This is a genomic window from Nonomuraea sp. ATR24 (assembly GCF_041950485.1).
Lineage (GTDB): Bacteria > Actinomycetota > Actinomycetes > Streptosporangiales > Streptosporangiaceae > Nonomuraea > Nonomuraea ceibae.
The window spans coordinates 108293-164940 of record NZ_JBGNUU010000019.1 but is presented as its reverse complement, the minus strand read 5'-3'; the positions used below and the strand labels follow the sequence as shown (position 1 = coordinate 164940).

At 70.3% G+C, this 56648-nt stretch carries 55 protein-coding genes and 2 tRNA genes (1 of these 57 cut by a window edge); 17 read left to right on the top strand and 40 right to left on the bottom strand.

The genetic code is table 11. The features are described 5' to 3' along the window. From folE to dacB, 6 genes are all read right to left on the bottom strand, one after another. Positions 1–236, bottom strand: partial view of a GTP cyclohydrolase I FolE gene (gene folE / locus ACBI99_RS35430; protein WP_219501367.1) — the start only. It extends 343 nt beyond the left edge of the window; only the first 236 of its 579 coding nucleotides appear in the window; it begins with the start codon at positions 234–236; the stop codon falls past the left edge of the window. Further along, positions 233–2227, bottom strand: coding sequence for an ATP-dependent zinc metalloprotease FtsH (gene ftsH / locus ACBI99_RS35425; protein ID WP_219501365.1), 1995 nt, complete (start codon positions 2225–2227; stop codon positions 233–235). Before ftsH ends, folE begins: the two co-directional genes overlap by 4 nt. Before the next feature lie 237 nt (positions 2228–2464). Then, entirely contained in the window at positions 2465–3016 is a 552-nt protein-coding gene (gene hpt, locus ACBI99_RS35420) for a hypoxanthine phosphoribosyltransferase (RefSeq protein ID WP_375074453.1), read from the bottom strand. An 11-nt stretch (positions 3017–3027) separates the two neighbouring features. Next, entirely contained in the window at positions 3028–3984 is a 957-nt protein-coding gene (gene tilS, locus ACBI99_RS35415; RefSeq protein WP_375074452.1) for a tRNA lysidine(34) synthetase TilS, read from the bottom strand. Between the two features lie 213 nt (positions 3985–4197). Next, on the bottom strand, positions 4198–5274 hold the full coding sequence (locus tag ACBI99_RS35410; protein ID WP_219501360.1) for a zinc-dependent metalloprotease: 1077 nt from the start codon (positions 5272–5274) through the stop codon (positions 4198–4200). A 24-nt stretch (positions 5275–5298) separates the two neighbouring features. Then, positions 5299–6720: a D-alanyl-D-alanine carboxypeptidase/D-alanyl-D-alanine-endopeptidase gene (dacB, locus tag ACBI99_RS35405; RefSeq protein WP_219501358.1), complete on the bottom strand. Its 1422-nt coding sequence runs from the start codon at positions 6718–6720 to the stop codon at positions 5299–5301. Between the two features lie 85 nt (positions 6721–6805). Here dacB and ACBI99_RS35400 point away from each other — a divergent pair, with 85 nt between their 5' ends. After that, the gene (locus ACBI99_RS35400) at positions 6806–7300 is read left to right on the top strand and encodes an inorganic diphosphatase (RefSeq protein WP_219501356.1); all 495 of its coding nucleotides are present in this window, start codon (positions 6806–6808) and stop codon (positions 7298–7300) included. A gap of 3 nt (positions 7301–7303) precedes the next feature. Here the strand turns inward: ACBI99_RS35400 and ACBI99_RS35395 are convergent, their stop codons facing one another. The 6 genes from ACBI99_RS35395 to ACBI99_RS35370 all read right to left on the bottom strand — a co-directional run bounded on the left by ACBI99_RS35395 (position 7304) and on the right by ACBI99_RS35370 (position 14537). Continuing rightward, positions 7304–8401 (bottom strand): NlpC/P60 family protein, encoded by a 1098-nt coding sequence (locus ACBI99_RS35395; RefSeq protein ID WP_357583088.1) that lies wholly within the window; start codon positions 8399–8401, stop codon positions 7304–7306. Between the two features lie 59 nt (positions 8402–8460). Further along, complete coding sequence (locus ACBI99_RS35390; RefSeq protein WP_357583086.1) at positions 8461–9897, bottom strand: sigma-70 family RNA polymerase sigma factor; 1437 nt, start codon at positions 9895–9897, stop codon at positions 8461–8463. 101 nt (positions 9898–9998) lie between these two features. Next, entirely contained in the window at positions 9999–10799 is an 801-nt protein-coding gene (locus ACBI99_RS35385; RefSeq protein ID WP_219501350.1) for a hypothetical protein, read from the bottom strand. Positions 10800–10863: 64 nt separating this feature from the next. After that, positions 10864–12474, bottom strand: a complete 1611-nt coding sequence (locus ACBI99_RS35380) for an ATP-binding cassette domain-containing protein (protein ID WP_364171171.1) — start codon at positions 12472–12474, stop codon at positions 10864–10866. Between the two features lie 61 nt (positions 12475–12535). Further along, a complete protein-coding gene (locus tag ACBI99_RS35375; protein ID WP_375074451.1) occupies positions 12536–13939 on the bottom strand; it encodes a serine hydrolase domain-containing protein in 1404 nt (467 codons plus the stop codon). 10 nt (positions 13940–13949) lie between these two features. Continuing rightward, positions 13950–14537: a hypothetical protein gene (locus tag ACBI99_RS35370; RefSeq protein ID WP_219501345.1), complete on the bottom strand. Its 588-nt coding sequence runs from the start codon at positions 14535–14537 to the stop codon at positions 13950–13952. A 109-nt stretch (positions 14538–14646) separates the two neighbouring features. Between ACBI99_RS35370 and ACBI99_RS35365 the strand changes: the two genes are divergently transcribed. From ACBI99_RS35365 to ACBI99_RS35345, 5 genes are all read left to right on the top strand, one after another. After that, positions 14647–15822: a DUF4185 domain-containing protein gene (locus tag ACBI99_RS35365; protein ID WP_375074450.1), complete on the top strand. Its 1176-nt coding sequence runs from the start codon at positions 14647–14649 to the stop codon at positions 15820–15822. Beyond that, positions 15822–16832, top strand: coding sequence for a DUF4432 family protein (locus ACBI99_RS35360; protein WP_375074449.1), 1011 nt, complete (start codon positions 15822–15824; stop codon positions 16830–16832). The genes ACBI99_RS35365 and ACBI99_RS35360 overlap by 1 nt, the downstream gene beginning before the upstream one ends. Beyond that, positions 16829–17599, top strand: a complete 771-nt coding sequence (locus tag ACBI99_RS35355; protein WP_357583076.1) for an SDR family oxidoreductase — start codon at positions 16829–16831, stop codon at positions 17597–17599. Before ACBI99_RS35360 ends, ACBI99_RS35355 begins: the two co-directional genes overlap by 4 nt. Before the next feature lie 110 nt (positions 17600–17709). After that, positions 17710–18129, top strand: a complete 420-nt coding sequence (locus tag ACBI99_RS35350) for a peptidase inhibitor family I36 protein (protein WP_219501326.1) — start codon at positions 17710–17712, stop codon at positions 18127–18129. Positions 18130–18194: 65 nt separating this feature from the next. Continuing rightward, positions 18195–18986 carry a hypothetical protein gene (locus ACBI99_RS35345; RefSeq protein ID WP_357583074.1) on the top strand — a complete coding sequence of 264 codons (792 nt, stop codon included), beginning with the start codon at positions 18195–18197 and terminating at the stop codon, positions 18984–18986. 16 nt (positions 18987–19002) lie between these two features. On the opposite strand, the gene ACBI99_RS35340 is transcribed toward ACBI99_RS35345, so the two are convergent. From ACBI99_RS35340 to ACBI99_RS35310, 7 genes are all read right to left on the bottom strand, one after another. Continuing rightward, complete coding sequence (locus ACBI99_RS35340; RefSeq protein WP_219501322.1) at positions 19003–20235, bottom strand: enolase C-terminal domain-like protein; 1233 nt, start codon at positions 20233–20235, stop codon at positions 19003–19005. Next, on the bottom strand, positions 20232–23237 hold the full coding sequence (locus ACBI99_RS35335; protein WP_375074448.1) for a hypothetical protein: 3006 nt from the start codon (positions 23235–23237) through the stop codon (positions 20232–20234). Before ACBI99_RS35335 ends, ACBI99_RS35340 begins: the two co-directional genes overlap by 4 nt. Next, positions 23237–24046, bottom strand: coding sequence for a carbohydrate ABC transporter permease (locus tag ACBI99_RS35330; RefSeq protein WP_219501312.1), 810 nt, complete (start codon positions 24044–24046; stop codon positions 23237–23239). Before ACBI99_RS35330 ends, ACBI99_RS35335 begins: the two co-directional genes overlap by 1 nt. After that, positions 24043–24885 carry a sugar ABC transporter permease gene (locus ACBI99_RS35325; RefSeq protein ID WP_308125629.1) on the bottom strand — a complete coding sequence of 281 codons (843 nt, stop codon included), beginning with the start codon at positions 24883–24885 and terminating at the stop codon, positions 24043–24045. Before ACBI99_RS35325 ends, ACBI99_RS35330 begins: the two co-directional genes overlap by 4 nt. Beyond that, on the bottom strand, positions 24882–26132 hold the full coding sequence (locus tag ACBI99_RS35320) for an ABC transporter substrate-binding protein (RefSeq protein WP_219501310.1): 1251 nt from the start codon (positions 26130–26132) through the stop codon (positions 24882–24884). Before ACBI99_RS35320 ends, ACBI99_RS35325 begins: the two co-directional genes overlap by 4 nt. A 17-nt stretch (positions 26133–26149) precedes the next feature. After that, positions 26150–26851, bottom strand: a complete 702-nt coding sequence (locus tag ACBI99_RS35315; RefSeq protein WP_375074447.1) for a FadR/GntR family transcriptional regulator — start codon at positions 26849–26851, stop codon at positions 26150–26152. Between the two features lie 63 nt (positions 26852–26914). Beyond that, positions 26915–27439 carry a DUF305 domain-containing protein gene (locus ACBI99_RS35310; RefSeq protein ID WP_357583070.1) on the bottom strand — a complete coding sequence of 175 codons (525 nt, stop codon included), beginning with the start codon at positions 27437–27439 and terminating at the stop codon, positions 26915–26917. Between the two features lie 117 nt (positions 27440–27556). Here ACBI99_RS35310 and ACBI99_RS35305 point away from each other — a divergent pair, with 117 nt between their 5' ends. After that, entirely contained in the window at positions 27557–27949 is a 393-nt protein-coding gene (locus ACBI99_RS35305; protein WP_375074446.1) for a peptidase inhibitor family I36 protein, read from the top strand. 15 nt (positions 27950–27964) lie between these two features. Here the strand turns inward: ACBI99_RS35305 and ACBI99_RS35300 are convergent, their stop codons facing one another. From ACBI99_RS35300 to ACBI99_RS35275, 6 genes are all read right to left on the bottom strand, one after another. Then, complete coding sequence (locus ACBI99_RS35300) at positions 27965–28579, bottom strand: class I SAM-dependent methyltransferase (RefSeq protein WP_375074445.1); 615 nt, start codon at positions 28577–28579, stop codon at positions 27965–27967. Then, positions 28576–28905: a hypothetical protein gene (locus ACBI99_RS35295; RefSeq protein ID WP_375074444.1), complete on the bottom strand. Its 330-nt coding sequence runs from the start codon at positions 28903–28905 to the stop codon at positions 28576–28578. Before ACBI99_RS35295 ends, ACBI99_RS35300 begins: the two co-directional genes overlap by 4 nt. Before the next feature lie 122 nt (positions 28906–29027). Next, positions 29028–29261 carry a hypothetical protein gene (locus ACBI99_RS35290; protein WP_219501299.1) on the bottom strand — a complete coding sequence of 78 codons (234 nt, stop codon included), beginning with the start codon at positions 29259–29261 and terminating at the stop codon, positions 29028–29030. Between the two features lie 145 nt (positions 29262–29406). Beyond that, positions 29407–30363: a hypothetical protein gene (locus ACBI99_RS35285; RefSeq protein WP_375074443.1), complete on the bottom strand. Its 957-nt coding sequence runs from the start codon at positions 30361–30363 to the stop codon at positions 29407–29409. Beyond that, positions 30360–31364 (bottom strand): hypothetical protein, encoded by a 1005-nt coding sequence (locus ACBI99_RS35280; RefSeq protein WP_375074442.1) that lies wholly within the window; start codon positions 31362–31364, stop codon positions 30360–30362. The genes ACBI99_RS35285 and ACBI99_RS35280 overlap by 4 nt, the downstream gene beginning before the upstream one ends. Positions 31365–31418: 54 nt before the next feature. After that, positions 31419–31916 (bottom strand): hypothetical protein, encoded by a 498-nt coding sequence (locus tag ACBI99_RS35275; RefSeq protein WP_375074441.1) that lies wholly within the window; start codon positions 31914–31916, stop codon positions 31419–31421. 65 nt (positions 31917–31981) lie between these two features. Here ACBI99_RS35275 and ACBI99_RS35270 point away from each other — a divergent pair, with 65 nt between their 5' ends. After that, positions 31982–32332: a hypothetical protein gene (locus ACBI99_RS35270; RefSeq protein ID WP_375074440.1), complete on the top strand. Its 351-nt coding sequence runs from the start codon at positions 31982–31984 to the stop codon at positions 32330–32332. Positions 32333–32572: 240 nt separating this feature from the next. Next, a complete protein-coding gene (locus tag ACBI99_RS35265) occupies positions 32573–33277 on the top strand; it encodes a tyrosine-type recombinase/integrase (RefSeq protein ID WP_375074439.1) in 705 nt (234 codons plus the stop codon). A 624-nt stretch (positions 33278–33901) separates the two neighbouring features. On the opposite strand, the gene ACBI99_RS35260 is transcribed toward ACBI99_RS35265, so the two are convergent. After that, positions 33902–34321, bottom strand: coding sequence for a hypothetical protein (locus tag ACBI99_RS35260; RefSeq protein WP_375074438.1), 420 nt, complete (start codon positions 34319–34321; stop codon positions 33902–33904). A 364-nt stretch (positions 34322–34685) separates the two neighbouring features. Here ACBI99_RS35260 and ACBI99_RS35255 point away from each other — a divergent pair, with 364 nt between their 5' ends. The 4 genes from ACBI99_RS35255 to ACBI99_RS35240 all read left to right on the top strand — a co-directional run bounded on the left by ACBI99_RS35255 (position 34686) and on the right by ACBI99_RS35240 (position 37443). Continuing rightward, entirely contained in the window at positions 34686–34973 is a 288-nt protein-coding gene (locus tag ACBI99_RS35255) for a replication initiator (RefSeq protein WP_375074437.1), read from the top strand. Further along, a complete protein-coding gene (locus ACBI99_RS35250; protein ID WP_375074436.1) occupies positions 34970–35131 on the top strand; it encodes a DNA-binding protein in 162 nt (53 codons plus the stop codon). Before ACBI99_RS35255 ends, ACBI99_RS35250 begins: the two co-directional genes overlap by 4 nt. 131 nt (positions 35132–35262) lie before the next feature. Beyond that, the gene (locus ACBI99_RS35245; RefSeq protein WP_375074435.1) at positions 35263–36357 is read left to right on the top strand and encodes a tyrosine-type recombinase/integrase; all 1095 of its coding nucleotides are present in this window, start codon (positions 35263–35265) and stop codon (positions 36355–36357) included. 654 nt (positions 36358–37011) lie between these two features. Next, positions 37012–37443: a hypothetical protein gene (locus ACBI99_RS35240; RefSeq protein ID WP_375074434.1), complete on the top strand. Its 432-nt coding sequence runs from the start codon at positions 37012–37014 to the stop codon at positions 37441–37443. An 84-nt stretch (positions 37444–37527) separates the two neighbouring features. Here ACBI99_RS35240 and ACBI99_RS35235 read toward each other — a convergent pair. Together ACBI99_RS35235 and ACBI99_RS35230 are read right to left on the bottom strand one after the other, a co-directional pair. Beyond that, positions 37528–37604: transfer RNA gene (locus ACBI99_RS35235), tRNA-Thr, on the bottom strand. A 70-nt stretch (positions 37605–37674) separates the two neighbouring features. After that, positions 37675–38361 carry a maleylpyruvate isomerase family mycothiol-dependent enzyme gene (locus ACBI99_RS35230; protein ID WP_375074433.1) on the bottom strand — a complete coding sequence of 229 codons (687 nt, stop codon included), beginning with the start codon at positions 38359–38361 and terminating at the stop codon, positions 37675–37677. A gap of 127 nt (positions 38362–38488) precedes the next feature. Between ACBI99_RS35230 and ACBI99_RS35225 the strand changes: the two genes are divergently transcribed. Further along, entirely contained in the window at positions 38489–40363 is a 1875-nt protein-coding gene (locus ACBI99_RS35225; protein ID WP_375074431.1) for a glycoside hydrolase family 15 protein, read from the top strand. A gap of 11 nt (positions 40364–40374) precedes the next feature. Here the strand turns inward: ACBI99_RS35225 and ACBI99_RS35220 are convergent, their stop codons facing one another. From ACBI99_RS35220 to ACBI99_RS35205, 4 genes are read right to left on the bottom strand one after another with little or no spacing between them, the layout of a single operon-like run. After that, a complete protein-coding gene (locus ACBI99_RS35220; RefSeq protein WP_375074430.1) occupies positions 40375–41724 on the bottom strand; it encodes an MFS transporter in 1350 nt (449 codons plus the stop codon). Continuing rightward, complete coding sequence (locus tag ACBI99_RS35215) at positions 41724–42545, bottom strand: class II glutamine amidotransferase (protein WP_375074429.1); 822 nt, start codon at positions 42543–42545, stop codon at positions 41724–41726. The genes ACBI99_RS35220 and ACBI99_RS35215 overlap by 1 nt, the downstream gene beginning before the upstream one ends. Before the next feature lie 26 nt (positions 42546–42571). Continuing rightward, positions 42572–43069, bottom strand: a complete 498-nt coding sequence (locus tag ACBI99_RS35210; protein WP_375074428.1) for a hypothetical protein — start codon at positions 43067–43069, stop codon at positions 42572–42574. A gap of 30 nt (positions 43070–43099) precedes the next feature. Beyond that, a complete protein-coding gene (locus tag ACBI99_RS35205; RefSeq protein WP_357583042.1) occupies positions 43100–43594 on the bottom strand; it encodes a DUF1269 domain-containing protein in 495 nt (164 codons plus the stop codon). A gap of 162 nt (positions 43595–43756) precedes the next feature. Between ACBI99_RS35205 and ACBI99_RS35200 the strand changes: the two genes are divergently transcribed. Next, on the top strand, positions 43757–43975 hold the full coding sequence (locus tag ACBI99_RS35200) for a hypothetical protein (RefSeq protein ID WP_375074427.1): 219 nt from the start codon (positions 43757–43759) through the stop codon (positions 43973–43975). Between the two features lie 4 nt (positions 43976–43979). On the opposite strand, the gene ACBI99_RS35195 is transcribed toward ACBI99_RS35200, so the two are convergent. From ACBI99_RS35195 to topA, 6 genes are all read right to left on the bottom strand, one after another. After that, on the bottom strand, positions 43980–44813 hold the full coding sequence (locus ACBI99_RS35195; RefSeq protein WP_375074426.1) for a stage 0 sporulation family protein: 834 nt from the start codon (positions 44811–44813) through the stop codon (positions 43980–43982). An 85-nt stretch (positions 44814–44898) separates the two neighbouring features. Then, a complete protein-coding gene (locus tag ACBI99_RS35190) occupies positions 44899–46071 on the bottom strand; it encodes a DNA polymerase III subunit delta' (RefSeq protein ID WP_357583038.1) in 1173 nt (390 codons plus the stop codon). 9 nt (positions 46072–46080) lie between these two features. Then, entirely contained in the window at positions 46081–48123 is a 2043-nt protein-coding gene (tmk, locus tag ACBI99_RS35185) for a dTMP kinase (RefSeq protein ID WP_219517550.1), read from the bottom strand. A 126-nt stretch (positions 48124–48249) separates the two neighbouring features. Next, positions 48250–48741, bottom strand: a complete 492-nt coding sequence (locus tag ACBI99_RS35180) for a helix-turn-helix domain-containing protein (protein ID WP_375074425.1) — start codon at positions 48739–48741, stop codon at positions 48250–48252. Positions 48742–48813: 72 nt separating this feature from the next. Continuing rightward, positions 48814–50034 carry a metallophosphoesterase gene (locus tag ACBI99_RS35175; protein ID WP_375074424.1) on the bottom strand — a complete coding sequence of 407 codons (1221 nt, stop codon included), beginning with the start codon at positions 50032–50034 and terminating at the stop codon, positions 48814–48816. 54 nt (positions 50035–50088) lie between these two features. Further along, a complete protein-coding gene (topA, locus tag ACBI99_RS35170) occupies positions 50089–52791 on the bottom strand; it encodes a type I DNA topoisomerase (protein ID WP_364171124.1) in 2703 nt (900 codons plus the stop codon). Between the two features lie 192 nt (positions 52792–52983). Between topA and ACBI99_RS35165 the strand changes: the two genes are divergently transcribed. Further along, the gene (locus ACBI99_RS35165; protein ID WP_219517556.1) at positions 52984–53169 is read left to right on the top strand and encodes a DUF5703 family protein; all 186 of its coding nucleotides are present in this window, start codon (positions 52984–52986) and stop codon (positions 53167–53169) included. 92 nt (positions 53170–53261) lie between these two features. Here ACBI99_RS35165 and ACBI99_RS35160 read toward each other — a convergent pair whose 3' ends face one another. Both ACBI99_RS35160 and ACBI99_RS35155 read right to left on the bottom strand, forming a co-directional pair. Then, on the bottom strand, positions 53262–55265 hold the full coding sequence (locus ACBI99_RS35160) for a chaplin family protein (RefSeq protein ID WP_375074423.1): 2004 nt from the start codon (positions 55263–55265) through the stop codon (positions 53262–53264). A 234-nt stretch (positions 55266–55499) separates the two neighbouring features. Next, positions 55500–56093 carry a hypothetical protein gene (locus ACBI99_RS35155; RefSeq protein ID WP_375074422.1) on the bottom strand — a complete coding sequence of 198 codons (594 nt, stop codon included), beginning with the start codon at positions 56091–56093 and terminating at the stop codon, positions 55500–55502. A gap of 322 nt (positions 56094–56415) precedes the next feature. Here ACBI99_RS35155 and ACBI99_RS35150 point away from each other — a divergent pair. Continuing rightward, positions 56416–56501: transfer RNA gene (locus ACBI99_RS35150), tRNA-Leu, on the top strand. Positions 56502–56648 lie beyond the last annotated feature (147 nt).

Here is a 56648-nt window from a genome sequence, read left to right as displayed (position 1 = left end):
GTTGAGTAGACCTCGATGTCCTTGACCAGCACCATCTCGTCGTGGTCGACGTCGAAGACCTTGTTGAGCACGTCTTCCGGGGTCTGGTGCAGGCCGGAGAACTGCTCGGCGTAGGCGCGGGCGACACGGGCGGGCGTCTCGAGAAGGCCGTCGCGGTCGGGATCCTCGCCGATGGCGTACAGGATCTCGCGGACGGCCTTCTCGATCCGGCCGAAATCTACGTCGTGCGGCTTCACGCACTGTCCCCGGAAGGCAGCGCGTCCTGGTGGCCCGAGGTGAGCGAGCCGTTGGCCGACTGCTCCTTCGGCGTCAGGATCGGCGGCCGGTCGGAGGGCAGCCGCTTGCCGTAGCCCGCGTAGGAGGGACGGTGCTCCTTGACGACCACCGGGGAGAAGATCTCCAGCACCTGGGCGCGGGAGAGCGTCTCCTTCTCCATGAGCTCGAGCACCAGGTTGTCGAGCACGTCGCGGTATTCGACCAGGATGTCCCACGCCTGGTCGTGCGCCGTCTCGATCATCCGGCGGACTTCCTCGTCGATCGTGGAGGCGATCTTCTCGGAGTAGTCGCGCTCGTGGCCCATCTCGCGGCCCAGGAACACCTCGGCCTGACCGCTGCCGAACTTACGGGCGCCGAGCTGCTCGCTCATGCCGTATTCGGTCACCATGCGGCGGGCGACGGCCGTGGCCTTCTCGATGTCGTTGGAGGCGCCGGTGGTGGGCTCGTGGAAGACGAGCTCCTCCGCCGCGCGGCCGCCCAGCAGCATCGCGAGCTGGTCCATCATCTCCGACCTGGTGGCCAGGAACTTGTCCTCCATCGGCAGCGTCATCGTGTAGCCGAGCGCGCGACCCCGGGACAGGATCGTGATCTTGTGCACCGGGTCGGAGTTCGGCAGCGCGTGCGCCACCAGCGCGTGACCGCCCTCGTGGTAGGCGATCATCTTCTTCTCCTTGTCAGACATGACCCGCGTCTTGCGCTCGGGCCCTGCCATGACACGGTCGATCGACTCCTCCAGCATGTCCATCGTGATCAGCTTCTCGTCGGCACGCGCGGTGAGCAGCGCGGCCTCGTTGATCACGTTGGCCAGGTCGGCGCCGGTGAACCCGGGAGTGCGGCGGGCGATGACGTCGAGGTCGACGCCCGGCGCGAACGGCTTGCCGCGCCCGTGCACCTTGAGGATGCCCTTACGGCCCTCCAGGTCGGGACGGTCGACGGTGACCTGCCGGTCGAACCGGCCAGGACGCAGCAGCGCCGGGTCGAGGATGTCGGGCCGGTTGGTCGCGGCGATGAGGATCACGCCGCCCTTGACGTCGAAGCCGTCCATCTCGACGAGGAGCTGGTTGAGCGTCTGCTCGCGCTCGTCGTGACCGCCGCCCAGGCCGGCGCCGCGGTGGCGGCCGACGGCGTCGATCTCGTCGATGAAGATGATCGCCGGGGCGTTGGCCTTCGCCTGCTCGAACAGGTCACGCACCCGGGAGGCGCCGACGCCGACGAACATCTCGACGAAGTCGGAGCCGGAGATCGAGTAGAACGGCACGCCCGCCTCACCCGCGACCGCGCGGGCGAGCAGGGTCTTGCCGGTGCCGGGCGGGCCGTAAAGCAGCACGCCCTTGGGGATCTTGGCGCCGATCGCCTGGAACTTGGCCGGGGCCTGCAGGAACTCCTTGATCTCCTGAAGCTCCTCGATGGCCTCGTCCGCGCCTGCGACGTCGGCGAACGTGGTCTTGGGGGTGTCCTTGGTGATCAGCTTGGCCTTGGACTTGCCGAAGTTCATCACCCGGCTGCCGCCGCCCTGCATCTGGTTCATGATGAACAGGAAGATCAGCACGATGATGACGATCGGCAGGAAGCTGAGCAGGAGGCTCACCAGGAAGCTCTCCTGGGGCACGTCGGTCGCGAAGCTCTTGGTCTTTTTGGCGTCGACCTGCGCCTGCAGCTCGTCGGTCAGCTTTGCGCCGTAGCCGGTGACCCAGTCAGACTGGATCGTCTTCGTCGGCGTGCCGCTGCCGCCGACCTGGATCGGGCTGTGCAGCGTCAGCTCGATCCGCTGGTCCTTGTCGATGATCTTGGCATTGCTGACATTGCCGGTGCGGATCTGCTGGAGCACCGTTGACGTGTCGGCCTGCTTGTAGTTGCCGCCGCCGCTCCAGAGCTGGGTGACGAGCAGGAGCAGCACGACGATGCCCAGGATCCACAGCAGTGGCCCACGTGTAAATCGCTTGAGATCCATCCGATGCGGAACCCCTTGCGGGCCCGTCCCTTCCTGACCATGGCCTGGAACCCCGGGAAATCCCGGGGCCGCGGCATCCGACACCGCGACTTCTGACTACCCGAAGGGGACGCAGGGTCACCCTCCCGGAGTCAGAAGGTACACCGGAGGAGCGCACGGAGGGACCGCCCGCTACACCGGTCTTGCCCTACCAACGTACGTCAAGGCACGCGGTGTTCCCGGCCACAGTCAGGATTGCTAGCGGTAAACGTGCGGCGCGAGGGTCCCGATGAACGGAAGGTTCCGGTATCGCTCGGCGTAGTCGAGGCCGTAGCCGATCACGAACTCGTTGGGGATGTCGAAGCCCACGTACTTGACGTCGATCGGCACCTTGACCGCGTCGGGCTTGCGCAGCGCCGTGCAGATCTCCAGCGAGGCCGGGTTGCGCGACTTGAGGTTCTCCAGCAGCCAGTGGAGGGTCAGACCGGAGTCGATGATGTCCTCCACGATGAGCACGTGGCGGTTCATGATGTCGGTGTCGAGGTCCTTCAGCACCCGCACGACGCCCGACGACTTGGTGCCGGCCCCGTAGGACGACACCGCCATCCAGTCCATCTGCACCGGCACGTGCAACGCCCTGGCCAGGTCGGCCATCACCATGACGGCGCCCTTGAGCACGCCCACGAGCAGCAGCTCCTGGCCCGCGTAGTCCTCGTCGATGCGCCCGGCAAGCTGCTTGATCTTGGCCTGGAGCTCGTCCTCCGGGATGAGGATCTTCTCCAGATCCTTGCCCATGTCGGCAGCGTCCACCTGTTGGTTCCTTACGCGATGGGACGGATGGCGACTATCAGGGTGCCATACCGCCGGACGGCGCTCAGACCCCCGGGCAGGTCCACCGCCTTCTGCCCGTGCCACCGCGTGATCAGCCGCTCCACCGCCCGCACGTGCCCCGCCGAGAGCGCCCCGGAGGGCGCTCCCGCCGCGAGCGCCGCCCGCCGCAGCACTCGTGTCCGTACGGCCCCGGGGACCCCTTCCAGAGCCCGTACGGCCAGCGTCACGTTTCCGGCGATATCGCTTAGAGCGCAATCCTGGTACACCGATTCGGCCCACTGATCGAGCGCGTCCGCGTCCTCACGCGCCAGCCCCGCCGTCCGCGCCAACGCCTCCGCCACCCCCGGCCCCAGCTCCCTCTCCAGAACCGGCAGCGCCACCGCCCGCACCCGAACCCGCGTGAACCGCGGATCGTCGTTGTGCGGATCCTGCCACGGAGCCAGCCCCAGCGCCTCGCACGCCGCCACCGTCGTCGCCCGCGAAAGCTCCAGGAACGGCCGCCGATAGACGCCCGACACCGCCGCCATCCCCGCGATCGACCGCAGCCCGCTCCCCCTCGCCAGGCCCAGCAGCACGGTCTCCGCCTGATCGTCACGCGTGTGCCCCAGCAGCACCGCCGCCGCCCCATGAGCCTCGGCCGCCTCGCCCAGCGCGGCATAACGCGCATCCCTGGCCGCCGCCTCCGGCCCGCCCGCCGTGCCCACCACCACGGCCCGCATCTCACCGAACCCCAGGCCCAGCTCCCCCGCCAACGCCGCCACCCGCGCCGCCCGCTCCCCGGAACCCTCCTGAAGCTGGTGATCGACGCTCACGAGCCCCGTACGCAGCCCCGCCCTCGGCCCCACGAACCCCGTCGCCGCCGCCAACGCCAGCGAATCGGCGCCCCCACTGCACGCCACGAGCACCAGCGCCCCCTCGGGCACGTCCGCCAGCGCCTCACGCACCATCCTGCGAACATCGGCTACAGCCGGATGCGGTCCCACAGCCCCATTCTCCCCGCCCGGGCCGTCAACCCGTACGAGAGCGCCGAGCTCCACCGACCATCACCCCACCGACCCGGCGCCGGAGGGGAGGGCGGAGGGCCGTTCGAGGGTGCGCCACTGAAGGCACGCCTTTCCCGATGGACGACCGGCTGCCGTCAGGCGGCCGGGCCGGGGGGGTCAGCTGGGGAGGGCGGGGGTGCCGATGACGCGGCGGATCCAGGCGTCCGGGTCGGAGATCTCCGCCGGGGTGGGCAGCGTGTTGGGTGAGGTCCAGACGCGGTTGAAGCCGTCCATGCCGGCCTGGCCGACGACGCGGTGGACGAAGGCGGAGCCTTCGGCGTACTGCTTCATCTTGAGCTCGATGCCGAGCAGGCGGCGGATGGTGCGGTCGAGGCGGGAGCCGCCTTCGCGGCGCTGGGCGAACTTGGCGCGGATGTCGGCGACCGACGGCACGACGGAGGGCCCGACGGCGTCCATCACGTAGTCGCCGTGCCCCTCGACGAGGGTCATGACAGCCGTGAGCCGGTCGAGGATCTCCTTCTGCTGGGGCGACTGGATGACGTCGATGAGGTTGCCCTCGCCGCCGCGGACGACGTCGGCGACGGTGTCGGCGGCGCCGCGCAGGCGGTCGACGAGCGTGGGCAGGTCGAGGTCGGAGGCGAGCAGGAAGTCGGTCATCTGGGACCGGACGTACTCGCGCAGCCAGGAGACGCCGGTGAACTGGACCCGGTGGGTCTCTTCGTGCAGGCAGACCCACAGGCGGAAGTCGTGCGGGTTGACGTTCATCTCGCGCTCGGCGTTGACGATGTTGGGCGCGACGAGCGTGAGGCGGCCGGCGGGCTCGCGTCCGCTGGGGTCGGGCGGCAGGAACAGCTCGTACTGGCCGAGGACCCGGGTGGCGAGGAAGGCGAGGACGGCGCCGACCTCGACGCCGGTGATGCGGGAGCCGACGGCGGAGATGATCGCGGGCGGCGGGTTGGCGCCGTTGGCGACCTTCTGCGTGAGGGGCTCCAGCACGACGCGGAAGCCTTCGACGTTGGCCCGGATCCAGCCGGGCCGGTCGACGATGGTCGCGGGCTGTGGCGCGGTCTCGGTGTGGATCTTGGTGAACTCGCGTACGTGGCCTTCGGCCTCGCGCGAGAGCGTGCGGAGCTCGGCGACGGCCTGCCTGGCCTCCTCCCGGCTCACTTGGGGACCGGGGCGCACCAGGCGCGTGCCGGTCGTGACGGCCAGATCCCAGTCGATCACCTGCATAACGTCCACCGTACGTGTTTCTCGTCAAGACCGCGCGACGATGGCGGCCAGCCTGTCGAGCACGGGTTCGGCGTAGACGGGGACCCGGTCGGCCAGGAAGGCGAAGGTGACCAGCCTGCCGTCCTTGGTGGTGGCGAGTCCGGCGAGCGTGTTGACGTGGTTGAGGGTGCCGGTCTTGGCCCTGACCAGGCCGACCTGGCCTTTGCTGTCGGCGCCGGTGAAGCGGCGGCCGTTGCCGAGGGTGCCGGTGAAGCCGGCGATGGGCATGCCGGAGGCGACGGCGCGCAGCTCGGGGTGCTGGGGTGAGCCGGCGAGGGCGATGGCGCGGGCCATGGCGGAGGCGCTGATGCGGTTGCGGATGGACAGGCCGCTGCCGTCGGACACCTGGACGCCCTTGGTGATGCCGAGCCGGTGGAGCACCTGGGGGACGGCCTTGGCGAGCCCGGCGAACGAGCCCGGCTGGCCTTCCTTGATGGCGACGTGCCGGGCGAGGGCTTCGGCGAGGTCGTTGTCGCTGAAGGTGAGGGTGTGCTCGACGAGGGCGTAGATCGGCGCGGATTCGACCCTGGCCAGCTCGGCGGCTCCGGCGGGGGCCTTGCCGGGGCGTACGGACCTGGCGGCGCTGATGCCGTGCTTGCGCAGGACGCCGGCGAAGGCGGCGGCGGCGTGGGCGGCCGGGTCGGCGACGCGGGGCTGGCGCTGGCCGGGAATCTGGCGGCCCTCGTCGATGGTGAGGGCGTGGACGGGGGCGACCTCGCCGTCGGGCACGTAGTTGGGCTTCCAGCCGGGCGCCTGGACGGGCCCGGTGAACAGGGAGGCGTCGTAGGTGAGCGTGACCTTGGTGACGCCGCGGGCCTTGAGCGCGGCGGCGGTGCGGGAGGCGAGCGTGGTGAGCGACGCCTGGTCGGTGAAGTCGCCGGGCTTGGCCTGGGGGCCGCGCAGCATCGGGTCGCCGCCGCCGACGAGGACGATCGCGTTCGCGGAGCCGCCCTGGACGACGCGGGTGGCCAGGCGGGTGTCGGGGCCGAGGGAGGCGAGCGCGGCGGCGCCGGTGACGACCTTGGTGGTGGAGGCGGGGGTGATGCCGGTGTCGGGGTCGGCGGCGAAGATCTGCTCGCCGGTCGTGACGTCGACGACGACGGCGCCGACGCGCTTGCCGAGCGCTTCGTCACCCAGCGCATCGGTGAGCTGCTGCGTCAAAGTACCCTTAGTCGGGAGAGGTCCGTCTCCTGACCTCGCCGGAAGCTGGGCCAGCACAGGCCCGGCGGTGACCACGGGGACGGGGGGAACCCCTTCGGGAGACGCGCTCGTCTCGGCCGGTGACGGCCGCCTCGTCAGCGCGCTCAGGTCGAGGTCGTTGTTCATCGCATAGACGCCGGTGACGATGGTCACGACCTGCAGCATGACGAGAGTGGTCAGCATCACCCACCGCTCGTGCCGCGCCACGTCGCCTGACCTCTCTCCTGGTGTTCGCCTACGAGACATTAACGCCCGCCCGGGGGTGCCCGGGGGGCCGAGCGGAGGAACCGCGGTGGAGTTCGACGTTGTCGTTGAGATTCCCAAGGGGCAACGGAACAAGTACGAAGTGGACCACGAGTCCGGCAAGATCAGGCTGGACCGGCTGCTGTTCACCTCCACGCAGTACCCCGCCGACTACGGCTTCATCGAGAACACCCTCGGTGAGGACGGCGACCCGCTGGACGCGCTGGTGCTGCTGCAGGAGCCGACGTTCCCGGGCTGCTACATCACCTGCCGGGCGGTCGGCATGTTCCGGATGACCGACGAGAAGGGCGGCGACGACAAGGTCCTGTGCGTCCCCGCCACCGACCCGCGCATGGCGCACATCCAGGACATCCACCATGTCCCGGAGTTCGACCGGCTGGAGATCCAGCACTTCTTCGAGGTCTACAAGGACCTGGAGCCGGGCAAGTCGGTCGAGGGCGCCAACTGGGTGGGCCGCATGGAGGCGCAGGCCGAGATCGAGCGCTCCTTCCAGCGGGCCAAGGACGAGGGCCACGGCCACTGACCTTCAGCGGGGCCTGGTGGCGCCCACCAGGTCCCCTCGCCACATCGACGCGATCCGCACGACGTCGCCGGTCTGCGGGGCGTGCACCATGAGCCCCGGCGCGACGTACATCCCCACGTGGTGGATGGTCGACGGGTCGTTCTTGTCGTAGCCGAAGAACAGCAGGTCGCCGCGGCGCAGCTGGTCGAGCGGCACGTGCGGCCCGGACGTCCACTGGGTGCCCGTCCAGTGGTCGAGCCGCACGCCGGCCCGCTCCCAGGCCCGCATGGTCAGGCCGGAGCAGTCGTAGCTGGCGGGCCCGTCGGCGGCCCACAGGTAGGGCTTGCCGAGCTGGGTCAGCGCCCAGTTGGCGGCCACGTCGCCCATCGAGGAGCCGCTGGAGAGCGGCACGTGCCCGATGCGGGTCTGCCGCCGCCTGGCGAGCAGTTCGGCGCGGGTGCGGGCGGCGTCGACGAGCCGTTGCAGCTCGTCGCGCCTGGCTCTGAGCTCCTTGGTCTCGCGCCGCTGCCGGGCGACCGCCTCCCGGGCGGCGATCTTGGCGCGTTCGGCCGCCTCGGCGGCGTACTGCTGGGCGGCGTGCACGCTCGCGGCGTGCGTGGTCAGGATCTCGGCGACCTCCTCGGCGTCGCGCAGCCGGGTGAGCAGCAGGCCGCGCTCGCCGCCGAGCTGCCGCAGCAGCCCGGCCCGGTGCAGGTAGCCGTCGTGGTCGCCGTGGTCGTTGAGCATGCCGAGGTATTCGGCGGGCAGCGGCAGCCCGCCGTAGCTCTGGGCGGCGAGCATCGCCACCGCCTGCCGGGCCCGCTCGACCTCCGTGGTCGCGGCGCTCTGCCGCGCGGCGGCCTCCCGGTGCGCCTGCTCGGCCTGGCGGAGCCGGACGACCTCCCCGTTGTACGCCTCCACCAGCCGCTCGGCCTCGGCCGCGAGCCGGTCGAGCCGCCCCTGCGCCTCGGCCAGCTCGGCGCTTGCCGTGCCGAGCTCCTTCGCACGATCCCGTACGGCCTGCCGCGCTCTGGCGACGTCACGCGGCCCCGGTTCGGCGTGAACCGGCGGGCACAGCGCGACGACCAGGGTGGCGACCAGGAATCCGGCTCTGACGTGCATAGAATCCCCCTGCGGTCACTCTATGCACACACTTCCCAACAGTAACGAATGCCACACTCTCAGCTCGTTACAGAGGGTGATACCGACTCGGTGGGGGTCGCCGTGGCGGGCGGCGTGGCGGTGCTCGTCGGCTTGCCCGTCGGTTTCGCCGTCGGCTTCGGCGACGGTTTGGGCGACGGCGTGGGCGTCGTCGGCGTGGGCGCCGGGGTGGGATCGGGCTGCGGTGACGGCATCACCGGCGGCTTGCCGGAGGGGCGCGGCTTGCCGGGCGGCGGGGTCACCGGGTCGACGGGGTGGACCGGGTCGAGCGTGGGGTCGCCGAGGTCTGGGCCGGTCGGCGGCGGGGTGCTCGGCACGGGCTCGGGGTCGCCGCCGATCGGGGTGAAGACGGGCGGCTGCGGGCTGGGCGTCTGCTGCCCGGCCGTCGCGGGGGTCACGCCGAGCGGGCGGGTGGCCGTGCTGTCGACCTCCACGCTGCCGGGCACCTGCCGCCGGTCGGACCAGGGCAGGGTGAGGCCGGGCGGCTCGCCCTGCGGCGGGAACGCGACGGAGGCGACGCCGGGCAGCCCGCCGACCTCCTTGCCGAAGTAGTCGAAGATCGTCGCTATCGCCACCAGGGTCGCGACCGCCGCCAGCGCGCCTGCCAGCGCCCGAGGCCACTTGCGCGGCCCCCGCACGACGGCAACGGGAAACCCGGCGGCGTCCAGCGCCTCCGAGCGCCTGGCCACATAGCGCCGGTAGAGGTGCAGCTCGGGGTCGACGAAGCAGCTCAGCACCCGGACCCTGAGCACGTCGGGCAGCGTGATCTGCGGCAGCAGCTCGTAGACCTTGGCGGCCGACACCTGGCGGTTGCGGTGCGGGGCGCAGGTCTCGCAGCGGGCCACGTGGGCGACGAGCTGCTCGCGCATGCCGGCGGTCAGCTCGCCGGCGAAGCCGGTGAGGATGCGGGCCCGGCGCGGGCAGTCGTAGGGGCCCTTCCTGGCCAGGAACTCCACGGTGATGGCGTCGCGCAGCCGGTCGCGGGCGGCTTCGTGGGCCGCCTCGGCCTGGCGGGCGGTGACGCCGAGGACGGCGGCGACGTGCGGCATCGGCAGCCCGTGCCGGGCGTTCAGCTCCAGCGTCTCGCGGTCGGCCGTGGGCAGGCTCTGGACGGCGTTCCAGGCCACGACCCGCAGGTCGGCGTCGTCGGGGTCGGTGATCTCGGGCGCCTCGGCCAGCGTCTCGCCGGCGTCGGGCAGGTCGGCCATGCGCCTGCGCAGGCACTCGCCCCGGGCCAGCGCGTAGAGCCAGGGCCGCAGCAGGTCGGGGTCGGACAGCGCGGCGGCGTGCGCCTCGGCGGCGATCAGGGCGTCGCGGAGCGCGACCTGGGCGCTGTCGGTATTGCGCAGAAGGGTCCAGCAGTAGCGGTAGATGCCTTCGGCGTATGTGTCGTACAGGACGGCCACGGCGCCCGGGTCACCGGAGCGCAGGGCCTCGACCAGGTCACGGTCACTCATGTAACCGAAGGTAATGGATTGGTAACTTGTAGTTCTACCGATTCCGCGGGATAAACATAGGTTGTCGCCAGCCGCTTTTACGATTTATCGCATTAATTGGGCTATTGCACCCGGGCTTTCAACGCCTGGCTGCCCCGGTCGATCTGGAACGGCTCCGTGGTCGGCTTGACCGTGTGCATCGGCACGATCCCGCCGAGCGCCAGATCCTCGTACGGCCTGCCGGTCGAGCCCCACGTGCGGGCCGTCACCTCGGTCCGCCCCACGGCGCTGCCCTGCGGGAGCCCGGTGATCGTCAGGATGAAGCGCGGCGGGCTGCCCGCCTTCACGTCGTCCACGAACGTGCTCCCGCCGCCGAGCAGCTTGCCCGCCTTGTCCCGCAGCAGCGCGTTCACCACCAGGCTGCCCGCCGGCACCTGGTACGGGTTCGACACGTACCCGGTGATCAGGTACGAGCCGTCCTTCTGGCGCAGCGTCTGCACCCGCGACACCGGGAACGGCCGGAACGCCGAGGCGATCCTGGCCGCCATCCGCCACTGGGCGGGCCGGTAGTCGATGCTCACCTTGACCGGCTTCTCCGACGCCCCGGCCTCGCCGGTGAACACCAGCGAGCCGCCCGGCGGCACCGCGTCCAGCGGCTGGTCCATCCGCACGACCTCGCGCCCGGCGGCGTCCTTGCCGACGACCGTGGCCACCACGTGCTCGCCGAAGTGCCACGGGTTGCGGTTGGTCAGCACGCCCGCCCAGTTGACGGTGTAGCCGCCGGCGGACTTGACCACGTTCGACGCCTGCTCCTTGAGCGTGAGCGGCTTGAGCTGCTGTTGCGGACGTTCCTCCGACGAGCACCCGGTGAGGCAGATCGCCCCGAGTGCGAGGAGGCTGACGGTTCGGCTACGCGGGATCACTTTGCCGTGATAACCCGTTCATGGGTACGGCAGGTCCGGGACACGCGCCAGCCGTACCAAAGCTTTAACGCGCCCGTACGACCCGCTTTTCATCCCAGACCGGCTCCGGCGCCTCGTACACCACCCCGTCGGACCCGAACACCAGGTAACGGTCGAAATCCGCGGCGAACCAGCGGTCGTGGGTGACCGCCAGCACCGTGCCGTCGAAGGCGTTCAGGCCGTCCTGCAGCGCCTCGGCGCTGGCCAGGTCGAGGTTGTCGGTCGGCTCGTCCAGCAGCAGCAGCGTGGCGCCGGACAGCTCCAGCAGCAGGATCTGCAGCCGGGCCTGCTGACCGCCGGACAGCGTGTCGAAGCGCTGCTCGGCGACCAGCCCGGCCAGCTCGTAGCGGGCCAGCGCCTTCATGGCCTCGTTCTTGAGCTTGGCGTGCTCGGTCATCACGATCTCGACCGGGGTGCGGCCGAGCAGGTCGGGCCTGGCGTGCGTCTGGGCGAAGTGGCCGGGCACCACGCGGGCGCCGAGCCTGGCGACGCCCGTGTGGGCGACCGGCTCGCCGGCGACCAGGCGCAGGAAGTGGGACTTGCCCGAGCCGTTGGAGCCGAGCACCGCGACCCGCTCGCCGTACCAGATCTCCAGGTCGAACGGCCGCATCAGGCCGGTCAGCTCCAGCCGCTCGCAGATGACCGCGCGCTTGCCGGTGCGGCCGCCCCGCAGGCGCATGCTGATGTTCTGGTCGCTGGGGGCCTGCTCGGGCGGCCCCGCCTCCTCGAACCTGCGCAGCCGCGTCTGGGCCGCGTGGTAGGGGGCGGCCATGCCGTCGTTGTAGCGCGCCTTGTTCTTCAGCATGTTGACCAGGGCCTTGAGCTTGGCGTGCTCCTCGTCCCAGCGGCGGCGCAGCTCGTCGAGGCGCTCGTTGCGGGCCCTGCGGGCCTCGGCGTAGGTGCCGAAGCCGCCGCCGTGGATCCAGATGTTGCCCGACTCGACGGTGACGATCCGGTCGGCCGCGTTGGCGAGCAGCTGCCGGTCGTGGCTGACCAGCAGCACGGTCTTGGGCGTCTCGCGGAGCTGGGCCTCCAGCCACTCCTTGCCCGGCACGTCGAGGTAGTTGTCGGGCTCGTCGAGCAGCAGCGTCTGGTCGGGACCGCGCAGCAGCGCCTCCAGGACGAGCCGCTTCTGCTCGCCGCCGGACAGGGTGGACACGTCGCGATATTTCACGTTGTCGTACGGCGCGCCGAGCGCGGCCACCGTGCACGTGTCCCAGAGCACCTCGATCTCGTAACCACCGGCGTCGGTGTAGTCGCTGATCGCCTGGGCGTAGCGGAGCTGCGCCTTCTCGTCGTCGCGCTCCATCATGACCAGCTCGGCCTTCTCCAGCCGCGCGGCCGCCTCCCGCACCGCCGGCGGGGCCACGCTCAGCAGCAGGTCGTGCACCGTGCTGCCGTCACGCACGCTGCCCACGAACTGCCGCATCACCCCGAGCCCGCCGGAGCTGGCGACGCTCCCCTCGACCGGCTGCAGGTCCCCCGCGACCAGGCGCATGAGCGTGGTCTTGCCCGCCCCGTTGGGCCCGACGAGCGCGGCCTTGACCCCCTCGCCGATCCGGAAGGACACGTCGTTGAGCAGCGGCCGCCCGTCGGGCAGCACATACGTCAGGTGGCCGACCTCGACGTGTCCCATGGCATTTCCCCTCCTACGGATCCCCGCGCAGGTTACACGCCGGTTTCAGCACCGGTCATCCCTATTTCCCCGCCCCCCGGAGCCGTACCGCGCTGACCAGCCGGGCGGCCACGACCACCGTGCAGCCGATCGCGGTGATCACCAGGCAGAGCGTGAACGTCGGGTAGAGGTAGGCCACCTGGATCCACATGATGTCGGCGCCCCGGGCCAGCACCCGGAAGATCGGGGCCAGCGCCGCGCACAGCGCGATCGGCGCCAGGTAGGGCAGCAGCCGCCACCGCTGCCGTCCCCTGCGCCGCGCCGCCCAGCGGCGGGAGCGCGCCACGCCCCGCGCCGCCAGGGCCACGGCCCCCGCGCCGGCCAGCAGGAAGAGCGCGTCCGTGACCAGGGTCGGTGACATCGGGGGGACCTCGGGCGTGCCTCCCTCGACGAGGGCGACGAGCCCGTCCAGGAGCGCGCGGGCGTCGCCGAAGGCCATGCCGGTGTTGGCCATGACCGCGACGCCGTAGCCGGAGCCGGGCATGAGGAGCTGGTGGGCCGTCGAGGTGAACAGGTCGCCGCCGTGCTCGATGACGGGCGTGCCGCGCCCGGTCCGGCCGAGCGACCAGCCGAGCGCGTACGAGTCGTTCAGGCGGGAGGGGGTGCGCATCTCCTTGACGCTCTCGGGCGACAAGATGCCGCCCTGCTGCGCGATCAGCCAGCGGGCCATGTCGGCGGCGGTGCTGAGGACGCCGCCCGAGCCGTTGCCGAACCCGGCCGGCTCCGGCGCCGGGACCGCCCGGCCGAGGACCATCAGGTGACCGCGGGCGCTGCCGGGCAGGTCGCGGTCGGTGTCGATGGTCGTGCTGTTGCGCATGCCGAGCGGCTCGAACACCCGCTCGCGCAGGTAACCGGCGAACGGCCGCCCGCTGACCACCTCGACGAGCCGGGCGGCGACCTGGTAGTTGGTGTTGTGGTAGCTGTAGTGCGTGCCCGGCTCGGCGGCGAGGCGGGCCGTCCTGAGCCGCGCCACGGCGCCCTCCAGCGTGCCGGGCTGCGGCAGGCTCTTCTCCCGGAAGGCCGAGTCGGCCATGCCCGACGTCTGGTCGAGCAGCTGCCTGACGGTGATCTTCGCCGCCCTCGGGTCCGCCGTCGCGAACTCGGGCAGATAGCCGCGCACCGGCCTGTCGAGCTCGACCAGGCCCTGCTCGACGAGCTGCATCACGGCCAGCGAGGTGAACGACTTGCTGACCGACGCGACGGCCATCGGGGTGTCGGCCGTGACCGGCTCACCGGCCGCGGTCCGGCCGTACCCGGCGGCGTGCACGACGCGCTCGCCCCTGGTGACGGCGACGGCGACGCCGGGCAGCCCCGTCGCCTCCTGGTAGCGCGTCACGAACGCGTCCACGGCCGCCGGCGTGACCTGACCGGGCGGCGACACGGGCGAAAGGGCGAGACAGAGCGCGATGACGAAATTTACTGACACGTACAGAAAGCTAGGGACGCCCCCTGCCCCGCGACCATTGCGGAACCCCGCCGTCTTCCTTACGGGGAACCGCCACCGTGGCCAGCCAGGCGACGACGACCAGCGGTGTGGCCTCGGCGGCCAGGAGGGTCTGCAGCCCCAGCGGTGTCGTCCCGGCGGCGACCGGCCGGACCAGCAGGATCAGCAGCGCACCCGTCCACGCGAGCGCGGGCAGGACGGCCTGGCGGTCAGGCGGCGCGCCCCGAGCGGCCAGGAGCAGCAGCGCCGCGAGCGCCAGCGCGCCCGCCGACGCCCAGTGGACGGCGTCGTCCTCGAACGGCCCGCGCGGAAGGCCCAGCCTGGCGGCGAGGGCCGCGACGACGAGGACGAGACCGGCGGGGCGCAGCAGCCGGGGCGCCCAGAGGGCCAGCAGCGCCAGCGCCAGCGGCAGTGCCGGTGCGACCCAGGGTCGCACCTGCTCGCCGGCGAGCGCCGGGGTGAGGGGCGCGTAGGCGAACCAGCCGAACGACTCCGGCAGCGGCTTCAGGCTGCCCAGCAGGGTCGGGACGGCGGCGGCGAGCACGGCGGCACTGCGGAGGACGGCGGTGGTGCGGGACATCGCGGCTCCGGCGCGGTCGGGGATCTGCCAGGAGCCTAGCCGGGCCTAGACAACAAGTGATCTAATCACTAGAACTGTACGGGAGCCCCCACCCCCAAGGACGTGTGCGATGGCGCGACTGCGTTCAGCCAGATCTGCCCTCCTGTCCCTCGTCGCCGTGACGGCCCTGGCGGTCGCGCCGCAGCAGGCCGTGGCGGCGCCGCCGAAGCCGGTGCCGTCGACGGCCGCCGCCGTTCCCGAGCAGCCGGCCACGCCCTCCCCGTGCGCTCCCGCGTTCCGGGGGACGACGATCGACCAGCGGCTGACCAGCCTGTTCACCAACTACGGCAACGACAACAGCCGCCTGGACGACTGGACCGGCGCCGACGGCACCTACTCGGTGCGGCTGCCGAACGGCCGGGAGGTGTGGGTGTTCTCCGACACGTTCCTGGGCCGGGTCAACCCCGACGGCAGCCGCCCGCCGGTCGTGGAGGAGGGCGGCACGACGGTCTTCCTCAACAACTCCTTCGCCGTCGAGCGCGACGGCAGGCTGCGCACCATCCACGACGGCACGGCGGCCGCGCCCACCGCCGTGATGAAGCCCCGCGACGGCGACCACTGGTTCTGGGCCGGTGACGCGACGCTCGCGGGCGGCCTGCTGGAGGTGACCTACCAGGAGTACGAGCGCTTCGGCCCCGGCGCGTGGGACTGGCGCTGGCACCGCAACGTGGTGGCGCGCTTCCCGCAGGGCCGGTTGGAGCGCCCGGTCAGCGTGCACGACCTGCCGTCCGGGCACGGCGTGGCGTGGGCCTCGGCGATCCTGAAGGACGGCGGCCACACCTACGTCTACGGCGTGGAGGACCTGGGCGGCGCCAAGTACATGCACCTGGCCAGGGTGAAGGGGCAGAGCCTGCTCGGCGAGTGGGAGTTCCGCACGGCCGGCGGCTCCTGGTCGAGGGACGAGGCGGATTCGGCCAGGCTGATGGCGGGCGTGGCGAACGAGTACAGCGTCAGCAAGGTCGGCAACGGCTATGTCCTGATAACTCATGACACGACCGAGGCGCTCAGCGCCAAGATCGTCGCGTACGCGTCCTGCTCCCCGACCGGCCCGTTCACCGGCAAGCAGGTCGTCTACACGACCCCCGAGACGAACGGCAACATCTTCACCTACAACGCCCACGCGCACCCCGCCATCGAGGGAGACGGCCTGGTGGTCTCCTACAACGTCAACAGCTTCGTCAACACCGACCACTACCGCGACGTGTCCATCTACCGGCCGCGCTTCCTCAACGTGAAGTTCGGCTGATGCGCAACTGGGCGGCGCGGCTGCGCCAGGGCACGCTCGACGGCATCGACTGCGTCACGCTGGAGAACGAGCTGCTGCGCGTGACCGTGCTGCCCGGCAAGGGCGGCGACGTGGTCGAGTTCCTGCACAAGCCGACCGACACCGACTTCGTCTGGCTGTCGCCGCAGGGCCTGCGCGACCCGCGCGGGCACCTCCAGGGCGCCGCCGACGACGTGGCCCCGTTCGCCGACCACTACGAGGGCGGCTGGCAGGAGGCGTTCCCCAACGGCGGCGCGCCCAGCACGTACCGGGGCGCCCGGCTGGCCCAGCACGGCGAGGTCTCCGGCCTGCCGTGGCGCTGCGAGGTCGTGGCCGACTCCGAGCAGGAGGTCGCGATCCGCCTGACCGTGCGCACCAGGCGGCTGCCGTACCGGATGGAGCGGACGATGCGGCTGCGGCCGGGCAGGGCCGTGCTGGAGGTCGAGGGGCGGGCGGCGAACGAGTCCGGCGTGGCGCTGCACGCGATGTGGGGACAGCACCTCGTGTACGGGGCGCCGTTCCTCAGGGCGGGCGCCCGGATCCGGCTGCCGGAGGGGGTGCGCGTGATCCCGCACGACACGCCGATCAACCCGCTCGGGCGGCGGGTGCGCGCGGGCGGGCCGTGGGAGTGGCCGGTGGTCCCGGCCGACGGCGGCGGCACCACCGACCTGAGCGTCGTGCCCGCGCGCGGCGGGCCGAGCGACATCGTCTACCTGACCGGGTTCGGCGATGACGGGTGGTACGAGCTCGGGGCCGGGCCCGGCATCCGGGTCGCCTGGGACGCCACGCTGCTGCCGTATCTGTGGATGTGGCAGGAGCTCGGCGCGAGCGCGGACTACCCCTGGTGGGGCCGGGCCTGCGTGCTGGGCCTGGAGCCGTTCGCCGGTCTGCCGACCGACGGGCTGGCGGCGGCCGTGGCCAACGGCACCGCGCTCGTCCTGGAGCCGTACGAGACCAAGACGCTGAAGTGGCGCGCGGAGGTGCTTGCGTGAGGGAGTTCGACGGGAAGGTGGCGCTGGTCACCGGCGGTTCGACGGGCATCGGGCGGGCGGTCGTGGACCGGCTGGCCGACGGCGGCGCGTCGGTGGTGTTCTGCGGGGCCGACGCGGAGTCGGCGTTCGAGAGCGAGCAGGTCACGGGCGTGGTCGCGGACGTGCGCCGGGCGGGCGACATGCGCGATCTGGTGGACCTGGCCGTGGCCAGGCACGGCGGCCTGGACGTCGTGGTGACGTGCGCGGGCGTGCAGCGTTACGGCACGGTGGTCGACACGCCGGAGGACGTCTGGGACGAGGTGATGGACGTCAACCTCAAGGGCGTCTTCCTGACCTGCAAGGCGGCCGTGCCCCGGCTGAAGGCGCGCGGCGGCGGGTCGATCGTGGTGATGTCGTCGGTGCAGGCGTTCGCCTCGCAGGCGCAGGTGGCCGCCTACACCGCGAGCAAGTCGGCGCTCAACGGGCTGACCAGGGCGATGGCGCTCGACCACGCCGCCGACGGCATCCGCGTCAACGTGGTCTGCCCGGGGTCGGTCGACACGCCGATGCTGCGCTGGGCGGCCGACCTGTGGCGCGGCGGCCTTTCGCAGGAGGAGCAGGTCGCCGAGTGGGGCCGGGCGCACCCGCTCGGCCGGGTGGCCAGGGCCGAGGAGGTCGCCGAGCTGGTGGCGTTCCTGGCCGGGCCGCGTTCGTCGTTCATCACCGGCGCGGAGCACCGGGTGGACGGCGGGCTGCTGGCCAGGAACCCGGCCGCGCTGCCGGAATAGCGGCGCCGCTCACTTTTACCCTCGGACGCGCGTCGATAACACAGCGCACGCGAAGCCTCACGCTAGGTTACGGGTGTTCCGAAGGACTCACCCCGATCAAGGAGACCCCTGTGAGGCTGTCCAAGCGTTTCGCCGGCGCCGTCGCCGCCGCGGCTCTGCTCACCGTCGTCGCCCCCGCGGCCACCGCCTCGGCGAGCCCCCGCTCCACCTGCTACGGCGGCAGGCTCTGCCTGTACGCGGGCTTCGACTACAACCGCGGGCAGGTCGACCACTGGCGCGACTTCGTCCACGACGACGCCAACTTCGCCGACAACAACTGGCTGACCTGGGACTACAGCAACTCCTGGCACAGCATGGACAACGAGACCAGCTCGGTCCGCAACCGCGTCGGCTGCCCGGTGACCCTGTGGCAGCACGCGTACTACACGGGTGCGCACAGCACGTTCCTGCACAACTCCAACGACGGCTTCCTGGCCAACAACGCGGTCGGCAACAACCGCGCCAGCTCGGTCGACATCTGGTGCCGCTGAGCTTTCCGGTGTCACTGAGCCGAAGCAGCGCCGGTTTCCGGATTTTTCCGGAAACCGGGCGCCGCGTGCCCCTACTCCTCGCCGCCCTCCTCCTGACCGGCTGCGCCACCCCGGAGCCACCGCCCGGCGTCACCTCGGTGGCCGACCTGGTGCTGCCGTTCGACGCCTACAAGCCCACCCCGGGCCAGCGCGCGGTCCTGGCCAACGCGCACAACCTGCTGGTCGTCCGGTGCATGCGCCGCCACGGCGTCACCGTGAACCCGCCCGCCGAGGACGAGGAGGCCATCGCGGCGGCCGACCCCGGCAACACCCGCCGCTACGGCGTCGCCGACCCGCGCCAGGCCGCCGAGCACGGCTACCACCTGGCCGGCGGCTCGCCCGCCAAGCCGTGGACGGCCAAGCTGACCAAGGCCGCGCGCAGGCAGCTCAACGGCCGCCAGGGCTGCCTCGACCGGGCCGACGCCCAGCTCAGCCGCGACACCCCCAAGGCCGACTGGTCATGGCTGGCCCTCCAGGACTCGCTCACTCTGGAGCAGGCCGCCAGGGAGCCCGCCGTGTCGCAGGCCGTCGACCGCTGGAAGGCGTGCATGGAACGGGCCGGCCACCCCTACCCGTCGCCGGAGGCCGCCATCGCCGACCGGCGCTGGAACCTGGAGAAGCCCGAGGTCAGCGACGAGGAGAAGCAGACCGCGAGCGCGGACGTGGCCTGCAAGTGGTCCTCCGGCCTGGTCGCCGCCTGGTACGCGGCCGACGCCGACCTGCAGCGGGCCGTCGTGCGCGACAACGACCGCCGCTTCGCCGCCTTCCGCGACAACCTGGGCCGGCGGCTCGACCGGGCGACCGCCCTGCTCAAGTGACCGCCCCGCTCGACCGTCAGACGGCGACCTCGACCGACACGGAGGGGTCGGCGAAGCGCTCGTTCGGCACCCGGGCGAACCAGCCGGGCCGGCCCGGGTCGCGGTCGTACGGGTAGCCGCCGGTCTCCCGGTAGAGCTCGGCGTAGCGGGCCACCCGCTCCCGGTCCAGCCGCACGCCCAGCCCGGGCCCCTGCGGCACCGCGATGGCGCCCTCCGCGTACGCCATCCGGCCGCCCTCGATCACGTCGTCCCGTAGCTGGTGGTAGTGGGCGTCGGCCGCGTACGTCAGGTTGGGCAGCACCGCGCCGAGGTGCAGCATGGTCGCGAGCTGGATGCCCAGCTCGCCGGAGGAGTGCACGGCCACGTCCACCTGGAACGTCTCGCACACCCCCGCCGCCTTGACGCACGGCCTGATGCCGCCCCAGAACGTGGTGTCCAGCAGCACCACGTCGGCGCCCCGGCGCAGCACGTTCGCGGCGAGCTGCTCGAAGTTGACCACCACGGTGTTGGTCGCGATCGGCACCCTGACCTGCTCGCGGACCAGCCGCAGCCCTTCCAGCCCGAAGACCGGGTCCTCCAGGTAGTCGTTGTCCAGGTGCTCGATGGCCCGGCCGAACCGGACGGCCTCGGCCATCGACAGCACCGCGTTCGGGTCGTAGCGGAACCGGTCGCCGGGGAACGCCTCGGCCAGCGCCCGGTAGCACTCCAGCTCGTAGTCCGGCGGGAACACGCCGCCCTTGAGCTTGTGGACGGTGAACCCGTGGGCCGCCTTGAGCGCGCGGGTCTGTTCGACGAGCTGGTCCGGCGTGCGCACCTCGGCGTAGCCGTCGGCGGCGTAGCGGTAGAACAGGTAGGAGGCGAACGGGACGGCGTCGCGCACCCGGCCGCCCAGCAGGTCGCACACCGGCACGCCGAGGTGCTGCCCGATCAGGTCGAGGCAGGCGAACTCGACGGCGGCCAGGAGCTGCGTCCGGTTGTTGTAGAGCGAGGCCGTCGGGTTCGCGATCTTGAAGCGGAGCGCTTCGAGCTGGAACGGGTCGTGGTCCTTCAGGTAGGGCACGAGCGCGCGGAACGCCGCCTCGGCGCTCTCGCCGCCGCCGCCCATCTCGCCCAGGCCGACGAGCCCGTTGTCGGCCTCGACCTCGACGATCGTGCGGACGAACCGGCCCCAGTGCGCGCCGTTGCTGTGCCGCAGCGGCGCCTCCAGAGGCACGGCGACCGTCGTGGCCCGGATGTCAACGATCTTCACAGGTCCCCCCAGACGACGGCGACCCCGCAGGCCGGGAGCCGTACCTTGACCGATTCCCCGTCAACCTCGGCAGGCCGCACGTCGTGGCCCAGGCCGGCGCTCACGCTCGCGCGGCGCAGGCCCGGCAGGGTGACCGTCACCTCGACGGGCTCGGGGGCCAGCGACTGCAGCCGTACCAGCGTGGACTCCCCGTCCCTGCCCAGCGAGGTCACCAGCACGTCCGGGTGGTCGGCCGACACGTACGTCCTGGCCGCCTCGCCGGCAGGCCCGGTGAGCAGCGCGCCCACGAACGGGTCGGTCAGCCCGGTGGCGGCCAGCGCGCCGAGCCGCCTGCCCGGGGCGCCCGCCTCCGACCTGACGGCGTAGCGGAACGTGGTCTCGCCCTGCTGCTGCGCCGGGAAGTTGGTGTCCCAGATGTTGTTGAGCGCCCACGAGTAGACCGTGCCGTCCTCCTGGTCGAGCGTCGGGGGGAACGGCGCGTACGGCATGTGGATGGTGCCGAGCTGCACCAGCGGCGCTTCCAGGGTGGCCCAGGCGACGGTCAGCTCCGGGTCCTCGAAGGCGATCCAGTGCCGGATCGGCAGCATGTACTCGGCCGAGCCGGGCACGCGCGGCACGTCAGGGCCGCCGACGCCGCCGGTCAGCTCCCAGGCCGTGGGCTGCCCGGTGGCCAGCGGGAAGGCCAGGAACACCGCCTCCTTGGCCGGGGTGCCCTGCTTGGCGAGCTGGTAGGTCAGGTCGAGGCGGGCGACGCCGTGGTGCAGCTCGACGGTGGTGCGCAGCCAGTCGACGCCTTTGCCGCGCAGCTCGACGACCAGCTTCTCGCCGACGGCGGTGCGCTCGGCCTTGACGATCGTGGCGTTGCCCGCGATGGCGCGGTCGCCGAGCAGGGTGCGGTCGTGCGCGCCGACGTGCCCGGACAGGTGGTTGAAGTGCGGGGCGGTGGCGTAGCGGTCGTAGACGTACTGGCCGAATCCGGCGGCGGCGTCCTGGTTGACCAGCTCGCGGCCGGCGACCTTGTCGAACACCGAGCCGATGTAGCCTTCGCGGACGTCGTAGGCGACCCGGTAGAACTCGTTCTCGATGACGCCGCCGGGGTCGAGGGCGACGGGCTCGGGGGCCTGCCGCTCGCCGCGCACGACGTCGAGCCGTACGTATCCGAATCCCGGAACATCCGGCACGACGGCGTGGACGTGCCGCCCGATCGGCCGCGTCGGCCAGTCCGCCGGATCGACGTACTCCTCGTGGTGCGGCACCGTCTCCCCGGTGCGCGCGTCCACCAGCGCGATCGGCACGTCCACCGGCACCACGTCCCTGGGCAGGAAGGTCCGCACCACGTCCGTCCGCGTCGCCGTCCCCGGGTTGAACACCGCGAACGCCGCCAGCGCCTCGCCACCCGAGCCCTCGGCCGACAGCGCCGCCGCGAACCTGCGCACGCCCGCCTGGAGCAGGTCCGCCGCGTCGTCCTGCGCGTCGTAGGCGCCCGACGACTTGCGCGTCCACTGCAGCCCGCCCGAGTCGCCCGCCTCCTCGGCGTCCTCCCACGGGTTGGCCGCGCCCCAGGTGTGCTCGTTGAACAGCGCCACCTTGTCGTAGGCGAGCCCGATCCGCTCCCCCGCGTCGACCCCGGCCAGCGTGTGCAGCGTCTCGGCCGTCCGCAACGCCGACTGCGCCCGCCGCACGTACCCGAGCGGGCGCGCCCCCGACCCGAGCCCGTCAGCCCACCAGTCGGTCCAGTCGCCCTCGTGCACGGCCAGCCGGTCGTGGTAGCGCTCGGCCACGTGGTCGAAGAAGTCGCTGTTGGCCGCCGAGCGCAGCCGCGGCCAGGCCCACTGCTCGTTCCAGCGCCGCGCGATCGACGCGGGCACGATCGACGGCCCGGCGTTGTCGGCGTGCGCGCCCTGCACCCGCAGGTGCAGCACGTCCAGCTCGTACGGCTCGCGCGGCGCGTCCGGCCCCTGCCACCCGAACGTGCCCGGCCCGTACGGGTAGCCGCGCGAGGCGAGCGCGGCCAGGTAGCGCGGCAGCAGGTCGTCGGCCAGCTCGTAGGAGTCGGTCAGCCCGACCGTGTTGCCCTCCATGTACGCCATGCCGTGGGGCGTGTCGGTGAACCACACGAGCAGTTCGTTCCCGCTCGGCGCCCGCCACCGGAACGGCCTGGTCAGCTTGTCGCCGCCGTGCAGGTACGGCACCGAGCGCCCGGCCCAGTTGTGCGCGGCGGCCAGGTAGCGCACGCCGGCCGCGTTCAGCGCGTCGATCAGCCCGACGACCGCGCCCGGCACGTCGGTGTGCATGGCCGAGCGCGCCGGGATGCCGTACGCCTGCCGCAGCTCGCCGGTGAAGCGGAGCTGCCGGTAGAGCTCCTCGGTCGAGCACGCCTCGGTGTGGAGCTGGAACGGCAGCGCCGTGACCTCGATGATCCCGGCGCGGGCCAGCGCGGCGAACTTCTCGACCTGCTCGGCGGGCCGGGCCTCCAGCCACTTCAGCGCGGGCATGGACGACTCGACCGACCAGCGGAACTTCGCGTCGTCGGGCCAGGAGGCGGTCTCCTCGCCCAGCCGGACGGCCGCGTCCAGGTAGTCCAGGTGGTGGCGCAGCACCGTGCCCTGCGGGTCGGTGTAGCCGATGTCCAGGTGCGAGTGGTGCACGACGAACACGTTCCACTTGCGCTGCGGCCCGACCGTGATCTGCACGGTGCCGACCACGCCGGCGTCGTCGCGGCACTCCAGCGTCAACGCGCGCGGCGCGCTCACCTCCGGCACCAGCAGCGTCACGTCGGTCCCTGAGGCGCTGTCGACGCCCACCAGCACGTGCGTGAGCGCCCGCGTGCTCGACACCCGCACCGCCTGCCGGCCGTCGTGGGTGAACAGCGGCAGCACCGCCACCCGCACCTCCAGCCCGCGCACGCTGATCACCGGCGTCGAGGTGTCGTCGCGCAGCGCCTGCCTGATCCCGTCGTAGTCCGGGGATCCGAGGCTGCGCTGCAGCAACCGGCTCGTCATCAAACACTCCCTAGAGACAGGCCCCGTGCGAAGAGGCGCTGGGTGGCGAGGAACAGCACGACCGTGGGCAGCGACACGACCAGGCCCGCCGCCAGGCCGACCGGGACGGGCGTCCCGGCGTACACGTCGGTCATCAGGCCGGCGAGCGCGGTCATGACGGGCCGCACCTCGGCGGTCTGCGTCAGCGTCAGGCCGAAGATCAGGTCGTTCCAGATGAAGGTGAACTCCAGGATGAACACGGCGGCCAGCGCGCTGGTGGCCAGCGGCAGGTAGATTCGCCAGAAGACGCGCCAGGTGGAGGCCCCGTCCATGCGGGCGGCCTCGAAGATCGAGAACGCCACCCCGCTGTAGAAGTTGCGCAGCACGAACGCGGCCAGCGGCACGTTGATCGCCGTGTAGATCAGGATCATGCCGAGGCGGCTGTCGTACAGCCCGGCGTCGCTGTAGCCGACGAACAGCGGCACGAGCAGCATCTGCGACGGGAAGACGGTGCCGCCGAACAGCAGCAGGAACCACCAGAAGCCGTGCCGCAGCCGCAGCACCACGATCGTGTAGCCGGCCAGCGCGCCGATGAGCACGCCGAGCGCGGGCGACACGACGCTGTAGAGGGCGGTGCTGGCCAGACTGGGGCCCAGGTCGGCGCCCTCCAGCGCGCGGGCGAAGTTGTCCAGCAGCGCGAAGTCGCCCGGCGGCGCCCAGGCCCGCGCCGGGTCGTACGACTCGGCCGGTCTGGAGGCGTTGACGATGAGCAGGTAGGTGGGCCCGAGCCAGATCAGCCCGAGCACGACGAGGACCGCGCGCCGGATCATCGCACCTGCCGCTTCAGGTAGAGGTAGGAGGCCAGCCCCGCGACCACGGTGAGCGCCACCGCGACCGTGGAGCCGTAACCGTAGTCGCCGGCCACGAACGTCTCCTTGTACATGGTCACGGCGAGCGTCTCGGAGTTGCGCCCCGGGCCGCCCTGCGTCAGGACCCAGACGATGTCGAACGTCTTCAGGCTCGCCACCAGCGCCAGCCCCACCACGACCGCGGTGAGCGGCCGCATCAGCGGCCAGATGACGTGGCGGAACAGCCGCCAGCCGGACGCCCCATCGAGCCGGGCCGCCTCGATCGGCCCCTTCGGGATCGACTGCAGCCCGACCACGAACAGCAGCGTGTTGACGCCGAGCTGCTGCCACGTCCACACGAGCAGCATCGCGATCGTGTTGTGCGGCGCCTTCTGCAGGAACGCGGTGTCGACGCCGAGGAGCAGATTGGCGACGCCGCCGTGCGACAGCACCGGGCTCCACACCATGGCCAGCCCGGCGCCGCTGAGCGCGTACGGGAGCATGAACGGCACCCGGTACCAGGCGCCGCCCCTGATGTCGTAGGACAGCACCGCCACCAGCAGGCCGAGGCCCACGGGCAGCGCCATCGTGCCGACGACCCAGATCAGCGTGTTGCCGGCCGAGGACAGCAGCACGGGGTCGTCGAAGAGCTTGGCGAAGTTGGCCAGGCCCGCCCATTCGGGCGGCGCCAGCCCGTCGTACCGGGTCAGGCTCAGGTACGCGGTCCACACGAACGGCGCGTAGAGCAGCCCGGCGACGAGCAGTGCGGCGGGGGCGACGTACCCGTGCCTGAACCTGCCGAGGATCGGGGCGCGCGTCACTGATGCGTGCTCCAGTACTCGTCGGCCTCCTTCTGGATCGTCTCCAGCACCTCCATGTACGTCCCGGGTTCGGTGACGAACTTGCTGAAACCGTCCAGGGCGGCTGTCAGGATGGGCGGCGGGGTGGCCTCGAAGTAGCGGTTGACCAGGCGGTACTCGCCGCTGCCCGCGTCCTTGGTGACCTGGCCGAGCGCCTCGTCCTCGATGGTGACCTTGGGGTTGGCGCTCACGTCGCCACGGATGCCGGCCCACTTCTTCTGGGCTTCGGCGGTGGTCCACCACTTGAGGTACTTCATGCTCGCGTCGGGGTCGGCGGCCTTGGCGAGGGAGCAGAGCGGGCCGCTCTCGAAGATCATCGAGGTCTTGGGCAGGCTCGCGTTCACGTTGGGGATGACGAAGAAGCCGTAGTCGGCGCCGGCTTTCATGTCGCGCTGGGTCATGCTGGTGTTGAACCAGGTGCCGAACGAGACCATCGCGGCCTTGCCGGTCTTCAGCACGTCGCCGGGGTCCGTTTTATCGCCCGGATTCATGAAATATCCGGCGTCGATGAGCTCTTTCCACTTCTCCATCACCGCGACCACGCCCGGATCGGTGTACTTCGCCTGACCCGTGGACAGCCGGTCGTACAGGTCGGGGTCCATCCCGGCCATGATCTGCTCGAACCAGACGAACGAGAACAGCACGCTGGTGTGGTAGAACGCCTTCACGTCGTGCTGCTTCAGCGTCTCGGCGATCTTGACCAGGTCCTCCCAGGTGGCCGGGGGCTTCAGGTCGTGCTCGTCGAAGATCTTCTTGTTGTAGAACATGCCCCAGTACGCGACGTTCATCGGCACGCAGTACTGCTTGCCGTCGATCGTGTAGTAGGGCGCCAGGTCCTGCGACAGGTCGCCGGCCTTGATGGCCTCCTGCCAGACGGCCGTGGTGTCGGCCACCTGCTTCTGCTTGACGATCTCCTGCAGCATCCCCCCGGTCTGCCAGGTGAAGAGGTCAGGCTTGACGTTCGTGCGGAACGAGGCCTTGATGAACGCCTGATACTGCGCGGAGTCGGTGTAGCCGGTGGGCTTCATGGACAGGCCGATGCTCTGCTTGGACGCAGCGCCCATCTCCTCGAAGTACTTGCTCCACGCGCCCTTGTCGTTGTAGAGGGTGAGCTCTGTCTTCTTCTGCGCCGTCTCGGCGCCGTTCCCGCCACAGGCGGCGAGAAGGACGGCCGCCACGCCGAGCGTGGCCACTCGTGACCGGACCATGTTCCCGGCCTCCTTGATCATTTGGGGGGGTTGTGCAACCGCTGCTCGATGACCGTCTTCACGTCCACCAGATGGGCCCGCATGCGCTCCCCGGCCAGCGTGGCGTCGCCCGCCTCGATGGCCTCCAGGATCGACAGGTGCTCGTCGTAGTCGCGGCGGCGGTCGTCGAAGATCTGCAGGATCTGGCGCTGCTCCGGCCCGTGGATCGTGAGCAGCGAGTCCACGACCTCGTGCAGCACGCTGTTGCCCGCCATCCGGGCGGCGGCCCGGTGGAAGGTCATGTTGGCGTCGTGCAGCTCGGCGTCCTGGCCGCGCAGGTGGTCGCCGGCGGCGGCGAGCACCCGCTTGAGCGCGGCCAGTTCCTCGGGCGAGCCGCGTTCGGCCGCCATCGCCGCCAGCGGCGGCTCGATGACGATCCGGGCGTCCAGCAGGTCGAGGAGCTGGGCGCCGTGCATCTCGCGCATGTTGGGGTTGGGCAGCACGAGCCGCTCGATCGCCGCCCCGACATAGATGCCGGAGCCGTGCCGCAGCTCGATGGCCCCGGTGGCCTCCAGCCTGCGCAGCGCCTCGCGCAGCGTCGGGGTGGTGACGGCGAAGCGCCGGGAGAGCTCCCTGGTGGATGGCAGCCGGTCACCCGGCCGGTGCCCGCCCGCGTGGATGAGCTCCAGCATGCGCTCGGTGAGAGCGTCGGAGAGGGTGGGCCGTGCTACCTCGGACATATCAAGTGATCTAATCACTTATCCGGGACGGCGTCTATGACGGAGTGCCGACTTTTCCGGTTCTCAGCGTTCGAGCAGCTTGCGCAACTGCTCGATCTGCTCCCTGCGTGACGCCTGCACCTGCGCCGCCCACCGCATGACCTCGGGATTGGCGCCGTCGAGCACCTCGGTCCCGGCCATCCGCGCCGCGTCGCCCTGATGCGCGATCAGCAGCGCCATCAGCTCCGGCTCCGGATCCTTCGCCTTCCGGAGCGCGTCGATCTTCTTCTGCTCGGTCTCCGGCAGCCCGCCGTGATGGTCGTGCGCCCCGTCGGGCGGCGTCAGCGGCTGCCCCCAGGCGTGCAGCCACCGCAGCATCATCTCGACCTCGCTCTGCTGCGTGGCGGCGATGGCCTCGGTCAGCGTCCTCAGCTCCGGCGTGGTCGCCCTGTCGGCGCCGACCTTGGCGATCTCGATGCCCTGCCGGTGGTGCTGCACCATCATCTGCACGAACATCACGTCGTCGGCGTTGACCGGAGGCGCCGCGGCCTCACCCGGCCCGCAGGCGACCGCCAGCAGGAGTCCCAGGGCCGCTAAGACGTACCTCATGTCACGCCAGCCTTACACGCCGGCAGCCCTCCGTCCACGGGCGGGGCTTGACTACGATAAGTAATCACTGTCTTACTGAGGGTGTTAGAGGTCGTCCCCGGACCGAAAGGGTCTCTGATGAAGGCATTCACCAAGCGAGCCGCCGCCGTCGCGCTCTGCGCCGCCGTCGCGCTGCCCGCCAGCGGCGTCGCCGCCCCCGCCAACGCCGCCGTCCATCAGGCAGCGGCGCTCCAGCGCGCCGCGGCCCAGTGCGCGGCCGGCGAGATCTGCTTCTGGCACGACCGCGACTACCGGGGCACCCCCTGGCGCTGGATGCCCTCCAACGGCTACCGCGACATGCCGCCCAACCTCCACGACCACGTCTACTCCTTCTACGCCAACGTCCGGGGCTGCTTCATCGACTACGACCCCCGCGAGTTCCGCAAGGTCAACATCGGCGACTACGCACAGGCGTACGACACCAACTTCGGCAAGCGCATCGACGCGGTGGCCCTCCACAGCGCCTGCTGACGCCGGGCCGGGTCTTCACGCACGCAAGGTCAGCGACTGGAACCGGGAGTGGTCCGCACCGACGGCATGGAAGTCCACGACCTCGAAGACCCGGCTCGCCCGCTCCACCAGCTCCTCGTCGCTCCGGAACGAGAAGAACCGGGGCGGCCACTGCTCGTCGTCCGCGAACTCCCCCTCCCCGGTCAGGCTGCCCCCGCCGTAGACGCCGAGAAAGAACAGCCCGCCCGGCCGCATCACCCGGTGGATCGCCTCCAGCACCGCGGGCAGGTCGCGGTCGGGCACGTGCAGCAGGCAGTTGAGCGCGTAGACGGCGTCGAACGAGCCGGGCGCGAAGTCCAGGCCCAGAAAGTCCATGACCCGGGCGTCGAGCCCCTTCTCCCGGCACCGCGCGACCATCTCCGGCGACAGGTCGACGGCCACCACGTCCAGGCCGTGATCACGGAAGTAGACGCTGTCCTGGCCGGTGCCCGCGCCGATCTCCAGCAGCTTGCCGCCGTCCGGCAGCCGGCCCAGGAACGCCTCCCGCTCGGCCTGCTTCCACGCCGCCTTGCCGCTCGCGTCGCGCTGCCGCGCGCTGCGGTCGTACGCCTCGCGCAGCGGCCCGAGTACGTCGTCGTAACGCGCGCTCATGGCAGGCCGGGGCGCACCAGCGCCTGTGCGAACGGCTCCCCGGTGCGGCGCGCGTACACCATCCGCGCCTTCACCTCCCCGAGCGTGCGCGGCCGGTAGCCGGGCCCGCCACAGCAGCTCCGAGGGAAGCGCACGCCCGCGTGCAGCAGCACCGACAGCACCCGCCACGCCGCGACGTCACGACGCCTCGGCGCCGCGAACGCCGTCCCGACGTGGATCAGCACCCCCGCGCAGCGCGGGCAGCGCCGCTCGGAGCCGCCGACATAGGGCTGCTTGTACGAGGCGCGGCACGGGAGACAGACGAAGGACGTCTTCGCATGAGACATGTGGTCGGCTCACCTCCCGGAGCAGTCGTCATCCTAGGCTCCGCCCGATCAGCGATCAACGAGATTGCCCCCGGACGCGAAGCGGCCCCCCGCGGGCAACCGCGAGGGGCCCAGGCGGACGATCAGAGCGTCAGGCAGCCCACGAGCGGGACTTCGGGCGGAATGACCACGGCTCCGAGCGGATCGGCGGCGCCCCCGGTGGTGCAGTTGGCCATCAGCACGGGATCGATCCGCTGGACCGAATCCAGGACCGAGATCTTTTTCGGGTCGACGACCGCGTGCGCGGCCGACGCCGGCAGCACCAGCCCACCGGCGACCACGACGACTGCGGCGAGCTTGCGGGGAGATGTACGCACTGAACCTCCATGGGTGTGTACGTGAACGACCATCGTTCATCACTGATGGTAGTTTTCAGGTAACACTCAGTACATGGCACGGGCATTAGAAAGCTCCCATGTACGCGCCCAGGCCGGCTTGCGGTTGCCCCTCAACCAGCCGGCTTTATCGGGCGGGCAGGCGGCTCAGCACGTTGGCGACCTCGTCCCGCATCTCCGGCGTGAGAGTGCCGTCCTCCTTCGTGAACGGGATCTCCAGGACTAGGTTGCTCACCCGCACCCACACCGTCAGCCGGGCCCCGTCGCGTTCCGCGAACGCCTCGTCCCCCAGGCCCTTCACCGGCTTGACCGGCTTCTCGGGCCACTGCGTTCTCCGGTAGTAGGCGAAGATCTCCTTGGCCACGGCGATCCCGCTCCGCCCCTGCCATGCCCGACCGAGCCGCAGCTTGAGCCCGCCACACTGGGTCGCCGACTCGGGAACCCCCTCCGGCAGCAGCGAGCAGGCGTACGGCGCCACCGCGAACCGCCCGTCCGCCGGGTCCGCGACGGCGGGAGCGGGCCGGTCCATCGCCTCGGCGATCCACCGCGCCGCCTTCAGCGCCCCCTCCTGATGCCGCGGAGCTGGCTTCGCCCGCCAGCCGTAGTTGATGTTGACCACCGCGTTGCCGAGCCGGAAGGCCACGACCGTGGCGTGCCTCCCCAGAGCCGGGGCCTGGACGAACGACTCGTCGCCCACCTGCGCGTCGACGGGGGGTTCGGGCCGATCCCTGACCGCCATCGCGGGGAAGGCAGAGTCCGGGGGCCTGACGAAGAAGGCGTGTGCCGCCGCGACGTCCGCGGCCAGGTGGACGCCGACGCTGAGCTCGTGGACCGCCTGCCCTTTCAGCGACAGGCCGGGGGTGGTCCAGGTGCACCCGCCCTCGTCGTACTTCTGCTCGGCGAGCGTGACGAGCTGCTCCACCTGCTCGGCGGTGAGCAGCGAGCAGGGGTCGACGACCCCGGTGAACCTGCCGGGCCCCGACGGCGGCGGGCTCGCCGCCCGGGTCGGGCGAGGCGGCGCCGGCTCGGCCGAGCAGGCGGCTGCGGTGAGCAGCACGAGTACGGCCAGCACGACCCTGATCACGACAGCGCCTCCACGATCCACCGGGCGGCCCGCTCGGCCTTGGCCTCGTCGCCCGCCCGCACGTACCCGAGCAGGTTCGCCTTCCTGAAGACCACCACCGGCGGGCCGGGAACCTGCGGCGTCCCTTCGCGGAACGCCAGCGCCTCGTCCGCGAGGTCCAGAGCCCGCGTGTCGTCGTCCCGCCATCCGGCGAACATCTCCTTCGCCTGGGCGACGCCGTCACCCGCCGGGCCGCGCCGCGGCGCCCAGAACTCCAGCCTCAGCTGCCGCCGGTCCGAGGACTCGTTCGGCTCCTCCCACGAACAGGTCGCCGAGTTCCCGGTCCGCGCGTACGCCGACGGCTCGACGAGCTGCCGCACCTGCGCGGGGCTGAGCACGGCACACGCGATCGGCGGCTCCGCGTACGTGCCGGGCGCGACCGGAGCGGCAGCAGGATCGGCCGGGCTCGCCCGGACCAGCGCGTCCGCCATCCGGCGGGCCACCGCCACCGCCCCCTGACGCAGCCGCCGGGCGCCCGGCGCCGGCCCGAAGTGCTCGACCTCCACCAGCAGGTTGCCGACCCGGAATACCACCTTGACGAGCTCCACCCGTTCCGTGCCCGCCGCGACGTGGTCCAGCAGATGGCCCTCGTCCCCCACGCCCCGCACCACCCGCGCCCGCCCGCCGAGCAGGTCGCGGAGATCGCCGTTGACCCAGAGGGAACGGGGTGACGTGTCCGGGCGGAGGTTACGGGCCAGGCTCCTGCGATACTCCTCATGAGCCTGCGCGGAGGTGTAGTCCCAGGGCTCCCCGTCGTCGTTGATCCACCTGACCCCCAGCTCGCTGCCCGGCTTCGTCCAGACGCAGTGCCGTCCCTCCAGCCTGCTCCCGCCGCCGGGCACGAGCCGCTTGACCAGGTCCGCGTCGACCATCGCGCACAGGTCGAGCGGCGCGGGGAACCTCGGCTGCGCCCCCGGCGGCAGCGGGCTGAGCCACAGCATCAGGGCGATCATCAGGCGCACCGGAGGACCCTATGAGAGCCCGGTATGTTCCCGGTATGCCGACCGCCGCAAGGCCTATTTCTTCGACCCTTCGATCTTCTTCGGGCCATCGATCCGAAGGGCGACGAACGGCTTCGAAGCACGGATGAAGGCAGCGATGAGCGTCCTGGAAACGGCCCGCTGCTGATCCAGCTCCTCACCGGTTTTCAGCTCGTTCATGCGGTCGACGGCCTGCAGCGCCTCCCAGCCCTTGGCGATGAGCGACTCGTCGTCCGTCAGGAGCTCCATCCGGTACAGCGCCTCCAGAGCCGCCGACCGCAACCGCTGCTCCTCCCGGCGCAGCTCGATCCAGCTCGACTGCTCCGGGCTCTCCTGCCTCGCGTACCAAAGATCAAGCTGCCCGCGCCGGTAGTTGGTGAGTGCGCCCCCGAGAGTGCAGTACGCGTCCATGCGTTCCGCCCTGAGCCTGTCGGCCCTCGCCAGGTGTTCCGCCCGGTTCGCCGTTCGCGCGGCTAACAGGTGGTTCAGCGTGGCTCCGAGAAGAGTGCCCAGTACCGCGACGATGCTTGTCACAACCGCTCCCATAGCGTCATGGAAGCACACGCCCCGCGGCGCCCGCGGGCAGGGACAATCAAGACGTGAGATTACTGATCGCCATCGTCGTCCTGGCATCGCTGACGTCCTGCAGGTGGAACGATGAGCAACACATCACGCGTTCATTCGCCAAGATGGAACAGGTCGCCCAGACGATGAGGCCAGAAAGCAGCCTGACGAATGCGCCACTGGAGATCGGGGAGGCCGAGTTCCAGGCCGTCTACCGAGAAGGCGACCGCGTCTATTTCAAGGTGGGCGAGAACGGGCCCAGCGTGGACCCCTACGGCTACGTATGGAGCCCCAAGCACGTTCCGGTCGATGACTCCAACCCGGCGGTCGCTTCCACCTTCGAGCACATCCAGGGCCCTTGGTACCACTGGAGCGACAGCTACTAGCGCGCACCCGCTTCAAACTGGAGCCGCCTCGGGATTCGAACCACCTCTACGAACAGGGCCCTAATCTGCCTCGGGCTGACCTGCTTCCGCGCGCTGACCTGGGACCACGTGGACCTGGAAGGCGCTCCTGACGCTGATCCGGCCATACCACCGTACGTGGCCGTGTGGCGGTCGGTCCGTAGCGGCAGGGACACCAAGACCCGGAAGTCCCGGCGCACTCTGGCGCTCCCGCAGCGCTGCGTGGAAGCGCTCAAGGTCCAGAGGGCACACCAGCAGGCGGACAAGAAGGCGGCAGGCGATCGGTGGACGGAACAGGGGCTCGTGTTCGCTTCGACCGTGCGCACGCCGCTCCACTCCCACAACGTGCGGCGCGCCTTCCGTGCGGTCATCGTCAAGACCGACCTCGACCCCGGCAAGTGGACGCCGCGAGAGCTACGGCACAGTTTCGTGTCCCTGCTCTCGGACCAGGGCATCCCGCTGGAAGAGATCTCCCGATTGGTCGGCCACAGCAGCACAGCGGTAACCGAACTGGTCTACCGCAGCAGATCCGGCCCGTCATCCAACAGGGCGCGACGGCGATGGATCAGATCTTCAAGACATGAGTGTTCAGTGGGGGGACTTCGCCCGACAATAGGCTCTGTGGCCAAGCTCCCTGAAGACCTCCGCGCCAGCCTTCGGTTCTTCGCCTTCTACCTCGCCAATGGCACTCTAGATATGGAGTTGCTTGACGGAATCGACTATCGGCCAGCCTTGATGGGCTTTGGTTCCACTCTGGAGATGGTCTTCACGATCTATGCCAATGTTCTGGAGATCGACGAAAGCGGGCTGGTGGACGACGGATACGCACAGTACCGAGTAGCCCAATGGATCCGCCACTACTGCGACCCCACCTACGTGGTCGACCCCCCGTTCGAAGAATGGGAGACACGTCTAGCTGGTCCTTGAAGCAGACGCGCACCGGCCACGTGCCGCATATCTGCTGAACGCGAGTAGCGCACGACCCGTTAGGCACCCAGAAGCCCCCTGAGTGATCTCAGGGGGCTTCTGACCTGGAGCCGCCTTGGGGATTCGAACCCCAGACCCCTTCATTACGAGTGAGAACTTGATCATCCACAGGCGTCCATCCTGCTCGCGGATGCCTGCTCAGGCGGTAGAGGGAGGGGCAGCCAGTCCATCGCCGTACACGAGCATCCGAAGCTGTCGTTAGCACTCCCGTTAGCAAGATCGGCGTTCTGCCCGCGTGCTTCGATGGCAAAGTGGACCCGTACCGCAGGGCCGCCAGGCCCGAGAAACGGAAGCCGCGCGGCAGAATGTCATGTCGCCACCGCCGACGCATCCGCGCCACCGTCCACACGCGCCTGACCACGGCCCCGGTCGAAGACCGTAGCATTATCCGAACGAAAGCTGCACAAGTAGTACTTAGGCGCCGTCGTTCGACAGCGCCTAAGATAGTGCGGGTGTTCAGCCTGGCATATTGATATTGCCAAAGCCAACGACACGGTTAATGCCACCAATGGCGTGGACCCATGGCCATCCAACCAATTCGTAGCACGCCGAGCCTTATTTTTTTCACACGCAGCCGGTGTGGCCCTCTTCGCATGAGTGCACGGGGAATATATTTGCTGCAGCGAATTCAACTAGCATTTGGAGACGCTTACCGTTGTAGGAGTTGCTCTGACTCGGCGACTTCTCTGAAGAGTGCAGTCCAAGATTGCTGTCGACGAGACCGGCAGCCATACGTGCCATCGCTGCGACGACGCGTAGCCTCGCTTCTTCCGACTCCTCCTTCCACATATCAGTGTATGAGACGGGGCACTCAGGACAGGAGTCCACCGAGTGCACGATTCTTACGGCCTTCTGGAAGGCCTGTAGCTCTTGAAGGTCTCGAAGCTCCTGTTCGCTGATGACATATGTAGGCTGTTCGGAGGTGTTCGAACTTTTTGCATTCGTCGTGGTCGAGGTCTTCTTCTCGCTGGTTGCTGTTGCCATGACCGTGAAGTTAAAGCTTCCAGAGCGACAGCGTTAGCGTTAGGACGTTATCTCCAGGTAAGTCTAAAAGATCCTGCTGCGGAGATCTTTACCCTGAGATTGGAGATCTTCACTAGAGGCATGCTCTGACCACTACCGACTGCGACTGCATGGCTGCCACTCGGCCGTGCTCTGTGATGGGATTCGCTCACTTATGGCTGTTCGCTGCGCGTGGGTGGCGCTGGCCGAGACCGGCCGGAGAGCCGCAACGCGGCCATTGACCGCCCGACGTGCGGCAGGCCGCCGCAGGCGAGCTGCCCTTGATGACGTGCAGATAAGTTGCTTTCTGATCTTGGTCCGGGCGGCAGTCATGGCGTAGCGGAGGTTGTGGCTCGCCTACTGGGCACACATGCTCGGATTCCGCGGCCACTACTCCACCCGATCCCGCCACTACTCCACCACCCTCGGCCAACTCCGAGCAGCCCGCGAACACCACGCCCGCGACAACGACATCACCACCGGCCGACTCCCCCTCTTCGACGAAGACCCCATCCTCATCATCAGCGAATGGGAGTACGCAGGCAAAGGCCACTCCCTCGGAGACGCGCTCCTCGCCGCCCTCGCCGAGACATCTCCGTCGACACCGCAACACGCCGTGGGGACCTGCCCATGACCCGGCTACTGCTCACGGTCCCTGAGGCCGCCGATGCGCTGTCCATCTCGCGCAGCAAGCTCTACCAACTGCTCGCCACCTGCGCAGTCGACTCAATCCGCATCGACGGCTCCCGCCGCATCCCCGTCCCCGCGTCACCGACTTCATCACCCGCCTGACCAGGAAGGAGGCAGCCGTATGACCAAAACCCTCGTCGTCACGCCGGACGAGCAATCGCGCAAGAAGGCACCCAAGCTGCGCGACGGCGTCATGAAGCGCGGCACCACCTAGTCGTACGTGATCAGAGTCCGTGACCCTGAAACGGGAGAGCAAGCCGAAGTGGGTTGGCGGCTTCGCCACCGAGGACGACGCCAAGGCTGCCCTCGACGAGGCCCGTGTCAACGCCCGCCGTGGCGAGTACGTAGACCGGAACGAGATCACTGTCTCGGACTACTTCGACATGTGGATAGAAGATCACGCGATGGAGATCAAGCCCGGCACCCTGGAGGACTACCGCACCGGCCTGCGCCTCTACGTCAAGCCGTACATCGGCAAGATGCATCTCCAAGCGGTACGCCCGTCCAGGATCACCAAGCTCTACCGCGATCTCCTGACCAAGGGCAGCAAGGATGGCAAGCCGCTCAAGGCCTCAACAGTCACCCACACCCATGCGATCCTCCGCCGCGCCTTCCGCGACGCCGTACTCGTCCACGAGTTCATCAGCAGTTCCCCGGTCGAAAAAGCCAAGCATCTACGAGCAGACCTCGACGCCCCCGGCACGATTCGGACCGCCGCCCAACTCCGCACGTTCCTCACCCTGGCCCGTACACACCGACTCCACGCCTTCTTCCACCTGGCCGCGTACACCGGTGCCCGTCGCGGAGAACTGCTCAACCTCCGCTGGCGGGACATCGACCTCGACGGCAAGCGCATCACCATCAAGGGTTCCGTGGGCGTAGTCGAGGGCCAGCGCGTCGAGGACACCACGAAGAGCGGCAGGACACGCGTGGTGAGCATTGACGACACCACGGTGACCGTCCCCCCCGATCACCAGAAGGCACAGGAAGCCGAGAAGGCCCGCGTCGGCGACTCCTGGAAGGGGACCGACAACACCGTGTTCACCACGGCCTGGGGCGGCTCGATCTACCCCACCACCGTCACCGGCCTGCCGCGCAAGCTCATCGAGGCCCACAACAAGAACGCCACCGACGCACTACCGATGATCCGCCTGCACGACCTACGTCACGTCCACGCGACCCTGCTCCTCCTGGCCGGCGTCCCCGTTCACGTCGTCGCCGCCTGGCTCGGTCACGCTAACCCCGCGATCACCCTGCGCGTCTACGCCCACGTGATCCTCTCGGCGGAGACCGCCGCCGCTGACATCTTCGCCAAGATCATCGAGTAGTCGCAGTGGCCAGCCCTCGACATAGAGCGTGGTCACGCGCCAGCGCGAGGCGCACTCATCGCAAATGTCGGTCGCTCATGCGATGCTCTGCTTCTCTACGATCCGCTGGAGGCCCCCCCGATGCCAGCACCACTGGACCCCCAGATTGCTGAGGCGCGGATACGCGCCAAGGGCTGGATCCCCACCGTCCCGTTCCCCGGAGCCGACAAGCCCTGGCCAGGTTACTGCGCCACCTGCGAGGAGCCCGGTAGGCCAAAGTACGGAAACATCTGCTCGCCAGGGTCCAGGCAAGGTCCCTGCCGTCCCTGTAGCGGTTCAGAGAAGAAGACCGAGGATGAAGCAAGGGCTGTCATGGCGCTCCGCGGGCTGACGCCAAAGGTGCCGTACCCGGGCAATCGAGTTCCTTGGGAATCAACCTGCGGTAACTGTAGAGGTACGACATACCCCACGCTCTCTAGCGTTCGAAAGGCGATCAAGCAGGGCCAGCCCAAGTGTTGCGACCTTTGCAGGCGAAACGGCGCGATCAGAGAAGAACAGGCTGTAGACCTTCTCAGGCTCGCGGGGGCCGAACCCCTTGTCCCATACCCAGGCGTCAAGGTTCCGTGGCCAGCACGGTGTCTCAACAAGGAGTGCCGGAAGAAGATCCAGCCCACATTGGACAGCATCAAACACGCCGGTACCGGCGCATGTCTGTACTGCGGGGCCTTCGGGATCAAGGCAGACGATGACGCTCTGGTCTACCTAATGGTTCATCCGACCCTGAATGCTGCCAAGGTCGGCATAGCCAAGGTTGATAGCAGGCGCATCGCACTGCACGAGAGCACGGGATGGACGTTGCTCACTACGGTCTTCATGTCAGGTCGGCATGCCCGCTCCGCGGAGCGCCACGTCCTTAGCAACTGGTCATCGCTTGGCCTCCCATACGGCGTTCACCCTTCTGCCATGCCGTACGCCGGATACACAGAGACTGTCAGTCTGAACGCCCGAGGTCTTGAAGAGATCAAGGAAGACCTTAGGCAGGCCATCCGTGAACTCCCCCGCGAGCAGGCCGGAGAGGCCCATCAGCTTGACTCAGGTGATATCTGAATCGCGATGGTGCTTCCTCGCGACTTGCTGTTAGCAAGAGTGTTAGCAAAAGGCCCTCCCGGATGATCCGGAAGGGCCTTGACCTGGAGCCGCCTTGGGGATTCGAACCCCAGACCCCTTCATTACGAGTGAAGTGCTCTGGCCGACTGAGCTAAGGCGGCGTGCCGTACAGCTTGAAAGAGTCTACAGGAGCCCAAGGGGTCCTCGCTCCCCGGAAACCCCCGAATCGGCTCAGGGGGTCAGCGGTCCGTCGAGCACGGCCTGGGCGGCGGGGGTGTCGCCTTCCCAAGTCAGTCCGGGGTGGGTGCGGGGCAGCCGGCCCCACAGCATCAGCAGCAGGTCGGCGGCCGGGCCGGCGATCTCGGCGACCGGTTCGCCGGGACCGTAGACGCAGGTCAGCCCGGTGTCCGTGGCGCGGACGCGGATGGCGTGCGCGGGCGGCTTCGCCATGCCTCGGTTGATCATGCGGTAGGCCATCGTGTCGAACACCTCCGCCACTCCCTCGCCGGCCAGCGTCGGGTCGAGGGTCGGGGTCAGGCCGAGGGCGTGTTCGGCGTCCCAGCGGTGGATGAGCGTCTCCAGCGGGCGGCGGCGCTGCCAGAAGCCGACCGTGTGGGGCGGGTAGAAGGTCCACGCCTCGGCTGAGGGGTCGCGGTCCAGGACGTCGAGCAGCGTCGCGGTGGTCTGGTCGAACCAGGCGCCGAGGTCGTCGCGCGGGGCGGGCGGGGCCTGGTGGTCGCCGTGGCGTTCGGTCACGGCCGTGGCCGCCCACAGGTTGCCGCCGCCGAGGTGGTCGGCCAGGTCGTACAGCGTCCAGTCGCCGCAGTGCTCGACCGGGGCGGACAGGTCGCCGTCGAGGCAGGCGCGGAAGGCGGCTGACTCGCGGCGCAGGTGGTGGAGGAGTTCGGCGGGGCGCATGCGAGCACTCTAGTGGCCGGGTCACCCCTGATGACATGGGGGGATATGCCGGGAGCTAGCCTGAAATGGCTGCTCCATCCCCTCGGGGAGCAGTCGCTCGGTATGTCCGGCGCACAACGGAGGGATCATGAACGGCTACCCGCAGATCGCGGACCACGGCATGATCGGTGACCTGCAGACCGCCGCGCTCGTGTCCGGGGCGGGCACCGTCGACTGGTGGTGCACGCCCAGGTTCGACTCCCCGAGTCTCTTCGCGTCCATTCTCGACAGCGAACGCGGCGGGCACTGCCGGCTGGCAGCCGACGTGGACCGGATCGAGGGGGCGACGGTCCGGCAGCTTTACCTGCCCGACACCGCCATCCTGGTCACCCGCTACATGGCTCCCGGAGGCGTCGGCGAGGTCGCCGACTTCATGGTGCCGGACACCTCCGCCACCCCGTCGGCCCGGCATCGCCTCGTCCGGGTCGCCCGGGTGGTCCGCGGCAGCCTGCCGTTCACGCTGGTCTGCCGTCCGCGCTTCGACTACGGCCGGGCGCCGCACGCTCTCAGCATCCTGGACGACCGGTCAGCCGTCTTCGAAGGCCCCGGCACGAGCCTCCACCTCCAGGCCGCCGGACCACTCGTCCTGCGCCAGGACAGCCAGGACGGCCAAGGCCGCCAGGACGGCCAGGACCGCCAGGACGTGGTCGCCGACTTCACCCTCCACGCCGACGAGATCGCCGCGATCGTCCTGACCAGCGACAGCGACGGCGAGGCCGGCCCGCCGGTGCCGCCGCTGACCCTCGACGGGGTGCGCGACAGCTTCGACGCCTGCCGCGCCTTCTGGCACGACTGGCTGCGCTCGTCCCGGTATCGCGGCCGCTGGCACGACATGGTCACCCGGTCGGCGATCACCCTCAAGCTCCTCACGTACGCGCCCACGGGTGCGCCGATCGCCGCCGCCACGATGGGCCTGCCGGAGCAGATCGGCGGCGAGCGCAACTGGGACTACCGCTACACCTGGATCCGTGATGCCTCCCTGTCCGTCCGGGCCCTGATCGACCTGGGCTTCGTCGAGGAGGCCCAGGCGTTCCGTACGTGGCTGCGCGAACGCCTGGACGCCGCCGGCGACGCGGAGGAGCCGTTGCAGATCATGTACCGGGTCGACGGGGACCCGCACCTGACCGAGGAGGTCCTCGACCACCTGGAGGGCTACCAGGGCTCGAAGCCGGTACGGGCCGGGAACGCCGCCGCCGGGCAGCTCCAGCTCGACATCTACGGCGAGGCCGCCGACGCCCTGGCCCAGGCGCAGGAGATCGGCGGCATCCGCGGCTGGCGGTCGTTCGCCGGGCTGCTGGACTGGCTGGCCGACACCTGGGACCGCCCCGACGAGGGGATCTGGGAGACCCGTGGCGGGCGCCAGGACTTCACCTACAGCCGCCTGATGACCTGGGTCGCGTTCGACCGGGGCATCCGGATGGCGACCGCCTACTCGCGTCCCGGCGACGTCGCCCGCTGGACGAGCGTTCGCGACACCGTCTTCGACCAGATCGTCGACCGCGGCTGGAGCCCCCGGCGGCAGGCCTTCGTCCAGCACTACGGCACCGACGTGCTGGACGCGTCGCTGCTGCTCATGCCGCGCGTCGGGTTCATCTCGCCCCGCGACCCGGCCTGGCTGAGCACGCTCGACGCGATGGAGAAGGAGCTGGTCAGCGACAGCCTCGTCTACCGGTACGACCCCGCCGCCTCCCCCGACGGGCTGCTCGGCTCGGAGGGCACGTTCAACCTGTGCAGCTTCCTGTACGTCGAGGCCCTGGCCCGCGCCGGGCGGCTGCAGCAGGCGCGTTACGCCTTCGACAAGATGCTCACGTACGCGAACCATGTCGGCCTGTTCGCCGAGGAGATCGGCCCGTCGGGCGAGCAGCTCGGCAACTTCCCGCAGGCGTTCACCCACCTCGCGCTCATCGCCGCCGCCATCGCCCTGGACGAGCAGCTCGAACGCGCCGAATCGTCCCCGGGCTAGACCGTACGCGCCTACCGCGCGCCGGCGGGGAGCCGGATGGCGGCGGCGAGGCCGACCAGGGCGAACACGCCGAGCGCGATCATGGCGAGCGCGTAGGACCGGTTGCCCTGGGCCGGCCCGGCGATGAGGATCGTGCCCGCGATCGCCGTGCCGAACGACGAGCCGAGGTTGGAGACGCTGCGCGACAGCCCGGAGATCTCGCCCTGCCGTTCCTCGGGGAAGCTGGACTGCACCAGGTTGACCGACGGGGTCAGCATCACGCCCACGCCCAGCCCGATCAGCAGCAGCCCCGGCGCGAACGCGACCACCCTGGACGAGGCCCCGACAAGGAGGAGCAGGACGCCGATCCCGGCCACGGTCATGACGAAGCCCGCCGAGATCAGGGCCTTCTGCGAGTGCTTGCGGGACAGGCGCTCCGCGGCCAGCGACGTGATCAGCACGCCCACGGTCGCCGAGGTGAAGATCACCCCGGTCTGGATCGCGCTGTAGCCGCGGACCGTCTGCAGGAAGACCGCGACGACGAAGGACGTGCCCATGAGGACCAGCCACTGCATGTTCTGGGTGATCAGTCCGAGGTTGGAGGTACGGTTCCGGAACAGGCCCGTGCTGAGCAGCGGCTCCTTCCCGGCGCGTTGCCGCGCGCGGATGTGGAGGAAGAACCAGATCAGGAAGGCCGCTCCGGCGACGAGGAGCACCGCCATCAGGACGGCGTCGCTGCCGGCCTGGAGGATCCCGAACACGACGAAGAACATGCCCACCGCCGACAGCACCGCCCCGGCGGCGTCGAAGGGGCGGTCCGGGTCCGACGCCACCGGGTCGGCGATCCCGCGGCTGAAGACGATGATCACGGCGACGACCAGCGCCTGGAAGAGGAACGCGGCCCGCCAGTCGATCGCCGTCGCGATGAATCCGCCGATCAGCGGGCCCGCCGCCGCGCCGACGCCGCCCAGCCCGCTGATCACGCCGAACGCCCGGGCCCGCGACTGGAGATCGGCGTAGGCCATCGTGGCGAGGATGTAGACCGGCGGGATCAGCAGCGCGGTGCCCACCCCTTCCAGCACCGAGTTGCCGAGCATCAGCACGGCCAGGCTCGGCGACAGCGCACTGATCAGCGCGCCGATCCCGTACAGGGTGAGTCCGAGGAGGAAGCAGCGCTTGCGGCCCCAGCGGTCGGTCAGCTTGCTGCACGGGATCATGAGCACCGCCATGATCAACAGGAACAGCGTGATCGTGCTCTGCACGCCCTGAACCGTCGTGTCCAGGTCCTCGCCGATGTCGTTGATCATCACGTTCATGTTGGAGCCGGCGAAGCTGCAGATGAACTGGGCGAGGGCCAGCGGCGCCAGGACGCGCCCGCTCATCACCCCTCCCAGAAGGGAGAAAAGGGCTGGATCACCACTTCTCCCTCGCGGATCACCCCGTGAGAGCCCTCGGGAATCTCGTTCCAGGTGCCCGCGAGATCGCGCAGCGGCTCCGAGACCACGAAACGCGTCCCCGCGCCGAGCTGCCGCAGGGCCTCCAGTTCCGGATGGAGCTCCCGTACCTGCGCGATGTCGGTGGAGTAGAACAGCGAGCCGGGGCGGCCCGCGCTGGCGTGGCGGAACATCCACACGGACTCCCCGTCCGTCGTGGCCACCGTCATGTCGACCGGAGGCGGGGTTCCGCGGCGCCGGGCGAGCTCCTCCACCAGCCCGACGGCACGGGCCACGGCACTCGGCGGGTCGTCGGCCAGCCCGAACGTGAGCGCCAGGAAGAACAGCAGCTCCGAATCGGTGGACCCCTCGATGGCGGGGTAGAGCGACGGCTCCACCGCCATCGCCATGTCACGCCGCAGCTCGCGGAACCCCTCCACGGCTCCGTTGTGCATCCACAGCCAGCGCCCGTGGCGGAACGGATGGCAGTTGCTGCGCTGCACCGGGGTTCCGGTCGACGAACGGACGTGCGCGAACAGGAGGGGGGTGCGGATCTGCCGGGCGATCTCCCGCAGGTTCCGGTCGTTCCACGCGGGCTCGACGCTCTTGAAGACGGCGGGCTCCGCGCCCTCGCCGTACCACCCGATGCCGAAACCGTCGCCGTTCGTGGTGGTCACCCCGAGCCTCGCGTGCAGGCTCTGGTCGATGAGCGAGTGAACCGGCCTGAACAGCAGGTCCTCGGCCAGAATGGGTTCTCCGCAGTACGTCATCCATCGACACATGGTCACCTCGGTCGTCAGTGGTGGAACGCGGCCTTCAGCGCCACGATGATCAGCCCGAGCACCAGGTTGACGGCGCTCGTGCCGAGGACCGCGCGCGGGGAGGCGCCGACCCCCACCGCCGCGGCGGCCGCCCAGCCGACCTGACCGGCGATCGCGACCACGAGGGCCAGCCACACGGTGGCCTGCGGTTCGAGGCCCAGCAACGGGCCGACGGCCACCACCGCGGCCGGCGGGATCGCCGCCGTGACGATCGGCCACTCCTCGACGCCGGCCCGGCGGATGTCGGCCAGGCTCGCGGAGCGGAAGACCGTACGCGCGCCGAACAGGCGGGCGTGCACGTGGGCGGCCCAGAACACCACGCTGGTGCCCAGCAGCAGCAGGACCAGCTCCAGGCGCGGGAACCTGCCGAGCGTCCCCGCACCGGCCACCACGGAGGCGGCCAGCAGCGATCCGTAGACCGCCCCGGTGTAGTCTCTCGGCCGCCGGGCGCCGTTCCCGTGATGGTTGTCCATGGGATGACCCGAGCGGGGCGTGCCGCGCGGTCAGCGGGCGCCGGTGCTCTCCATCATGTCGCGCAGTTGCGCCTCCTCCTCGCGGCTGAGGGAGGTCTGGATGACGTGGCCGCCGTACGGCTGGACCTCCGGGATGACCTTGTCCGGGGTGCTCCGCACGACCAGGACGAACAGTGCGGCGGTGCCGGGCTCCAGCTTGTCGCCGAGCTCCCGCATGAACGCGTCGTTGACCCCGAGGTCCGTCATCGCGCCGCCGGCCGCTCCGGTGGCCGCGCCCAGCGCCATGCCGAACAGCGGCATGAAGAACAGCATCCCGATCAGGCCGCCCCACAGCGCGCCGCTCGCCGCGCCCATGCCGGTCGTGCCGACGCTCTGGTGCAGCTTGATCGTGCCGTTGTCCCGGCGTTCGACGATGGCCATGTCCTCCAGCGTGATCAGGTTCTGCCGCTGCAGCTCGATCAGGCGGTCGCGGACGGCGACGGCGGTGGCGACGTCCGGGTAGGAGATGGCGATGAGGTTGCTCATGGGGTCTTCTTCCTCGACGTGGCGATGTGCTCAAGGTGATCCCCCTTTCGCGATCGGGCGGCCACCACGGCCAGGCAAAAACATCCCCTCCGCATGCGGCGAGGTCCACGCAGAAGACATCCGGAAATATCGCCACAAAGCGGATAAATAGCCTTAAACTGCATGCAATTCCCGGTCGAGGTCAAGGGGCATGCCGTGCACAAGGTCGTCCACATCCGGCCGCTCGACGACGTCGTCGGACACGAGCGGTCGCCCGACTGCCTGTGCGGCCCCGCCGGAGAGGGCGTGTACGCCCAGGCCACCACGCAGGCGCTCGGCATGATCTACCGGCACCACGCGCTGCGGCCCTGCCACGACTGGGAGGCCACGGCCGAGGCGTGACGGGCTAGCTCTCCCCCTCGCCTGACGGCTTGCCGTACATCGTGTCGTGCTGGATACGCGGCGAGCACACCGACGCCGACGGGCACGCGCAGCGCCTGCCGCCGTCGTCCAGCCGCACGGTCACCGTGTCGGCGGGCACGTTGTGGCCCACCACCGTGCCGTCGCCCTGCGGGGTGCTCACGCGGCTGCCGTTCTTCGGCATCCGGTAGCGGGTCTCGACGTACAGCGGGTGCTCGTACTTGAGGCAGCACATCAGCCGCCCGCACGCGCCGGCGATGCGCAGCGGGTTGACCGGCAGGTCCTGGTCCTTGGCCATGCGGACGGAGACCGGCTCGAAGTCCTTGAGGAACGTCGCGCAGCACAGGTCGCGGCCGCAGGGGCCGATGCCGCCCTGGAGGCGGGCTTCGTCGCGCGGGCCGATCTGCCGCAGCTCGACGCGGGCGCGCAGGTTGCGGGCGAGGTCACGGACCAGGGCGCGGAAGTCGACGCGGTGCGGGGCCGAGAAGTAGACGGTGTAGACGTTGTCCTGGTCGAGGTAGTCGACGCCGACCACCTTCATGGGCAGCGTGTGGCGTTTGATCAGGCGTTTGGAGACGCTGCGCGCCTCGGCCCTGCGGCGTTTGTTGGTCTCGTCGCGGGTCAGGTGCTCCTCGCCCGCGAGGCCGGCGCAGACGGGCAGGCCGTCGATGTCCTCGCTGGTGTACTGCGGCGCCCACACGCACTCCGCCACCTCGGGCCCGGCGTCGGTCGGGACCAGCACCTTGTCGCCCACCGCGGGGCTGTGGGGGCCGGGGTCGAGGTAGTAGAGCCGTCCGTAGCGGGTGAAGCTCACGGCCATGATCATTCCCATGGGCTCGTGCTCGCCTCCTACCGGCGTCGGGGACACGTACCTGCCACAGTACGCGCCGCGCCGGGACGGAGCTTCACGCCCTGAGCGACAGCATCATGGACTCGACCGCGATCTGCGGGTTGACGTTGAGGTCGAGGCGCTCGCGGCAGCGCATGATCGCGTCGATGCGCCCCAGCGTCTCCTCCGGGGTGGTCGCCTTGGCCACCTGGTCGAGGTCGAAGCGGAGGTCGTCGTTGGCCAGCTCGACCCCGGCGCCGAACTGCATGGCCAGCACGTCGCGGTAGAACGACACCAGCTCCAGCAGCGCCGCGTCGAGCGAGTCGCGCTTGATGCGGGTGGCGCGGGACTTCTGCCGGTCTTCCAGGTCCTTCAGCGCCCCCGCGCCGCCCCGGACCAGACCCCGGTTGAGTCCCTTGCCCGTGGAGCCCTCGCCGTAGATCTTGCGCAGCTCGGTGGTCTCGTTCTCGTTGAGCGCGGCGGTGGCGGCGGCGGCCTCCTCCTCGGCGGTCTTGACCAGCCGCTCGGCGGCGCTGACGCACTCGCCGACGCCCGACAGCGACCGGGGGATGGACAGCACGGCCTCACGACGGCGGCGGGCCCCCTCGTCCAGCGCCAGCGCGCGGGCGCGGCTGATGTGGCCCTGGGCGGCGCGGGCGGCGAACTGGGCGGTCTCCCACGGGACGCTGTCGCGGGTGGCCAGCAGGTGCGCGACGGCCTCGGTGCCGGGCGTGGTGAGCGTGACGAGCCGGCACCGGGACCGGATGGTGATCATCAGGTCGTCGGGGGCGGGCGCGCAGAGCAGCCACACGGTGCGCGGCGGCGGCTCCTCGATGGCCTTGAGCAGGGCGTTGGCGGCGGACTCCGTGGCCCGGTCGGCGTCCTCGAACAGGATGACCCGCCACCGGCCCTGGGTCGGCGCGCCCGCCGCGCGCAGGATGAGCTCGCGCGTCTGCTTGACGCTGTAGGACAGCCCGGCGGGACGTACGCACTCCAGGTCGGGGTGTGAGCCGATGAGCACCTGGTGGCACTGGTCGCAGTGGCCGCAGCCGCCGTCGGGGCAGAGCAGCGCGGCGGCGAAGGCGCGGGCGGCGTCCTCGCGGCCCGCGCCGGGCGGGCCGGTGAACAGCCAGGCGTGCGTCATGCCGGCGCCGCGCCCGCCGCTCACCGCCTCGGCGGCGGCCGCGGCGGCCCGCGACAGCACGGCCGTCGCCTGGGTCTGGCCTACCAGGTCATCGAAGACACCCACGGGTCAAGGCTAGTCGCGGATGGCGGGCATCGTGCCCGTGATGTCCTCGGACGTGCGCGGCACCGGGTCGGGCAGGATCTCGCGGACCCGGTCCTGGATGGCGCGGGTGATCTCGTCGGGCTCCAGGGTGCCGTCGACGACCAGGTAGCGCTCGGGCGCGGCGGCGGCCAGCGCGCGGAACTCCTTGCGCACCCGCTCGTGGAACTCCAGCGGCTCCGACTCGATCCGGTCGGCGGCCCCGCCGAGCCGGGTCAGCCCCACCTCGGGCGGGGTGTCGATGAGCACGGTCAGGTGCGGCACCAGCCCGCCCGTCGCCCAGGCGTTGACCTTGGACACGTCGCCGGGGTCGAGCGCTCGCCCGGCGCCCTGGTAGGCGAGCGAGGAGTCGACGTAGCGGTCGCACACCACCAGCGCCCCCCGGTAGAGGGCGGGCCGGATGACCTTCTCGACATGCTCGGCCCGGTCGGCGGCGTAGAGCAGCGCCTCGGCCCGCGCCGACAGGCCGCGCTCGGCGGCGTCGAGCAGGATGGCGCGCAGCCGCATGCCGACCTTGGTGGCGCCGGGCTCGCGAGTCTGAACCACGTCGTAGCCCTGGTCGCGCAGCCAGATGGCGAGCATCCTGGACTGGGTGGTCTTGCCGGACCCCTCGCCGCCCTCGAAGGCCACGAACAGCCCCGGCACGTGCTCGGCGGGCCCAGCCTTGAACCGCTCGCCGCGCAGCGCCGCGATCAGGTCCTCGGTGATGGGGACGCCCTTGCGGTCGTCCATGTGGCGCAGCCCGAGCACGCCGACGAGCGCGGCCACCACGCCGCCGACGAGCAGCACCAGGTTGGTGCCGCTGAACTCGTAGGTCAGGTCGCCGAAGGTCAGCAGGTGCTCGCCGAACAGCGCGGCCAGTGGCGCGGCCACGGCGACGACCAGCAGCAGCGTCACCCGGGCCGTCGACTGCAGGAAGGAGAACGTGCGCCCGCGCAGCCCGTCTTCGACCTCCAGGCCGATGAGCGTGTAGCCGATGATCCAGGCGATGCCCGCGCACGCCCCCAGCGCCACGGTCAGCATGACCACGATCACCAGGTTGTGGATGAGCGCGATGGCCATGAGGACGAGCCCGGCCACGATGAGCGACAGCCCGAACAGGCGCCGCCGCGACAGCTCGCGCAGCAGCCGCAGCCCGAAGAACATGCCCAGCGCCATGCCGACGAAGACGGCGCCGAACACCACGCCGTAGGCGGCGTCGCCGCCGCCCAGCGCCACCACGTAGATCTTGGCGACGCCCACCACCGCGCCGCCGGCCGCGAACGCGCCCAGCATGCCGATGATCAAGCCGCGCACCAGCCGGTTGCCGCCGACGAACCGCCAGCCCTCGACGATCTGCTTGAGCACCGAGGGCGTGGAGATCGCGCCGTCGCGCTTGGGGATGTCGCGCAGCGTGAAGATGAGGAACGCCGACACCAGGTAGGCGCAGGCGTTGACGACGAGCGCCAGCGCGGTGGCGTCGACCCCGGCCAGCGCCGGCACGAGGTTGCGCCCCACGTCGCCGGCCACCGACAGGGCGGCGAACAGCGCGGCGGCGACCGGCGCGCTGCCGTAGGTCACCATCAGGTTGAGCTGGTTGGCCGACTCCAGCTGCTCCTTGGGCACCAGGTTGGGGACGGTGGCGTCCTTGGCCGGGACCCAGAACAGGTTGACGCACTCGACGAGGACCGTGGCGACGATGACCCACTGGTAGCTGCCGACGATCGGGATCGACAGCACGACGGCGAAGCGGGCCAGGTCGGCGGCGAACATCGTCAGCCGCCGGTCGAACCGGTCGGCGAACGCCCCGGCGAGCGGCCCGAGCAGGACGGCGGGCAGCATCTTGGCGACGAACACGCCGCCGATGGCCAGGGACTGGGTGCGGTAGTCGCCCTGGGTGAGGTTTCCGGCCATCGCGGTCAGCGCGAGGATGTTGAGCCAGTCACCCAGGCTGCACACCGACATGGCAGTCCACAGCCGGCGGAACGGCGCGTTTGCCAGCACGTGTGCCTGTCGGCGGCGGCCAAGGACGGTCATGATGTCAGCGTATCCAGGTCAGGGGGAGCGGCGAGTCGGATATGACCGGCTGTGCGCTGGTAAGCGCACCGGTCAGTGTGTCGGGAAGTGCACCGCTCATGGACACCGTCTCCGCTCCCAGCTCCGTCAGTCACCGCGCTTGGCCCGCTCGATCAGCGGCGCCCAGGCCGTGCGGACGGGCGCGGGCAGATCGAGATCTTCCCAGAGCTCGACGAGCAACACCCCATCCACGTGATCGAGCACGTCCTGCGGCCGGCCTTCGCTCAGCAGCGCCGCATAGGCCTCGCGGCGTTGCTCGCGGTCGGCCAGATCGTAGACCCGGTCGCCGTGGGCCACAATGCCCAGGGCCGCGGACACCGGCAGCCGCGGCAGACAACTCGGCACAGAACCGGCGAACTCCACCTTCGGCTCCAGCGCCAGCCGGAACCCGGCGGCGTCGAGGATGCGCCCGGCCGTCTCCAGGGTGGGCGACTTGCGCCCGTGCTCATAGGCCGAGAGCGTCGTGCGCGAGGTGCCGCTGCCCTCGGCGAGCTGCTGCTGGTGCAGCCGCGCCGTGTGGCGGGCGTGCTTGAGCAGCATCGCGCCGTGCTCCGCCCAGAACTTGACGTCGGGCTTCATCCGTCACCTCCCGTAGTATCCGTTCGGATACTACTCTAGATTAGCCCAGCGTGACCACTGGTTTGCGTAAAGTCAGCGCAGCTCCAGCATAGTGATCTCAGGCGGCGCTCCGACACGCACCGGAGGGCCCCAATATCCGGCCCCGCGCGTCACGTACACCGGCATGCCCTTGACCGTGCCCAGCCCCGACACCACGGGCTGCTGGAGCGGGACGATCAGGTTGAACGGCACCATCTGCCCGCCGTGCGTGTGGCCGGAGAGCTGCAGGTCGACGCCGTGTTCGGCGGCCTTCTCCGCCTGCACCGGCTGGTGGGCGAGCAGGACGGCGGCGCGGTTCGGGTCGCGCCCGCCGAGCGCCCTGGCGAAGTCGGGCCCGTCGTTCATGGTGACGCCGTTGACGTCGTTCACCCCGGCCAGGTCCAGCACCGCGCCCTGGTGGCGGATCTCCACCCGTTCGTTGCGCAGCGACCGCACGCCGAGGTCGGCCAGCTCCTCGATCCACTCGCCCGGCCCCTGCTCGGTGAAGTATTCGTGGTTGCCGGTCACGAAATAGGCCCCGTAGCGGGATTCCAGGTTCTTGAACGGCTTCGCCAGCCGCCCGAGCGCGGACACCGAGCCGTCGACCAGGTCGCCGACGATCGCCACCACGTCGGGCTCCAGGCCGTTGATCATGCGCACGATCCGCTCGGTGTGCCCGATCCCGGTCAGCGGCCCCAGGTGGATGTCGCTCACCACGGCGAACCGCAGCCCGCGCAGCCGCTGGTCGAGCCCCGGCAGCGTCACCCTGACCGGCTCGATCACCGGGTCGCCCAGCGCCACCGACGCGCCGTAGCCGACCGTGCCCAGCGCGCCGACGCCCGCGACCGCGGCGGTGGCCCGACCCAGGAAGAGCCGCCTGCTCATGCCGTCGGCGGCGGGCCCGGGCTCCTCGGACGACCCCGCCGGCCCCGACGGCCCCGCCCCGGCGGGCACCAGCTCCACCACCGGCGCCGGACGCCTCCCGCGACGGCGCATCACCAGCGCCGCCACCGCCCGCGGCACCTCCAGCACCACGAGGAACACGACCAGGTAGAACATCACCGCGATCCACAGATAGCCCGGCCACGCCAGCCAGTGGAACGCCTCCATACGCGAGGCCACGAAGGTCGCCACCACGAGCACGAACAGCCCCGCCACCACGAAGCTCAGGCCCCTGCGCAGCCTCCCCGGCCCGGTGGTGGAGCGGACGAGCCGGTGCCACAGGTAATAGTGGACGGCCGCGACCAGAGCCACCATGAAGAAGACGAAGAGCACGCCGTCATGCTACGAGCGCGCGATCAAGCCCGCGTACGGCCGCTGAGAGGGCTCTCAGGACTTGGCGGCGGGCTTCTTCGCGGCCGTCTTGGCGGGGGCCTTCTTGGCCGGCGCCTTCTTCGTCGTCTTCTTCGGCGCGGGCGCCCGCTCACGCCGCTCGGCCAGCAGCTCCGCCGCCCGCTCGATCGTGATCTCCTCGACCGTGTCGCCCTTGCGCAGCGAGGCGTTGGTCTCGCCATCGGTCACGTACGGCCCGAAACGACCCTCCTTGACCACGACCGGCTTCTTGGAGTTGGGGTCCTCGCCCAGCTCGCGCAGCGGCGCCGCGGCCGCGGCCCGGCCCCTGCCACGCTGCTTCGGCTGCGCGAACAGCTCCTTCGCCTGCTCGATCGTGACCGTCAGCAGGTCCTCCTCCGACCCGAGCGAGCGCGAATCAGTGCCCTTCTTCAGGTACGGGCCGAACTTCCCGTTGTGCGCCACCACCGGCTCGCCGTCGAGCTCGCCCACCTCGCGCGGGATCGTCAGCAGCCGCAGCGCGTCGTCCAGCGTGATCGTGTCGAGCGACATCGTCTTGAACAGCGAGCTGGTGCGCGGCTTGGGGGCGTCCGCCTTCTTCGTCCGCTTCTTCGGGGCGCCCTCGGCAGGCGGCGCCTCCTCCGGCAGGATCTCGGTCACGTACGGGCCGAACCGCCCGTCCTTGGCCACGATCATGTGCCCGCTCACCGGGTCGCGGCCCAGCTCACGGTCGCCGGTCGGGCGCGAGAACAGCTCCTCGGCCTTCTCGGCGGTCAGCTCGTCGGGAGTCATGTCCTCGGGCACGTTGACCCGGGCGCCGTCGCGGTCCAGGTACGGGCCGTAGCGGCCGACGCGGATGACGATGTCGGTGCCCCTGATCGGGAACGAGCTGATCTCCTTGGCGTCGATGTCGCCCAGGTCGGTGACCATCTCCTTCAGGCCCTCGTCACCGTCGCCGCCGAAGTAGAAGCGCTGCAGCTCCGGCACCCGCTCCGCCCGGTCGTTGGCGATGTCGTCGAGCACCTTCTCCATGTCGGCCGTGAAGTCGTAGTCGACCAGGTTGCCGAAATGCTGCTCCAGCAGGTTGACCACGGCGAACGCCAGGAAGGAGGGCACCAGCGCGGTGCCCTTCTTGAACACGTAGCCACGGTCGAGGATCGTGCCGATGATCGACGCGTAGGTCGACGGGCGGCCGATCTCGCGATCCTCCAGCTCCTTGACCAGCGACGCCTCGGTGTAGCGGGCCGGCGGCTTGGTCGAGTGACCCGCCACGTCCAGCCGGGTCGCGCTCAGCGCGTCGCCCTCGGCCAGGTTGGGCAGCCGCTTCTCGGAGTCGTCACGGTCGGTCGACGGGTCGTCGTGACCCTCCACGTACGCCTTGAGGAAGCCGTAGAACGTGATCGTCCGGCCGGAGGCGGTGAACTCGACGTCCTCGCCCGCCGACGACCTGCCGCCCACCTTGACCGTGACCGACTCGCCGACGGCGTCCTTCATCTGCGACGACACCGTGCGCTGCCAGATCAGCTCGTACAGCCGGAACTTGTCGCCCGTCAGCCCCGTCTCGCCCGGCGTGCGGAACTGCTCGCCCGACGGCCTGATCGCCTCGTGCGCCTCCTGCGCGTTCTTCACCTTGCCGCTGTAAACGCGCGGCTTGTCCGGCACGTACGCCTCGCCGTACAGCTTGATGGCCTGCGAGCGGGCGGCGGCGACGGCCGTCTCCGACAGCGTGATGCTGTCGGTACGCATGTACGTGATGTAGCCCTCTTCGTAGAGGCGCTGCGCCACCTGCATCGTGTACTTGGCGGAGAAGCCCAGCTTGCGGCTGGCCTCCTGCTGCAACGTGGTCGTCCGGAACGGCGCGTACGGCTTGCGGGTGTACGGCTTGCGCTCGACGGACTTGACCGCGTAGGACGAGCCCTGGAGCCGGCCGGCCAGCTCGCCCGCGGCGGCCTCGGTCAGGTGGAGCACGTCGTTGTTCTTGAGCAGGCCGGTGCTGGCGAAGTCGCGGCCCTGCGCGACCCGCTTGCCGTCGACGCCGGTCAGCGTGGCGGTGAAGTCGCGCGGCCGCTCCTCGGCCTTGCCCGTGTCGAACAGCGCCTGGAGGTCCCAGTAATGGGCGGCCGTGAACGCCATGCGCTCGCGCTCGCGCTCGACCACCAGCCGCGTCGCCACCGACTGGACGCGCCCCGCCGACAGCCTCGGCTTGACCTTCTTCCACAGGACCGGGCTGACCTCGTAGCCGTAGAGGCGGTCGAGGATGCGGCGGGTCTCCTGGGCGTCGACCAGGCGCAGGTTGAGGTCGCGCGGGTTGGCCACGGCGTTGCGGATCGCCTGCGGGGTGATCTCGTGGAACACCATGCGGTGCACCGGCACCCGCGGCTTGAGCACCTCACGCAGGTGCCAGGCGATCGCCTCGCCCTCGCGGTCCTCGTCAGTGGCCAGGTAGAGCTCGTCGGCGTCCTTGAGCAGCTGCTTGAGCTTGCTCACCTGCGAGCGCTTGTCGGGGTTGACGACGTACAGCGGCTCGAAGTCGTGCTCCACGTTGACGCCAAGGCGTGCCCACGTCTCCCCCTTGAACTTCTCGGGGATGTCGTCGGCCCGCTCAGGCAGGTCGCGGATATGGCCGATGCTGGACTCGACGACGTAGCCGGCGCCGAGGTACCGCTCGATCGTCTTGGCCTTGGCGGGCGACTCCACGATCACCAGGCGTGTTCCGCCGGCGCTGCCGTTGTTGGCTGGCACGCTGCTTCCTACCTCGCTGTTCGCTTGCAATTCCCCCTGCCGGGAGCCGGCACAGATCTGAAAGGTAACCCGACTCGCGGATTTTTCCTTCCCCCGGGGCTACCCACTAGCTTCCGGGTCCACCCACAAGCACGCAGAATAAGGGCCCATCGAGACGCATGGCGCCCTGACTCACCCTGGAGACTAATCGTTGTGCTCGACTACTCCTACATGGATATCTTCATTCCGCGCGATCTGTCCCGCGAAGCCGCACGTCAGCTGCTGACCGAGCACGCTGAGTACGGCCAGTGGGAGCTCGCCCGGGTGCGGCTCCATCCCGACGGGAGCCGCCGTGTACGGCTGCGCCGAAAGATCGTGCGCGTGCGCAGCACTCTATGACAAAGGCTTTGCCCGCCCCGGGCCGCGCCCCCGGAACGGGCAAAGCGTCTATGGGCCACTGCCCGCCGGCTGCGGGCAGTGGCCAGGTGTTGCTACTTCCGGCCGAGGCGGAAGCGGCGGGTGGTGGCGAACAGGGTGGCCGAGGCGGCGCACATGGCGCCCAGCACCAGCGCGAACAGCGAGCCGGTGGACATCCCGGTGACGCCGGTCGGCTGGGCGGCGCTCATCAGGCCCAGGTCACCCGTGGGCAGGCTGCCGGTCGCGGAGCTCACGGCGCCGCCGACCGGGGTCGAGGAGACGAGGGCGGTGGCCGGCTCCAGCGCCGACACCGGGCCGGTCGCGGCGGAGGTCCGCTGCTTGCCCTGGACGCCCGGCCGCTTGCCCTGGACGCCCGGCCGCTTGCCCTGGACGCCGGGCTTCTTGCCCTGGACCGCGGGGGTGGCGGGCTGGGCGGGCACGCCGGGCAGGCCCGGGACCGCGGGCAGGCCGAGCGTGCCGGCGACGTCACCGACGACCGGCAGCGGCGGCAGGCCGGAGCCGCCGCTCATCCGCTGGGCGACACCGCTGGCGTCCTGGAGGCCGCTCAGCGCGGGCACCGCCGGGAGCGCGGGCAGCACGCCGCCGCCCTTGGCCGCCTGGGCCTTGCTGCTGTGGTTCTTGTAGTGGCCGTGGTGCGGCGGGGTGCCGACGTGCGCCCCGCCCAGGCACCCGGCGGCCGCGTCACCCAGGACGGCCACGGCGTTGCCGCAGACGTTGACCGGGGCGGTGATCGGCGCGATCACCTGGTTGCCGGCCAGCACGCCGGACCGGCCGGACGTGGTGTTGCCACCGGCGCCCACACCGTTGTGGGGCGAGACGAACGCGCCGCCCTTGCAGTGGGCCTCCGACAGGCCGAGCGCCGCGACCGCGTTGCCGCACGCGTTGACCGGGGCGGTGATGGGAGCCACGACCTGGTTGCCCGAGCCGACCCCGGAACGCCCGGACGTGACGTTGCCGCCTGCGCCCTTGCCGCCGTTCTTCACCGAGACGCCGCCCTTGCACCCGGCGAACGCCTCACCGAACAGCGCCACCGCGTTGCCGCAGACGTTGACCGGAGCCGTGACGGGAGCGACCACCTGGTTGCCGCTGAGCACGCCCGACCGGCCCGACGTGTGGTTGCCACCGGCCCCGGAGCCGGCCGCCGAGTTGTGCACCGACGAGCCGCCCTCGCACCCGGCGGGCGCGTTGCCGACCGCGTTGCCGCAGGCGGTGATGGGCAGGCTGACCGGGGCGATGACCTGGTTGCCGCTGCCGGCGCCGTAGCGCCCGTCGGTGTCGTTGCCGGTCGAGCCCACGTGGCGGGAGCTGTGGTAGTGGCGCCCGTGGCCGCCGCCGTTGGTGACGGACGAGCCGCCCTTGCAGCCCGCGAACGCCTCGCCGAACACGGCCACCGAGTTGCCGCAGATGTTGATCGGGCCGCTGATCGGCGCGATCACCTGGTTGCCGCCGAGCGCCGACGAACGGCCCGACGTGGTGTTGCCCCCGGCGCCGGTGCCGGTGTTGTGCACCGAGGCGCCGCCCTTGCAGCCCGCCGTGGCGTCACCGAAGATCGCCAGCGCGTTGCCGCAGGCGTTGATCGGGGCCGTGATCGGCGCGGTGATCTGGTTGCCGCCGATCAGGCTGTGGTCGCCCGAGGTGCGGTTGCCGCCCGCGCCGCCCTTGCCCGAGGTCTTGACCGTCGAGCCGCCGGTGCACCCGGCGTCGGAGTTGCCGAACAGCGAGACCGCGTTGCCGCAGGCGTTGACCGGGGCGCTGATCGGCGCGTTGACCTGGTTGCCGCCCAGGACGCTGGACCTGCCGGACGTCTCGTTGGGGATGCCGCCCCGGCCGGTGTCGACCACCGACGCGCCCCCCTTGGAGCTGGCGCTGGACTCGCCGGCCACCCCGACCGCGTTGCCGCTGATGTCGATGGGCAGCGAGATGGGCAGGTTGACCTGGTTGCCGCCGCCGACGGAGGAGTCACCGTCGGTGTCGGCGAGCGCGGTGCCGCCGCCGAACGACATGACCGCCACCGCGAGCAGAGCCGCTGGGGCCGAAGCCTTCGCCCACGTACGCATAATGGATACTCCTACTGATTTCTTGGGGGATTACCTGACAGTTCGCACCCAGCCGTGGCCCGTGCGGGGCCTGCGGAATCGCAGGGCGCCGCGCACAGCGGAGACCTCGGGGAAATCGCGAACCAGGGACTGACGTGTCACCCGTTGGCGGAAAGTCGTGAACCGCCATGAGCGGAGGGATCGAAGCCGCGCTCCGCCACCGGCATCGGAAAGCCGGAACTCTGTCGCGGGGACTCAGTCAGGAGAGAAAGAAGGGTCGTCCGCCGCTGTGCGGACGACGGGGGGCAGCACGTACGGAAGAGCGACGTGCATGACCTCGAGCCGCGGGTCGAAGACAGACCTCGCGACGTCCCCCATGTTGGACCCGAACGGGCCGTTGCCACTGCCGTTGGGCACCAAGCCATCGGTGTCCAGGATGTTGTCGGCGGTGGAGGATGGCGGGAGGCCGGGATCCGACTGGCTGGTGAGCCCGTCGACCTTCAGCCCGGCCATCGCCCCGGCGTTGTCGAACACCGGAGCCGTGCCTACCGGGGGGAAACCGTCCTTGATGGACCCGGTGGCGTGCGGGGGTGTGCCGGCTCCTGTCGCCGCGGTGGAATCCGCGGCAGCCGGAGCGGAGAAGAGCATCCCGAACAGAAGCGCGAGCAGCCAACCCGCGGCCAGCACACTGCCGACCGCGACCGCTCGCACGACGACCCGACGGGCGCCGGCCGCGAACCGCGCCATCCGGTCAGCCCTGCGGGTGATCGGATCCTCTGCTGAGACAGTCACGGGCACGCGCCACGCATCGAGGGACATCGCCCTCGTCTGCCGCGCCGTGCGTGCCACGTGTCCTCCTCGGTTTCCAGGACCGGCTCCACCATCAGGCGGAGCCGGTCCACGGACTCACCCCTCAACGGTCCGTAACCGTAGCAGCACCCAACGTTGCCGCAAGTGCTTTTCACAAGAGACCCAGTAAGTGGTCAAGCTCGCGGCACTCGTATCGGGGCAAAGCGGGTCGGAGCTGCCGCGCCGCCCCACGACACGCGCTTGCGGAGGGCAAGAAACGAGGGCCGCCACGCCTGGGTGGTTAACCGGTATGACGCACCCCTCAGAGTTTGCTAACCTTACGGAGCCGACGCGAGATGACGGTCCCGCGTGCAGGCACCAAGTCCGGGTGGCGGAATAGGCAGACGCGCTAGCTTGAGGTGCTAGTGCCCTTTGCGGGGCATGGGGGTTCAAGTCCCCCCTCGGACACGTACTCCGGTACATGCTGGGCCTGGCCTCAACTACGACGACTCTTTCTGAGGGTTCGTAGGTGAGGTGCAGGCCCATTTGCGTGTAGAGGTCGTTCCGGTCTGTGGGATCCGCGGCCTTGAGGACCTGCGTCATCTCGGCCAGTCT

Bases quoted from the DNA above. Each gene is read 5' to 3' on its own strand.
- ftsH (WP_219501365.1), bottom strand. From the start codon at position 2,227: ATGGATCTCAAGCGATTTACACGTGGGCCACTGCTGTGGATCCTGGGC.
- tilS (WP_375074452.1), bottom strand. From the start codon at position 3,984: ATGGTGCGTGAGGCGCTGGCGGACGTGCCCGAGGGGGCGCTGGTGCTC.
- ACBI99_RS35410 (WP_219501360.1), bottom strand. From the start codon at position 5,274: ATGCAGGTGATCGACTGGGATCTGGCCGTCACGACCGGCACGCGCCTG.
- ACBI99_RS35395 (WP_357583088.1), bottom strand. From the start codon at position 8,401: ATGCACGTCAGAGCCGGATTCCTGGTCGCCACCCTGGTCGTCGCGCTG.
- ACBI99_RS35390 (WP_357583086.1), bottom strand. From the start codon at position 9,897: ATGAGTGACCGTGACCTGGTCGAGGCCCTGCGCTCCGGTGACCCGGGC.
- ACBI99_RS35380 (WP_364171171.1), bottom strand. From the start codon at position 12,474: ATGGGACACGTCGAGGTCGGCCACCTGACGTATGTGCTGCCCGACGGG.
- ACBI99_RS35370 (WP_219501345.1), bottom strand. From the start codon at position 14,537: ATGTCCCGCACCACCGCCGTCCTCCGCAGTGCCGCCGTGCTCGCCGCC.
- ACBI99_RS35365 (WP_375074450.1), top strand. From the start codon at position 14,647: ATGGCGCGACTGCGTTCAGCCAGATCTGCCCTCCTGTCCCTCGTCGCC.
- ACBI99_RS35360 (WP_375074449.1), top strand. From the start codon at position 15,822: ATGCGCAACTGGGCGGCGCGGCTGCGCCAGGGCACGCTCGACGGCATC.
- ACBI99_RS35335 (WP_375074448.1), bottom strand. From the start codon at position 23,237: ATGACGAGCCGGTTGCTGCAGCGCAGCCTCGGATCCCCGGACTACGAC.
- ACBI99_RS35330 (WP_219501312.1), bottom strand. From the start codon at position 24,046: ATGATCCGGCGCGCGGTCCTCGTCGTGCTCGGGCTGATCTGGCTCGGG.
- ACBI99_RS35320 (WP_219501310.1), bottom strand. From the start codon at position 26,132: ATGGTCCGGTCACGAGTGGCCACGCTCGGCGTGGCGGCCGTCCTTCTC.
- ACBI99_RS35315 (WP_375074447.1), bottom strand. From the start codon at position 26,851: ATGTCCGAGGTAGCACGGCCCACCCTCTCCGACGCTCTCACCGAGCGC.
- ACBI99_RS35310 (WP_357583070.1), bottom strand. From the start codon at position 27,439: ATGAGGTACGTCTTAGCGGCCCTGGGACTCCTGCTGGCGGTCGCCTGC.
- ACBI99_RS35305 (WP_375074446.1), top strand. From the start codon at position 27,557: ATGAAGGCATTCACCAAGCGAGCCGCCGCCGTCGCGCTCTGCGCCGCC.
- ACBI99_RS35300 (WP_375074445.1), bottom strand. From the start codon at position 28,579: ATGAGCGCGCGTTACGACGACGTACTCGGGCCGCTGCGCGAGGCGTAC.
- ACBI99_RS35295 (WP_375074444.1), bottom strand. From the start codon at position 28,905: ATGTCTCATGCGAAGACGTCCTTCGTCTGTCTCCCGTGCCGCGCCTCG.
- ACBI99_RS35260 (WP_375074438.1), bottom strand. From the start codon at position 34,321: ATGGCAACAGCAACCAGCGAGAAGAAGACCTCGACCACGACGAATGCA.
- ACBI99_RS35250 (WP_375074436.1), top strand. From the start codon at position 34,970: ATGACCCGGCTACTGCTCACGGTCCCTGAGGCCGCCGATGCGCTGTCC.
- ACBI99_RS35230 (WP_375074433.1), bottom strand. From the start codon at position 38,361: ATGCGCCCCGCCGAACTCCTCCACCACCTGCGCCGCGAGTCAGCCGCC.
- ACBI99_RS35225 (WP_375074431.1), top strand. From the start codon at position 38,489: ATGAACGGCTACCCGCAGATCGCGGACCACGGCATGATCGGTGACCTG.
- ACBI99_RS35220 (WP_375074430.1), bottom strand. From the start codon at position 41,724: ATGAGCGGGCGCGTCCTGGCGCCGCTGGCCCTCGCCCAGTTCATCTGC.
- ACBI99_RS35215 (WP_375074429.1), bottom strand. From the start codon at position 42,545: ATGACGTACTGCGGAGAACCCATTCTGGCCGAGGACCTGCTGTTCAGG.
- ACBI99_RS35210 (WP_375074428.1), bottom strand. From the start codon at position 43,069: ATGGACAACCATCACGGGAACGGCGCCCGGCGGCCGAGAGACTACACC.
- ACBI99_RS35205 (WP_357583042.1), bottom strand. From the start codon at position 43,594: ATGAGCAACCTCATCGCCATCTCCTACCCGGACGTCGCCACCGCCGTC.
- ACBI99_RS35200 (WP_375074427.1), top strand. From the start codon at position 43,757: ATGCAATTCCCGGTCGAGGTCAAGGGGCATGCCGTGCACAAGGTCGTC.
- ACBI99_RS35195 (WP_375074426.1), bottom strand. From the start codon at position 44,813: ATGGCCGTGAGCTTCACCCGCTACGGACGGCTCTACTACCTCGACCCC.
- tmk (WP_219517550.1), bottom strand. From the start codon at position 48,123: ATGACCGTCCTTGGCCGCCGCCGACAGGCACACGTGCTGGCAAACGCG.
- ACBI99_RS35180 (WP_375074425.1), bottom strand. From the start codon at position 48,741: ATGAAGCCCGACGTCAAGTTCTGGGCGGAGCACGGCGCGATGCTGCTC.
- ACBI99_RS35160 (WP_375074423.1), bottom strand. From the start codon at position 55,265: ATGCGTACGTGGGCGAAGGCTTCGGCCCCAGCGGCTCTGCTCGCGGTG.